This window comes from Lysobacter sp. N42 (genome assembly GCF_004344885.1).
Window position 1 is genome coordinate 57,672 of the sequence record NZ_SKFB01000002.1, and the last position, 57,671, is coordinate 115,342.

43 protein-coding genes and 1 pseudogene (2 of these 44 cut by a window edge) are annotated in these 57,671 nt (G+C 43.6%); 2 read left to right on the forward strand and 42 right to left on the reverse strand.

Annotated features, from left to right (window positions below; translation table 11 throughout):
• The 7 genes in view from EYQ95_RS05540 to EYQ95_RS05570 are tightly spaced (at most 46 nt apart) and all read right to left on the reverse strand, a layout consistent with a single transcriptional unit that may run on beyond the window.
• On the reverse strand, positions 1–405 hold the 5' end (the start) of the coding sequence (locus tag EYQ95_RS05540; RefSeq protein ID WP_165831948.1) for an FAD:protein FMN transferase. It extends 453 nt beyond the left edge of the window; only the first 405 of its 858 coding nucleotides appear in the window; its start codon is at positions 403–405; its stop codon lies off the left edge, out of view.
• Entirely contained in the window at positions 398–1,624 is a 1,227-nt protein-coding gene (gene nqrF / locus EYQ95_RS05545) for an NADH:ubiquinone reductase (Na(+)-transporting) subunit F (protein WP_111914915.1), read from the reverse strand. Before nqrF ends, EYQ95_RS05540 begins: the two co-directional genes overlap by 8 nt.
• Positions 1,625–1,670: 46 nt before the next feature.
• Positions 1,671–2,279: an NADH:ubiquinone reductase (Na(+)-transporting) subunit E gene (nqrE, locus tag EYQ95_RS05550; protein ID WP_111914916.1), complete on the reverse strand. Its 609-nt coding sequence runs from the start codon at positions 2,277–2,279 to the stop codon at positions 1,671–1,673.
• A gap of 2 nt (positions 2,280–2,281) precedes the next feature.
• Positions 2,282–2,917 (reverse strand): NADH:ubiquinone reductase (Na(+)-transporting) subunit D, encoded by a 636-nt coding sequence (locus tag EYQ95_RS05555; protein WP_111914917.1) that lies wholly within the window; start codon positions 2,915–2,917, stop codon positions 2,282–2,284.
• Positions 2,917–3,681: a Na(+)-translocating NADH-quinone reductase subunit C gene (locus tag EYQ95_RS05560; protein WP_111914918.1), complete on the reverse strand. Its 765-nt coding sequence runs from the start codon at positions 3,679–3,681 to the stop codon at positions 2,917–2,919. The genes EYQ95_RS05555 and EYQ95_RS05560 overlap by 1 nt, the downstream gene beginning before the upstream one ends.
• Positions 3,674–4,906, reverse strand: coding sequence for an NADH:ubiquinone reductase (Na(+)-transporting) subunit B (locus tag EYQ95_RS05565; RefSeq protein WP_111914919.1), 1,233 nt, complete (start codon positions 4,904–4,906; stop codon positions 3,674–3,676). The genes EYQ95_RS05560 and EYQ95_RS05565 overlap by 8 nt, the downstream gene beginning before the upstream one ends.
• A 4-nt stretch (positions 4,907–4,910) precedes the next feature.
• A complete protein-coding gene (locus EYQ95_RS05570; RefSeq protein ID WP_111914920.1) occupies positions 4,911–6,251 on the reverse strand; it encodes a Na(+)-translocating NADH-quinone reductase subunit A in 1,341 nt (446 codons plus the stop codon).
• 267 nt (positions 6,252–6,518) lie between these two features.
• On the opposite strand from EYQ95_RS05570, the gene EYQ95_RS05575 reads away from it, so the two are divergent.
• Positions 6,519–7,127, forward strand: a complete 609-nt coding sequence (locus EYQ95_RS05575) for a transposase (RefSeq protein ID WP_207916239.1) — start codon at positions 6,519–6,521, stop codon at positions 7,125–7,127.
• 42 nt (positions 7,128–7,169) lie between these two features.
• Here EYQ95_RS05575 and EYQ95_RS05580 read toward each other — a convergent pair whose 3' ends face one another.
• The 3 genes from EYQ95_RS05580 to EYQ95_RS05590 all read right to left on the reverse strand — a co-directional run bounded on the left by EYQ95_RS05580 (position 7,170) and on the right by EYQ95_RS05590 (position 16,024).
• A complete protein-coding gene (locus tag EYQ95_RS05580) occupies positions 7,170–14,078 on the reverse strand; it encodes a DUF1566 domain-containing protein (RefSeq protein WP_111914921.1) in 6,909 nt (2,302 codons plus the stop codon).
• Positions 14,079–14,446: 368 nt separating this feature from the next.
• Positions 14,447–15,622: an enoyl-ACP reductase FabV gene (gene fabV / locus EYQ95_RS05585; RefSeq protein WP_111914922.1), complete on the reverse strand. Its 1,176-nt coding sequence runs from the start codon at positions 15,620–15,622 to the stop codon at positions 14,447–14,449.
• An 84-nt stretch (positions 15,623–15,706) separates the two neighbouring features.
• Positions 15,707–16,024, reverse strand: coding sequence for a BolA family transcriptional regulator (locus tag EYQ95_RS05590; RefSeq protein ID WP_111914923.1), 318 nt, complete (start codon positions 16,022–16,024; stop codon positions 15,707–15,709).
• Positions 16,025–16,169: 145 nt separating this feature from the next.
• Here EYQ95_RS05590 and EYQ95_RS05595 point away from each other — a divergent pair, with 145 nt between their 5' ends.
• Positions 16,170–18,107: a methyl-accepting chemotaxis protein gene (locus EYQ95_RS05595; RefSeq protein WP_111914924.1), complete on the forward strand. Its 1,938-nt coding sequence runs from the start codon at positions 16,170–16,172 to the stop codon at positions 18,105–18,107.
• Positions 18,108–18,231: 124 nt separating this feature from the next.
• Here the strand turns inward: EYQ95_RS05595 and EYQ95_RS05600 are convergent, their stop codons facing one another.
• The 32 genes and pseudogenes from EYQ95_RS05600 to wecB form a co-directional block, all read right to left on the reverse strand.
• Complete coding sequence (locus EYQ95_RS05600) at positions 18,232–18,636, reverse strand: hypothetical protein (protein ID WP_111914925.1); 405 nt, start codon at positions 18,634–18,636, stop codon at positions 18,232–18,234.
• Between the two features lie 198 nt (positions 18,637–18,834).
• Positions 18,835–19,224, reverse strand: a complete 390-nt coding sequence (locus tag EYQ95_RS05605; protein WP_111914926.1) for a hypothetical protein — start codon at positions 19,222–19,224, stop codon at positions 18,835–18,837.
• A 133-nt stretch (positions 19,225–19,357) separates the two neighbouring features.
• Positions 19,358–22,312: a YjbH domain-containing protein gene (locus tag EYQ95_RS05610; protein ID WP_165831949.1), complete on the reverse strand. Its 2,955-nt coding sequence runs from the start codon at positions 22,310–22,312 to the stop codon at positions 19,358–19,360.
• 1 nt (position 22,313) lies between these two features.
• Entirely contained in the window at positions 22,314–23,033 is a 720-nt protein-coding gene (locus EYQ95_RS05615; RefSeq protein WP_111914928.1) for a YjbF family lipoprotein, read from the reverse strand.
• Between the two features lie 167 nt (positions 23,034–23,200).
• On the reverse strand, positions 23,201–24,178 hold the full coding sequence (locus tag EYQ95_RS05620; RefSeq protein ID WP_111914929.1) for a DHH family phosphoesterase: 978 nt from the start codon (positions 24,176–24,178) through the stop codon (positions 23,201–23,203).
• A gap of 1 nt (position 24,179) precedes the next feature.
• Positions 24,180–24,764: pseudogene (gene cysC / locus EYQ95_RS05625) on the reverse strand (adenylyl-sulfate kinase); the annotation flags it as partial.
• 165 nt (positions 24,765–24,929) lie between these two features.
• Positions 24,930–26,654, reverse strand: coding sequence for an SLC13 family permease (locus EYQ95_RS05630; protein WP_111914931.1), 1,725 nt, complete (start codon positions 26,652–26,654; stop codon positions 24,930–24,932).
• Between the two features lie 93 nt (positions 26,655–26,747).
• On the reverse strand, positions 26,748–28,163 hold the full coding sequence (cysN, locus tag EYQ95_RS05635; RefSeq protein ID WP_111914932.1) for a sulfate adenylyltransferase subunit CysN: 1,416 nt from the start codon (positions 28,161–28,163) through the stop codon (positions 26,748–26,750).
• Positions 28,164–28,175: 12 nt separating this feature from the next.
• Positions 28,176–29,069, reverse strand: coding sequence for a sulfate adenylyltransferase subunit CysD (gene cysD, locus EYQ95_RS05640; RefSeq protein ID WP_111914933.1), 894 nt, complete (start codon positions 29,067–29,069; stop codon positions 28,176–28,178).
• Between the two features lie 22 nt (positions 29,070–29,091).
• Positions 29,092–30,447 carry a capsule assembly Wzi family protein gene (locus tag EYQ95_RS05645; protein WP_111914934.1) on the reverse strand — a complete coding sequence of 452 codons (1,356 nt, stop codon included), beginning with the start codon at positions 30,445–30,447 and terminating at the stop codon, positions 29,092–29,094.
• 126 nt (positions 30,448–30,573) lie between these two features.
• The gene (locus EYQ95_RS05650; protein ID WP_111914935.1) at positions 30,574–33,225 is read right to left on the reverse strand and encodes an SLBB domain-containing protein; all 2,652 of its coding nucleotides are present in this window, start codon (positions 33,223–33,225) and stop codon (positions 30,574–30,576) included.
• Entirely contained in the window at positions 33,206–35,194 is a 1,989-nt protein-coding gene (locus EYQ95_RS05655) for a nucleoside-diphosphate sugar epimerase/dehydratase (RefSeq protein ID WP_111914936.1), read from the reverse strand. Before EYQ95_RS05655 ends, EYQ95_RS05650 begins: the two co-directional genes overlap by 20 nt.
• Positions 35,195–35,230: 36 nt before the next feature.
• A complete protein-coding gene (locus EYQ95_RS05660) occupies positions 35,231–36,406 on the reverse strand; it encodes a DegT/DnrJ/EryC1/StrS aminotransferase family protein (protein ID WP_111914937.1) in 1,176 nt (391 codons plus the stop codon).
• 24 nt (positions 36,407–36,430) lie between these two features.
• Complete coding sequence (locus EYQ95_RS05665; RefSeq protein WP_111914938.1) at positions 36,431–37,072, reverse strand: acetyltransferase; 642 nt, start codon at positions 37,070–37,072, stop codon at positions 36,431–36,433.
• Positions 37,069–37,662 carry a sugar transferase gene (locus EYQ95_RS05670; RefSeq protein ID WP_305764672.1) on the reverse strand — a complete coding sequence of 198 codons (594 nt, stop codon included), beginning with the start codon at positions 37,660–37,662 and terminating at the stop codon, positions 37,069–37,071. Before EYQ95_RS05670 ends, EYQ95_RS05665 begins: the two co-directional genes overlap by 4 nt.
• Positions 37,659–38,876, reverse strand: coding sequence for a glycosyltransferase family 4 protein (locus EYQ95_RS05675; RefSeq protein WP_111914939.1), 1,218 nt, complete (start codon positions 38,874–38,876; stop codon positions 37,659–37,661). The genes EYQ95_RS05670 and EYQ95_RS05675 overlap by 4 nt, the downstream gene beginning before the upstream one ends.
• A complete protein-coding gene (locus EYQ95_RS05680; RefSeq protein WP_111914940.1) occupies positions 38,873–40,747 on the reverse strand; it encodes a heparinase II/III family protein in 1,875 nt (624 codons plus the stop codon). The genes EYQ95_RS05675 and EYQ95_RS05680 overlap by 4 nt, the downstream gene beginning before the upstream one ends.
• 3 nt (positions 40,748–40,750) lie before the next feature.
• Complete coding sequence (asnB, locus tag EYQ95_RS05685) at positions 40,751–42,634, reverse strand: asparagine synthase (glutamine-hydrolyzing) (RefSeq protein WP_111914941.1); 1,884 nt, start codon at positions 42,632–42,634, stop codon at positions 40,751–40,753.
• Positions 42,634–43,734 (reverse strand): hypothetical protein, encoded by a 1,101-nt coding sequence (locus EYQ95_RS05690; protein ID WP_126266342.1) that lies wholly within the window; start codon positions 43,732–43,734, stop codon positions 42,634–42,636. The genes asnB and EYQ95_RS05690 overlap by 1 nt, the downstream gene beginning before the upstream one ends.
• Before the next feature lie 23 nt (positions 43,735–43,757).
• Positions 43,758–45,467: a hypothetical protein gene (locus EYQ95_RS05695; RefSeq protein WP_111914943.1), complete on the reverse strand. Its 1,710-nt coding sequence runs from the start codon at positions 45,465–45,467 to the stop codon at positions 43,758–43,760.
• Complete coding sequence (locus EYQ95_RS05700; RefSeq protein WP_111914944.1) at positions 45,430–46,635, reverse strand: hypothetical protein; 1,206 nt, start codon at positions 46,633–46,635, stop codon at positions 45,430–45,432. The genes EYQ95_RS05695 and EYQ95_RS05700 overlap by 38 nt, the downstream gene beginning before the upstream one ends.
• A 631-nt stretch (positions 46,636–47,266) precedes the next feature.
• The gene (locus EYQ95_RS05705) at positions 47,267–47,953 is read right to left on the reverse strand and encodes a cytidylyltransferase domain-containing protein (RefSeq protein WP_111915647.1); all 687 of its coding nucleotides are present in this window, start codon (positions 47,951–47,953) and stop codon (positions 47,267–47,269) included.
• 56 nt (positions 47,954–48,009) lie between these two features.
• A complete protein-coding gene (locus EYQ95_RS05710) occupies positions 48,010–49,062 on the reverse strand; it encodes a nucleotidyltransferase family protein (RefSeq protein WP_111914945.1) in 1,053 nt (350 codons plus the stop codon).
• Positions 49,063–49,074: 12 nt separating this feature from the next.
• Complete coding sequence (locus EYQ95_RS05715; protein ID WP_207801089.1) at positions 49,075–49,707, reverse strand: acetyltransferase; 633 nt, start codon at positions 49,705–49,707, stop codon at positions 49,075–49,077.
• Entirely contained in the window at positions 49,700–50,776 is a 1,077-nt protein-coding gene (gene neuB, locus EYQ95_RS05720; RefSeq protein ID WP_111914946.1) for an N-acetylneuraminate synthase, read from the reverse strand. The genes EYQ95_RS05715 and neuB overlap by 8 nt, the downstream gene beginning before the upstream one ends.
• Positions 50,773–51,441, reverse strand: coding sequence for a PIG-L deacetylase family protein (locus EYQ95_RS05725; RefSeq protein WP_111914947.1), 669 nt, complete (start codon positions 51,439–51,441; stop codon positions 50,773–50,775). The genes neuB and EYQ95_RS05725 overlap by 4 nt, the downstream gene beginning before the upstream one ends.
• The gene (locus EYQ95_RS05730) at positions 51,438–52,331 is read right to left on the reverse strand and encodes a formyltransferase family protein (protein WP_111914948.1); all 894 of its coding nucleotides are present in this window, start codon (positions 52,329–52,331) and stop codon (positions 51,438–51,440) included. The genes EYQ95_RS05725 and EYQ95_RS05730 overlap by 4 nt, the downstream gene beginning before the upstream one ends.
• Positions 52,328–53,494: a UDP-N-acetylglucosamine 2-epimerase gene (neuC, locus tag EYQ95_RS05735; RefSeq protein ID WP_111914949.1), complete on the reverse strand. Its 1,167-nt coding sequence runs from the start codon at positions 53,492–53,494 to the stop codon at positions 52,328–52,330. The genes EYQ95_RS05730 and neuC overlap by 4 nt, the downstream gene beginning before the upstream one ends.
• Positions 53,491–54,636 carry a LegC family aminotransferase gene (locus tag EYQ95_RS05740; RefSeq protein WP_111914950.1) on the reverse strand — a complete coding sequence of 382 codons (1,146 nt, stop codon included), beginning with the start codon at positions 54,634–54,636 and terminating at the stop codon, positions 53,491–53,493. The genes neuC and EYQ95_RS05740 overlap by 4 nt, the downstream gene beginning before the upstream one ends.
• 8 nt (positions 54,637–54,644) lie before the next feature.
• Positions 54,645–55,835, reverse strand: coding sequence for a UDP-N-acetylglucosamine 4,6-dehydratase (locus EYQ95_RS05745; protein ID WP_111914951.1), 1,191 nt, complete (start codon positions 55,833–55,835; stop codon positions 54,645–54,647).
• A complete protein-coding gene (gene wecC / locus EYQ95_RS05750; RefSeq protein WP_111914952.1) occupies positions 55,832–57,097 on the reverse strand; it encodes a UDP-N-acetyl-D-mannosamine dehydrogenase in 1,266 nt (421 codons plus the stop codon). The genes EYQ95_RS05745 and wecC overlap by 4 nt, the downstream gene beginning before the upstream one ends.
• Positions 57,098–57,100: 3 nt before the next feature.
• Positions 57,101–57,671: the 3' portion of a non-hydrolyzing UDP-N-acetylglucosamine 2-epimerase gene (wecB, locus tag EYQ95_RS05755; protein WP_111914953.1), read on the reverse strand. Its footprint extends 551 nt past the window's final position; 571 of the gene's 1,122 nt are visible here — the last part of the coding sequence; its start codon lies off the right edge, out of view; its stop codon occupies positions 57,101–57,103.

The following is a 57,671-nucleotide window of genomic DNA, read 5'->3' on the forward strand; positions in this document are numbered from 1 at the left end:
CACTGAAGCTGGTTCATTTAAAGGCGAAGTGTGGAAGAACATCGGCATTTCACCACCAGAAAGCGCATGGGCATTCAACCCAGCAAGTAATAGTTCTTCTAGTTCGCGGGTAAGCACTACGGGTTGCGTACTTTGCCACTGATTGAGGCGAGATATTTGAGAGTCAGGGTATTGGCTTGAAAACTGCTGTTCTAAATGAGCGACTAGCCCTTCAATTCGCCCCTGAATACGAGATTCGGTTTGGTTCGGGTGGGCAGGAACGTAACTCACTTGGAACAAAAGTTCTTTTACTTGGCCTGTAGCAATGCGAACTTCACGGCTGTCGTTGCATGCTGTTAACAGGTTTAGAAAAACAAAGGCTAGCCCCAAAGGAGCTAGCCATTGATTCAATGCTGTCTTAGCCACCGAAGTCGTCCAACATAATGTTTTCGTCTTCGACACCTAAGTCTTTCAACATGTTGATTACTGCGGCGTTCATCACCGGCGGACCACACATGTAGAATTCACAGTCTTCTGGTGCTGGGTGGTCTTTCAGGTAGTTTTCATAAAGTACGTTATGAATAAATCCTGTGTAACCTTCCCAGTTATCTTCTGGAAGCGGATCTGAAAGCGCTACGTGCCATTCGAAGTTTTCGTTTTCTTCGTCTAGCATGTCGAAATCTTCAACATAGAACATTTCACGCATAGAACGCGCACCGTACCAGAAGCTGATCTTACGATCTGTTTTCAAGCGACGAAGCTGGTCGAAAATGTGTGAACGCATTGGCGCCATACCAGCACCACCACCGATAAACACCATTTCAGCGTCAGTTTCTTTCGCGAAGAATTCACCAAACGGACCAGAAATTGTAGCCTTATCACCTTTCTTCAAGCTAAAGATGTAAGAAGACATTTTTCCTGGTGGCAAGCTCATGTCACTTGGAGGTGGCGTAGCAATACGCACATTCAACATGATCATGCCTTCTTCTTCTGGGTAGTTTGCCATTGAGTAAGCACGGATAGTCTCTTCGTCTACCTTGCTTTCAAGGTTGAAAATACCAAACTTCTCCCAGTCACCACGGAATTCTTCCGCAACTTCAAAGTCTTTATATTGTACATGGTACGGTGGAGCTTCAATTTGAATGTAACCACCAGCACGGAACGGTACAGACTCTCCATCTGGAATCTCAAGAACCAATTCTTTGATGAAAGTTGCAACGTTGTCATTAGAGCGAACAGTACAGTCCCACTTCTTGATCCCGAAGACTTCTTCTTCAAGTTCAATTTGCATGTTCTGTTTTACGTTCACCTGACATGACAAGCGCGCGCCTTTGCGTGCTTCACCACGAGAAATGTGGTCACGCTCGGTAGGTAGAATGTCTCCACCACCTTCTTTAACGTGCACAATGCACTGACCACATGAACCACCGCCACCACAAGCGGACGATACGAAAATACCCGCATTCGCCAACGCACCTAACAGCTTTGTGCCAGGCTGAGTTGTGATGGTTTTATCTTCGTCTTCATTGATAACGATTTGGACATCACCGGAAGGTACTAACTTAGAGCGCGCAACCATAATGATTACCACTAACGCTAGTACGATTACCGTGAACATGCCCACGCCAAGATATATTTCTTGCATCGCCTCGTTCCTTATATTCCCACTACTTCTTTACACCGAGGGGTTATTACAGGGATACGCCGGAAAACGACATAAAGCCCAAACCAATCAGACCTGTGCTGATAAATGTAATTCCAAGACCACGAAGGCCAGCTGGAATGTCCGCGTACTTCAGCTTTTCGCGAACCGCAGCAAGTAGAGTGATAGCTAACGCCCAACCTACACCACTGCCGATACCGTAAACGACTGACTCACCGAAGTTGTAGTCGCGCTCAACCATGAACAGTACACCACCAAAAATTGCGCAGTTTACTGTAATCAACGGTAGGAAGATGCCTAACGCGTTGTATAGAGCCGGTAAGAACTTATCTAAAGCCATCTCAAGGATCTGAACCAAGGCAGCAATAATGCCGATGAAGGTTAAGAAACGGAGGAAGCTAAGGTCTGCATCAGGAAAACCTGCCCAATCGAGCGCACCTGGTGCCAAAACAAACGTGTTAACCAAGTTACTTGCTGGTACAGAAAGACCCAATACCACAACAACGGCAACACCCAAACCAATAGCGGTTGTAACTTTCTTAGAAACGGCTAGGAACGTACACATTCCCAAGAAGAATGAAAGTGCGAGGTTCTCAATGAACACAGCACGAACAAACATACTAATATAATGTTCCATGCTTAACTCTCCTTCGCTTCTACTTGTTCAGTGCGGAATGTACGAAGTACCCAAATGAAACCGCCGATAATAAAGAATGCGCTTGGAGGCATCACTAGAAGACCTACTGGGGTATACCAGCCGCCTTCACTTACCAATGGCAAGATTTGATAACCAAACAAGCTACCTGAACCAAATAATTCACGGATAAAGCCAACAGTAAGTAGAACTACTGAATAGCCAAGACCGTTACCAATACCGTCGAAGAAAGACATCAACGGTGGCTCTTTCATCGCAAATGCTTCTGCACGGCCCATTACGATACAGTTGGTAATAATCAAACCAACGAATACCGAAAGCTCTTGTGCGATATCGTAAGCATAAGCTCGAAGAATTTGGTCCACCACAATTACCAAGCTCGCGATAATCGTCATTTGCACGATAATACGAACACTCGATGGAATGTGGTTACGAATAATCGAGATAAACAAGTTAGAAAATGCAACTACCGCGGTTAGTGCGATACACATTACTAATGTTTTATCCATTGAAGAGGTTACTGCCAAAGCAGAGCAAACCCCTAGAATTTGCAACGCGATTGGGTTGTTCGCAAAGATAGGCCCAAACAGCGTTTGCTTAATTTCTTTTGCGCTAGCCATTAGAGAATCGCTCCTTCTTCACGAAGCTTCGCTAACAATGGACCATAGCCATTTTCGCTCAGCCAGAAGTTTAAAGTGCTGTTCACACCATTACTTGTAATTGTTGCACCTGAAAGCGCGTCTACACCGTTAGGCTGTGCACCAGCACCTTTACCTACGGTTACTGCAACATCACCGGAGTCAGTTACTGCAGTTAGGCCTTCAAAGTTTGCTGTCCAGCGTGGGTTTTGAATTTCGCCACCCAAACCAGGAGTTTCTTGGTGCTTGTAGAACAGAATGTCGCGAATCGTTTGTCCGTCAGGCTCTACAGCTAGGAACGCATACATTGTTCCCCATAAGCCCGCACCGCGAATGTCCATAACATAAGTTTGAACATCGCCTTGCTCGCTCATTACTGCAAAAACTGGAATTTCGTTACGTAAGTCACGAACACCAGCAGCAGAAGCCGCTTCGCTTTGCTCTAATATAGCCACGTCATCTAAATGCGTGTCCATTGCTGTTAATGAGTCAAATGCAACTACTTCGCCCGTTTCTTGGTTGTACGTTGCAATTTTCACGCGTGACGCGAAAACATCATTAATAGACTGGCCTTCAGTTGAAACGCCTGCAGTGCTTAAAATGTTGGTTTGCTTCGCAAGTGCAGCTTCAGCTTCTTGCTTGCTTTTTAGCCCAACAGCGGCGCCCGACACGATGATCGAGCACACAAGGCAAAGTGCGATAACAACTGTGAAGGTTTTGCTTAAAGTGTCGTTACTTTTAGCCATGACGAGCAACCCTCCGCTTAATATTCGCTTGAACTACAAAATGGTCGAACAGTGGCGCGAATACGTTAGCAAATAGAATCGCAAGCATAATACCCTCTGGGAATGCAGGGTTTATTACGCGAATCATCACTGTCATGAAACCAATCAGAATACCGTACGCCCACTTACCACGATTTGTGAAAGAAGCAGACACTGGGTCGGTTGCCATAAAGAACATACCGAATGCGAAACCACCAACAACTAGGTGCCAGTACCACTGCATCGCAAACATTGGGTTAGTGTCACTACCAATCCAGTTCAATAGGCTTGAGAACGCGATCATACCAATCAGTACACCACCAACAATTCTCCAAGACGCGATCCGGAAATAGATAAGCGCCAAACCACCAATTGCGATAGCAAGGGTAGACACTTCACCTACAGAACCAGGAATACGACCGATAAATGCGTCCATCCAAGTCCATGCGCCAATCGCTTGCTGACCAAACTCAGCTGCGAAGTTCGCACCACCGTTAAACGCTTCACTCAACGCTGTTGCGCCAGAGTGACCGTCTACCGCAGTCCATACTTTGTCACCTGAAATTGCAGCAGGGAAAGAGAAGTACAAGAATGCACGACCTGTTAGTGCTGGGTTCAAGAAGTTACGGCCAGTACCACCAAATATTTCTTTACCGATAACGATACCGAAAGTGATACCTAAGGCAACTTGCCATAACGGAATAGTCGCAGGAAGAATCAACGAGAACAGTACTGAAGATACGAAGAAACCTTCGTTCACTTCGTGCTTGCGAATTGACGCAAACAATACTTCCCAGAAACCACCCACCGCGAACGTTACCGCGTAAATAGGTAAGTAGAAACACGCACCGTACCAAAGCATTGTGCCCCAGCCTGCGTCTGGCGTGAATTCACCGCCGAACAGGTGGAATAAACTCACTTGCCATACGTCTGCTAATTGGTATGCAGAGTCAGGACCAAGTGCAAGTGATGCTTGATAACCTACGTTGTACATGCCGTAGAACATTGCCGGAAAGGTCATCATCCATACAAGGATCATGATGCGCTTCAAGTCGACATTGTCACGAACATGCGTTGCGCCTTTGTTTGTAGTACCAGGCGTATAAAGAATAGTTGCTACTGCTTCATACAGTGCATACCACTTCTCGTGTTTACCGCCCTTCTCAAAGTTCGGCTCAATCTGCTCAAGATAATTTTTTAAGCTCATGACATCAGCCCTCTTTCTCGATGGTGGTCAAGACATTGCGAAGCAGTGGTCCGAAGTCATATTTACCCGGGCATACATAAGTACACAACGCCAAATCTTCTTCGTCCAATTCCAACGCACCGAGTGCTTGCGCGCTTTCTAGGTCGCCGGCACATAAGTCGCGCAACAACATAGTTGGCAAGATATCGAGAGGCATTACGCGCTCGTAGTTCCCGATTGGAACCATTGCACGCTCTGAACCGTTCGTCGACGCGTTCATGTTGAACAGTTTGCTTGGGCGGAAGTGTCCGGTATAAGCACGCGTTACCGAGTGCATTTCTTTACCTGGCCAAATCCAACCAAAGAGTAATTTTTCGTCACCTTCGTCTAGCACTGAAACTTGGTTATGGAAACGTCCCAAGTATGCGTGCGGGCCACTTGCTTTATGGCCGTTCAAGACAGACCCCGAAACAACGCGAACGTTGCCTTCGTTAATTTCGCCTTGAAGCAATTGGTTCAGGTTCGCGCCTAATTGTGTGCGAACTAAACGAGGGTTTTTCGTAGCAGGGCCACCAAGCGCAATAACGCGTTTCGTGTATAGCTCACCTGTTGTGAACAATTCACCAACCGCAATAACGTCTTGAGCACCGATGTGCCAAACCTTGTACCCCATATCCACGCCTTCTAGGAAGTGAATATGTGTACCCACGTTACCTGCTGGGTGTACACCCGTGAAGGTTTCGTGCGTTACTGGCGCGCTATCGAAATTCAAGTCAGCTTCTGGCGTGCTACAAACGTAAAGCTTACCTTCCGTTAAACGGCTGATTACTTTCAAACCGTTTTGGAATGCTTCTTCGTTTTCTTTAATCGCCAGAACTGGGTCGCCCGCCAATGGATTGGTGTCCATCGCGTTAACGAAAATGGCTTTCGGAGTGCTGTCCAATTCTGGAGAGCGAGAATATGGGCGAGTACGGAATGCTGTCCACAAACCTGAGTCAACTAGGTTTTGTTGAACATTCTCACGCGAAAGCTGTAAAAGCTTGTCTGCGCTGTACTTCTCAAACGTTACTTGCTCGTCACCGTTAATTTCAATAACAACTGACTGCAAAACACGACGTTTGCCTCGGTTAACTTCGATGACCTTACCAGCGGCAGGAGCAGTGAATTTAACACCCGGATTCTTCTTATCTTCAAAAAGAACCTGACCTTTTTTGACCTGGTCTTCAACCTGGACATGCATAGTCGGGCGCATTCCCACATACTCTTCACCTAGCACGGCAACGGTCTTGATGGCAGCACCATCCTCGATAATTTGCTGTGGAGCACCCGCAATAGGGATGTCCAATCCTTTCTTTATCGTAATCATACGCGTTTGCACTACTCAATTTAGGGAAGATTGAAAGCTCAAAATTCGTTACGCAACAGTAATAACCCTGTACTTTACGCGGCAATAGTTTAGCAGTTTTTTACACAGAGCGTCTAGCCAAAACCCCAAAATGGGGTCAGAGCACTTTGGGGTCAGAGCACTAAGTGCTCTGACCCCATTTTAGTTGGTTATTTCGGAAGTGGTTCTTCATCCCTTCACGCTCTATTTACTTCAGCTATTTTTATCTGGCTACAAGGAGGTGAACCTATGGCCAGAAAGCCCCGCCAATCGGATATCGGTATACCGTTACATGTAATTCAACGCGGCAACAACAAAACGAAATGTTTCCTAGAAAGTATGGATTTTGCGACTTATATAAATTGGTTGAGGAAATACAAAGAAAAATATGATGTTTCTATTCATGCATGGGCACTGATGAATAACCATGTTCACTTGCTATGTACGCCACAGAAAAACTCTGCTGTAAGCAAAATGATGCAGTTTCTAGGGACAAGATATGTCAGGTACTTCAATACTAAATATGGGCGAACAGGAACTCTTTGGGAGGGAAGGTTTAAATCTTTCCCCGTATATTCAGATCTTTACCTACTTACTTTATACCGATATATCGAACGTAATCCCGTTGCTGCAGGAATTGTAAATACGCCGGAAGAATATGAGTGGACAAGTTATAAAAGCAACGCACTTGGTTTTAAATCAAAACTTATAACGCCACATCAAAAATACTTAGAGTTAGACAACGTTGATAATGAAAGAAGGCAAAAGTACCAAGAGCTCTTCGCTGACACCATTTGTCAGGAGAAATTAAGGGCTTTGGGCATAAAGCCAGGTGAGATAGGCATAACGCCAGATTAAGAGGGGGTCAGAGCACCAGGTGCTCTGACCCCATTTTAGGGTTTAAAACCGGTAGTAGATGCTAAAGGTCAATGTATCTACGACATCCTCTAGCTGATAACTGCGCCAGCGGAGGCGTACACCGGTTTGCTCTGAAAAAGCGTACGCGGCGGAAACACCGTAATATGGGTCGTAACCTGAAACGGATGTATTCGCGCTGTCGCCCCAAGTAGAAAAGCTACTGCGCTCTCCGTCCCAAGCATAGAGTCCGGCGTCAACACCAAGCTTCAAGCGTTCAAATACTGGAACATCGTGTTGCACGCCCACAGTGTAACCAGCACCACGAATGGCCAATAAGCCTTCAAGCTCAGCAAAAGATTCAGAAGGCGTTGTGGTGTCTACGCGTAGGTTTAAATGCGCACTACCCAAGTCAACATAACCCACCGCTAAGCGCCATGAATCAGCGAAGCTATGCGTGAACTCCACCATAACGGCATCGTTCCGACTACGGTAACGCTGAATAGTCGCGCCAGCAGGTAATGCTTGCTCAATGCCTGAACGGCTAACATCAACGTCGCTGATGCCAGCCCCAAGTTCAATTTGATAATCACCATGCTCATGAGCAACAACCGGTTGCGCCATCAAAACAAGCAAACCTACAACGGCAACACCCATAAAACGCCCTGCATTTCGCACATGGCGCAGCGACGTGAATCGCCACACCATAAGCAACGCGAACAACGCCAAGAACATCGGCGACATCGAGCCTCCAGAAGATTTACCCGTAATCTCGATAGTCTCCACAACACTCAGTGAAATACTTACTTCACCAGAAGCGGAACCACCTTGTGGGTCTTCAACTGTGTAACTCACAACATCCGTACCGCCGAAGCCAACTACCGGCGTATAACGAATCAGTTGACCATCAATAATCTCAACAGTGCCTTGCTGCGCTGAAGCAGAAACTACAGTTAATACGTCATTTTCTGGGTCGTAGTCATTTGCTAGAACGTCGATATCAATCACGCTTCTATCGTCTGACACAACCGCGTCATCAGCCACCTCAGGTAACAGGTTCGAGCGCACCACTACATTGATGACACCCGTACCGACACCACCAGCACCATCACTCACACTGTAAGTAATCGTTGTAGTGCCACCAAAGTTCTGAGGAGGCTCGTAATGGATAAACTGACCATCTACAACCGTCGCGCTACCAAACTGCGCACTCGCTGCAATAATGTAAAGCGCATCACCGTCCACATCCGATGCATAATCAAGCACCTCGATGTCATGGCCAATGTTCCATTTCAAAGTCACATCGATGTCTTCAACTTCTGGTGCATTGTTGCCCGTGTTTGGTACTGCTACTGCTCCCGTTATCGCTATCTCACCATCAAACTCGCCGTCGGAGTCATTAAGGCCTCCATCTTCAAGCGTCACTTGAATACAAACATGCCCTTCATTTAAACCTGGTTGCCACAAAGCACTTCTAGGTGGAGGGCATACACCAACTGTAGTTGAGGCTGATGCAACACTGTTATTCTCATCTTGTAAGAACGAAACCCAGCTTTCATTTACATACAATCTGTACACAGCCTCCGCGGGAATAGAATTCAATTGCGGAACAACAATATTCAGATTACTTTCACCGAGCTCTGATGATGCTTCAAAATCAATTATGGGAGATACAAAGCTGAACTCGTTCTCTTGAGCCATCATGGTCTCAGCAAAGGCCTGGTCGACTATCGCACCGCTATAATTTTCTACTGCAGTGAACGCGGTTTCACCGACACTAAGGGTTACCCATGGCTCTGCTTCCAGAAGTAGTAATTGCTCACTAAATAATTCCATTTGTAATAGATTGACTCGAGAAATACTGTCTAGGAAGTCTGGAATGAAATCACCGTCACTATCGCCAGCGCCCTCAATATTATCAGGTATACCGTCCCTGTCCGTATCAACATCAAATGAAGTGTTGCGCTCAGAGCTCAGATTTCTCGAGTTACGTTCTCCATTGGCTGACCCAGCAGAATACATTGACTCACCTACAGAGCTGCCCGCGCTCATGATAAGTACAAGCGTGTCACTAGCTGCAGGAGAAGTCTTGTTAGGCCGTATATAACGAAGCCTTGTCTTAAATTTGAATCTCGTTCCTTGGTTATAATCACGAGGGTCAAACCTGTAAATACGCTCTTCATCGCTAAAATCCACCCTAATATTAGTTTTCAGAAATCTCGGAGATTCATCGATTAGATTAGGCCCATAAGTTCTAAAAGTGTGTTTTTCCCTATACACCAAAGATTCTGGAAATGCATGAATGATCACTCTAATTTCAACTAGACCACCCTCAGGATCTATTTCAGTAATTAACTGATTATTTTGGTAAGCTTCGAGTTGAACATCCAAGTAGTCAGTTTCGTAAATTAAATTCGCAACTGAATGGGAAGAAGAGATATTTAAACCTGCCTCATTATCCAGAATTACCGTGTATTCACCGATTCGTGGAGACACCTGTTGCTCGCTTTCGCCAGCTTCTTGTTCATCCTCTAGAGTGACCTGACCATTATTTACAATGACCACCTCATCAGTCGGTCCAGCAGTAAGATCACCTTCATATAAAGTGTAGGGAACCACTAAAGGGTAATCAGGTGAAGTACCATTAAGCGAAACGCCAACGTTTGCAACGTTGCCATAGAACCGAATCGTCGGCGCGCTTATAGATATTATAGGATCAATCCAAAGTTCCTGAGTAGCTGTTGTCTCTAAACCTTCATCGTCGATAGCTCGCCACTGAATGTAGTGTAGCCCGGGCTCTCTAGTTCCAGTTGGTCCAGACACAACAACAGAATTCCCTTGCGCATCCGAAGCCTCGGGAACCGGTATTGATGATATTGAGGTATTGAGTCCAGTCGCGTTAATTCTAACTCTTTCCAATGATGAATCGCTAAATACAGGTCCTTGAGGTTCTGGAGGACTTTCAATAGTCACAACAACTTTTGCAGGTTCTTCAGAGGCCCCATTTTCATCTACGAGTCTGTAATCAAACTCGAACCGACCAGAGAAGTTGGCTGGAACCGTCGCAATAAAAGCAGAGCCGGAATCTGAGCGCGTAACATATTGTGGAGTTCCCACTGCATTCACACTAACTTCAGCCCCTGAATGAAAGTCATTTTCTGTGACATTTAAGACGTATTGATTCGTGTCACTGTAGGGTGGTGTATATGTATCTGCGACAGCTATAGGATTACGAGTTCCCCAAATTACTTCAATACCCACCGTATAAGTTGCAGACTGATAATCTCCATCAGTTACAGCGTATGTGAAACTATCCGTTCCCATTTCACGTCCATTAACTTGATAGGTCCACCCTCTAGCACTGTCACTTAAGGTGCCTAGCCCAGGTTCAGATATTAATTTCAAGGTTGTCGTATCTGTGCGATTGGCAATATCAGGCTCAATCAGCAACGATTCACCACCGTCAACATTACTGAAGTCTAAATTTTCTCCTGTCGGAGGCAAGTCATCATACCGAGCAGTTAACGTCACACTCTCTGTAACATTTTCAAAAGAGCCGCCTACCCAACCAGCAAAAACTTTCCCTTGAACTTCAGGAGCGTCCGGTGGAACTGCATCGCCCCCATAAGGAACACTTTGAATATCTCCAATTCGGTTGCCGTCAATGTCCAAGAATTCAACGGTAAACATCCTAATATCCAATTGTGCCGCCACCGATTTATCTTCATCCACAGTTACTGTACACACACCCAATGCAGAGACCGAGTCACAGCCGGTCCAAGTAGTAACAATGCTAGGATCATCTCCAACCGTTAACGATACCGTCGTACCCGCCACAAAGTCCTCAGTACACACCTGACCACAGATGATAGAGCCCGGACTACTAGAAATAACACCGGTTCCTGTCCCATTTTTATTAATGGAAAGGTTATATGTTGTTGGCTCGATCACTTTCACTAATCTAACGGGTTCGGATCTACCTGCATAATCATAGTCAGTAACAAAACCGGCTTCAAAATGAATAGCCCAAGCTCTTTCATCAGCCCTACCAGAATATGGTGTAGACGACCAATAGGCTCTAGGTAACGTATCTGGAAATGCTTGACCATTAATTGTAGGGCTCTCGTACTCGCCAGTAGCTCCACAAGTTCTTTTGTCTTCATTCTGTTCATATTGGCTGCCAATTTCCCGATTAGAACAGAATACTATCGAACGTAATTCATCAATGGTGGGTGCGCGAAAGTTCCCAGGTCTTGTCAGCGTTTGTGCAGCGCTCCAACTAAACAGAGTAGCAGATCCCTCACAAGCCGCATTGTTCCATACCTGTCCCACAGCGCAGCGTTGCCAAATAAGATTATTGACAGTATCTAACACAAGACTTGGATCGTCCTGAACCACGTAACGGTCGTCTATTTCTGAATCAGGCAAAACTGGAACGAACATACCGAACTCAACAGTAACTGTTCTCGCTTGATCAATCCTTACCGAACAACTATCCTGAACCGAATTGTCACAGCCGCTCCACCCCTTGATTGTAATACTTTCACCACCGGTAGTTGCTATTAAAGTGACCCATATAGCTTCGTCAAATTCCACTTCGCAACTAGTGTCACAAACAATAACTCCAGGAATGATTCTTACAGAACCCTCACCAATGATATTTAGGTCCAGCGTATACTGTGGTGCAGCAACAGCGAAATTAGCTGCAACGGTCTTAGCAGCGTCCATCATTACAGTACAGCTGGTCGTTTCAGATGTGCACCCAGTCCAACTATCAAAAACATAGCCATCATCAGGAGTCGCGGTAAGCGTAACCTCAGTTCCTTCTGGGTAAGTTGCCTCACAAACCTCGCCACAGTTAATTTCTGGCGAACTCGTAACTGTCCCGTTCTGTGGCTCAGTGATGTTCAGCGTATAGCTTTGCGGTACAGCCTCGCGCACCAAACGGACATATGCAGGCTCACTGTGCACGACTGATGTTTGAGCTATATTGCCGAAATTGAAATACACGGCATAGACGTCACCCGCAGACGCCGTGCTTGATGTCCAATAAGCTCCATATACATCTGTTGCTGTTCCGGGGAACGCAGTTAAATTGATAGTCGGTCGGTCATAAGTAGAAGAAAAATCATCACAACCATTGGCAGTTCCATTCAAGTTGTATTCACCCGTATTCGAGCAATAGATAATCGTTCTTAATTGATCTCGAGTAGGCAACCCGAAATCACTATCATCATCGGGAAGAAGAATAGCGTCATTCCAATCATTAACACTCGTCGCCGCCTCTGTGCACCGTCCATTTACCCATTCCTGCCCATAAGTACAACGCTTCCAAATAAGGTTAGTCACGGTGTCCAAAACAAGACTTGGGTCGCTCTGAACTTCGTAGCGCCCGTCAATTATGTAACCTTCTGAAGTTGGTATGAACAATCTAAAATTAGCTGCAACGGTCTTCGCAGCGTCCATCATTACAGTACATCTGGTCGTTTCAGATGTGCACCCAGTCCAACTATCAAAAACATAGCCATCATCAGGAGTCGCGGTAAGCGTAACCTCAGTTCCTTCTGGGTAAGTTGCCTCACAAACCTCGCCACAGTTAATTTCTGGCGAACTCGTAACTGTCCCGTTCTGTGGCTCAGTGATGGTCAGCGTATAGCTTTGCGCTACAGCCTCACGAACCAAACGAACTGCTTGCTCAAAAAAGTCAAAGTCAGGTGCTGAAAGACCCGAAGAGAAATCTACGATATAAGCTTCACCCTCAAAGTCTCCCGGTGTAGCGGTCCAGTAGAAGTTAAATAGAGCAATCGCTGGAAATGCTGCACTGTCGATGGCGGGCGAAACAAATGTTTCCGGCTCGCCGCATGGATCGTTTGTACCATTCGAATCGAATGAAGCAGTGTTCGAGCAATAAACAAGTGTTCTAAGTTGTGCCTGTGTTGGGAGCACAAACCCGCCATCCGCGGTTAAATCCAACGCGTCTGCGTAGACATAAATGGAAGGTTCTCCGGTACACGTGCTTCCACTCCAAGTTTGCCCCACACTACAGCGTTGCCATTCTAGGTTAGTTTCTGTATCACGAATTATGCTGCCATCACCTACAACCATGTAACGGTCGCTCATAGTTCCGTCGCCACTACCACCGTCACTAGGATCACCACCGCCCGCAGCAACATCAAACGTTGCGGTTACTGTGGTTGCATCTGAAACCATTACTTCACAGGAGTTTTCGGTTGTATTGTCACACCCCAGCCACCCGACAAACTCTGAACCTGCATCAGCTGTTGCCGTAAGCGTTACCGTTAAATATTGGTTGAAGTTGTAACTACAAGTAGAGCCACAGTTAATACCAGCAGGGCTACTCATAATCGTTCCTGTACCACCACCGTCTGTAGTTACTGTTAATTCTGTTGGAACAAACGTACCCTGGCGAACTAAGCGTGCAGCGAGTTCCGTACTCTTCTCTGTTTCAGATACTTGCCCGTTGCTGAAGTAAACATAAACCCCATCCGTCGCTGATGCCCCCTCATTAGAGGTCCAATAAAAGTCAGAAGCGGTTGTGGGAAAAGCCACCGTATCAATGGTTGGCTCAAGATAAGTTCCAAATACGCCACATTCAGCGTCGTCACCGTTAGAATCGTACTCGCCAGTGTTTGAGCAGTAAACTAATGTTCTTAACTGCTCTTTAGTCGGCAACGCAAAGCCACCATCAGCGACTAAACCTGCCGCACCTGCAAAAGAGTGCGTTGAAGGTAATCCTGTGCACGTACTTCCATCCCATACTCGATTATAACTACAACGTTGCCACTCAAGGCCCGTAACCAAGTCACGAATGACCGAGCCACTTTCAATAGCAAGATACCGATCACCAATGACGTCACTGCTTTGAGCAAAAGATGGATTTAAAAACGAACTAACGAGAAGAATAACCGTAGCAACACGAAGGGCGAATTTCATTGGAGCTTCCTAATTGTATTGTTTTGAGAGTCTCACCTTCATCTCAACCACAATACGAGGAAGTTGTTACTCAGCTTTTTGTTTTTGCACGCACTTATGTGTGCGAATTAGACCAGTCTATAGCGTGTTTAGAAATTGTAAAGATGGGGTCAGAGCACAAAGTGCTCTGACCCCATCTTTGATTTAAGCGAACGTTAAGCCACACAAGGTTTACAGCCCGAAACCACAGCAAAACTACAAAAGTAAGAAATTTACCCAAATAAGCGCAATCGCTTGTCATATGGGACTATCGGTGAAAACAAAACGGGGTCAGAGCACTTGGTGCTCTGACCCCGTTTTAATCTATTGCCTTAAACCCTAATTCTGATTTACCAGCTGGCAACTGGGTCTACATCTGCATCATAGTCAACGCTGTCGATGCCGAAGCCGAATAGGCGCAGAAAATCGGCGTGGTAGCCTTGGTAGTCAGCCAGTTCATGGAAGTTGTCTTGCGTAACTTGGTCCCACAAACCTTGAATTACGGCTTGGGTTTCGTCGTTGGTTTCCAAACCGTCCATACGCAAGCGCCCTGCTTCATCAAGTTCAGGCGAGCCAACATATAACCCTTCGGTAAATAAGCGATACACTTGCTCAATACAACCTTCATGAGTACCAGCTTCTTTCATCACGCGGTACATCAATGAAATATATAAAGGCATCACAGGAATTGCCGAGCTAGCTTGGGTAACCACAGCTTTCAGCGAAGAAACATAAGCGTTTAAACCAAGCTCTTGATAGTCGGCACGAAGCGCTGCTGCTGCGCGGTCTAAGTCTTCTTTCGCTTTGCCAATGGTTGCATGTCCATAAATCGGCCAGGTCAACTGCTTACCAATGTAGGTGTAAGCTGTAGTCTGACAATTTTGCGCCAACACTCCAGCTTCCGAAAGAGCTTTAATCCAACGTTCCCAGTCTTCACCGCCCATCACTTTCACAGTCTGGTCGATTTCGTCTTGGTTCGCAGGCTCAAGCGTTACGTCGTGCACTAAATCTTTGTCGGTGTCATAGGTTTTTGTCGTGTACGTGTCGCCTACGGGCTTCAATGTAGAGCTATACAATTCACCAGACTCAGGGTCTTTACGCTTAGGAGATGCCAAGCTGTATACCACCAAATCTACCTGGCCTAAATCAGCTTTAATCTTGGCAATCGTTTCTTCTTTTAGCTCATCAGAAAACGCATCGCCGTTAAGTGTCTCGGCATATAAACCCGCTGCGGAAGCTTTCTCATGAAAAGCAGATGTGTTGTACCAACCCGCAGTACCAGTCTTGCGTTCAGTCGGCTCTTTTTCAAAGCACACACCAAGAGTTTGTGCGCCGCCGCCAAAACCAGCAACTATTCGAGAGGCCAAGCCATAACCCGTAGAGCAACCGATCACTAAAACACGCTTCGGCATGTCTACTTGTGGCTGCTTCTTCACGAAATCAATTTGCTCTTGAACATTTACAGCACATCCAACTGGGTGCGCGTTAGTACAAATAAATCCACGTATGCGAGGCTTAATAACCATAATTCCCTACTTATTCGCTATTTAGTTTTATAAATTGCAAGCATTCTAACCGAGAACGCCCCAACAAACAGATCAGATGACGTACTAACCTTTCGCACCGCCACCTAAACAATTAGGCGACTGCCGAGCAGACTCTTGCCGAGCCCGCCACTCTTCAGGTGTATAAGTATGAAGCCCAAGCGCGTGCACAGACCCAGCTAATTCATCGGCTAAAACCGTATTTACAGCTTGGTGTCTGGCCACAAGTCGCTTTCCTTCAAATTCTGTACTTACAATCACGGCCTTAAAGTGCGACTCAGCATCAGGCCCGGAAGCATGCATGTAACTTTCGTCTTCAACACTAAGAAAATCCGGCTCAAACTGTGCCTTTAGTTTAGTTTCTATCAAATTTTTCATCGACATATTAAATACCTAGCGCCAGAACTCCCAGCTACTATAGCATGTTAACGCCTCTAACTACTTGCCTAACCTAGAATTTAGAACTAAAACTATAAGCGCACCTACCGATAATATTTGTGTCATAACCTGTCCTTTAAGGAATACTCGCATGCAGAACTTCTGGCAAAGCATTGGCTTCAAAGGCCGCCTAACCACCATGATACTAGCACTCGTTATTGCGTCGGTTTTAGCCGTATCTACGCTGGTTTACGTGCAGTATAGGGCTGCCACCACCAGTGCTATTGAAAACCGACTGGAATCCGCTGGCCAAACTGCCACGAATTCATTTGTAACATGGCTTACAGCACGGCAAGACGAAGTACGCATGCTCGCAAGTTTAGAAGAAACTCGGAACATAGATATCGACAGCTTAGGTGGCATACTTACATCACTGGCGGAAGCCCAAGGGTTTTACGACAGTATTTACATTATTAGCACCGATGGCGTAGGCCTTGTTGGCGTGAAATACGAAAATGGCAGTGCTGTATATGTTCCGCCAAACCAGGCAAGTAGCTTTCAAGTAGCCGACCGCAGCTGGTTCCAAAGCGCGATGGGCGGAAATGACACTTTCTCTAACCCGCTAGTGTCACGCGCTACCGGCAACCGCATTAGTAACGTCGCTATTCCCATTCGTAACAATGGCCGCATTGTCGCCGTGTTCCGCGCTGCGGTAATGCTCGACAACATCACGCGTCAAGTACAACAAATCAGCGTTGTCGGAAACCCAGACATCTTCTTGATGGGTGGTGACCGTAAAGCCATCACACCGTCGCGTTCAGAACGCAATGCAGAAGCGACGTTCCAAACCACGGCTGCCGACGCCATAGCACGCGGCAACTCAGGTATGGACATTTACCAAAACGCAGCCGACGAAAAAGTAGTCGGTATTTACAACTACATCGACATGCTGGGCTGGGGGTTGGTGATTGAAAAACCATACAGTGAAGCACTAGCACCTGTAACGCGAATGTTCTGGACCCTACTCATCTTAGTTTTAGTCATAAGTGGTATTAGTGTCGCGATATGTTTCGCCATTACTCGCAACGTGAACGGCGTACTCGGTGGCGACCCCAACGAAGCGCGGCGTATTGTCAACGTAGTCGCAAGCGGCGACTTAACCCAAGACATCGACTTAAGAGGCGTTGCCGAAGACAGCTTGTTAGCCGCTATCGCCAAAATGCAAGTTCAGCTACGACAAGTTATTACCGACATAAGCAACTACTCACAACAGGTTGCCTCTTCTGCTACCGAGCTTTCCAGCATCAGCGAATCAACAGAAGCCGGCATTCAACGCCAGAACGACCAACTCAACTATGCAGCTACCGCAGTTAACGAAATGAGTAGCACCGCAGAAGAAGTTGCACGCAACGCCCAAGAAGCAGCAACTGGCGCGACCAACGCCACAGAAGAGTCTAACGCCGGACAAAAAGCCGTCGACGAAACCATTGAAAGTGTTCAAGACTTAAATAGTGAAATCAAAACTACCGGCGAAATCATCGATGAACTTAAACGCGACAGCGACCAAATCGGCGAAGTACTTACCGTTATCGAAAATATTGCCGACCAAACCAACCTACTTGCGCTGAACGCAGCTATTGAAGCCGCACGCGCCGGTGAGTCAGGCCGTGGCTTCTCTGTAGTTGCTGACGAGGTAAGAACGTTAGCCAGCCGCACACAAGACAGCACCAAGCAAATTCAAGACGTGGTCCACAAACTACAAAGCGCAGCTACGCGCTCGGTAGACGCCATGGAAAGAAGTCAGGTTAAAGTGGAAGGCTCTAGCCAGAAAGCCAACAGCGCCGGCGAATCATTAAGAAAAATTAACGAAGCGGCTTCCGTTATTAACGACATGGTGCATCAAATTGCCACCGCAACAGAGGAACAAACCGCAGCAACGAAAGAGATTACGGAAAACATTCACGCCGTAGCCGACGTAGCCAACCAAACCGCAGAAACCGTAAGCCAGTCTTCAGAGGCTAGCGAATCGCTCGCAACGTTAGCTGAAAAGCTACAAGAACTTGTACGGCAGTTTAAGGTTTCTCGTTGATTCGTTTTGAGTTAGGGGACTGGCTTCAGCCCGTCCCCACATATCGAACATCTAACACCAATTCAAACACATGGGGTCAGACTGAAGTCAGCCCCCCAACACTTCGCCTTTTCAAGCGCACAAACTAATTACTAGTCGTAGTCACCGTAGTAGTACCCGTTATCGTGTTTGTAACCGAAACTGTCACGGTTGTTGTTGTCGTTACCGTAGGATCAGTTCCCGGCTCGCACAATGGAAACTCGTACTGAGGGTCTTCACAAACCTCTAGCGTATAAACTGATGCATTTCCGGCACTGTCTAAAAGAATGGTGAAGAAACCAGTGCTCGCGGCACCAATACCTGTAATGGTTAATCCCGACAGTTTAGGTACGTTACTAATAATTTGACCCGCATTAAAACGTACATTATCAAAAAATGTCCCTTCGCGAGAAATAGTGCCTTCAATTGTTCCCTGACCTCCTGTTTGAGCTAACAAGGGAGAAGTACCCACAGTAGCAGCAACAGCCAATCCTAAAATTAATTTCTTCATAAAAATCACCTTGCCTCAAAACATAATGTGACAGGCTGCTAAAACAGGATTGAGCCCAATACTCAGGCCTGTTGACTGAGTAAGAGCAGTCATAAATATGCGCCTTTTTAGAAAAAGAGCAAGAAAAATTTGGTTTATATTCGAGCATAAAAAAACCGCGCCGTAGCGCGGTTTTTAACTTTCTGAACAAACAACAAATTAGTTACTAGTTACAGTTACCGTAGTAGTTACTGTAGTTGTGCCTGTTACTGTAACTGTTACAGGAGTTGTTGCTGTAACCGTTGTAGTAGTTGTTGGGTCTGTGCCTGGATCGCAATCCGGAAACTCCAACTCAGGATCTTCACACTCTTGATTCACAATCTGCGCGTTACCAGCACTGTCTAGCATAATGGTAAACACGCCAGTTGCAGACGCAGCCAAACCAGTAAGCGTCAAACCAGATAATTGAGGAAGGTTACTAATGATTTGTCCACTAGCAACTCGAACACCCTCAAATGTGCCCATTGTGCCCTGAGTGCTTAATTGACCGAACGCAGGCGCCATGCCCATCGTTGCAGCAACAGCAAACGCTAAAATTGATTTCTTCATAAATTATTCCTTAGTTTCGAAACATCTAAAGTGATAGCCCGCTAAAGCTATCTTGAGCTCAATACTCGGTTTATCCTGACCAAGTACCTTTTACTATCGGCTTTTCCCACTGAAAAATCAAGGAAAATCTTTACTAACGCTGAAAGTACGGTGCGCGAATATCTGTCAGCGGATACAATGCTGTACTTCTCTGCAATTGTTGTCCTCCGTCTCTGGAAAGCGGTATCCAGTTCGCATTCACTCGCTCTCTAGACGGTAAAACACTAATAAGGTCGAAAGGTATACTAATAAATACACCTTTAGTGAAAGAACCTTCACCATACTCTTCAGATGAAACGTTCGTCAGGTTCGCAAAAGCCCCAACAATTACACCGCTATCGAACCTTTTCTGAAGTTGAATTGCTGCGCCTGTATCACCCGCCAAAAATCTCCCCGCACCAACTTGCAACATAGTGTCTTCAAGCCAAGGCATTTGATAATACCCCGTCAAAAAGCCGGTTGTTGTTGAGTAATCTCTAAAGCCAAAGGCACCATTAAAGTCTCTTTGCTTCACCCAGTTAACATCTAAACCAACGGCTAAACGCGAATCGAGAGGGCGCCACATAACCTCACCGCCAACCCCACCATACATACGTTCAAAAATACCAGCATAAGCCATGCCGTAGAAAGACTCGCTGAATTGATGCATACGAGTAATCTGCATGGAATTGAGCCACACATCATTCAGCATGTATTCCCGAACATAAGTTCTTACACGCGGCAGTGGCAGGTCATCAAAGGCATCGACCGTAAAATTGTACTTGTGGAAATTATTGACCACATTAATACCTATCTGCCCATTAACAAATGTTTGCTCGTCTAGCCAGGTACTTCCGAAAACATTTACACCAAGTTGGTAAAACTGGAATGTTTCAGGTGAGCCAAAATCTTGATCTAGGAACGGAGCAAATCCGAACGTGGGCTTAAAGCTATACGGGCCACCATAAACCCAACGCTCGTCATCATCTCCAGGTCGCATAACGGGCTCGTCACGCTCAAAGACCTCAGAAACATCACTAGGGCTTCTGTCGGGCACCTCATTCTGAACATAAGCGCGGAAATCCTCTACGGGAACCCTTGTAGTCAGAACGGGCATCAAAGACTCTTGTTGAACAAACTCATAAGTGTCCACTGACTCTGGTAATTCGTTTAAGAAAACTCTCGAAGCACGTTCGACTGCCTCATCACTATCTCGTGTGCGAAGCGGATTTACATAAGCTCTAACAATCTCTTCTCCGTTTACAGAGTCTGTCATGACCCGCATACCACTGAAGGCAAATTGGGCTTCAGTCATTCTAGAAACGTAATTCCAACGGACATCATCGAGGCTTCGGGCGCGGGGTGATTCTATTGCTTCCACCCTGTCTGGAGTAATTTTAACCTGGCTCAACGTATTCAAGTTGGTTCTCAGCGTAAAGCCAATCGAGAAAATATCTCCGCGCTCAACGCCGAACTGGATATCGAAGTAATCAGTGACTCGGTAATTCAGACCGATATTCACCGGAGAGCTCGGTGTCATGTCTACACCTGAACGATCTCTTGAATAGTCATTACCTTCATACTCAAGTTTTACGCGTAGTCCCGGGAATGGTGTTTGATACTCCACACCTCCGAAAATTGCCGCAGGGCCGGTGAACCAACTATCAAGTTCAGGGATACCGCCACTTCCGCTTAATCCAGATGTTCTATCACAGTAACTATCCGAAACTTCACAGAAAGGGTTAATAAAGTTGTCGCTAGTGCCCAAGCGACCAAAGCCAATTCCCAAAGTAAAGTCTAACGGTCCCCAACGCTTACTTGCAGCAATATATTCATCACTAAATAATCCTGTTCCTGCAAAATCACGCATTCCTAACGAAATTTCAGGAATATATTCGCTTTCTTCCCACAGGCGAAATTTAACATTAAAGCCTTTATCCGTAAGAACATTTCGTCCACTAAAACCTTCAGAACCACTATATAATCGGTTGGGGATTTGTGTGTAAAAGCCGCCGGCTTCCAACCAAGGCAACACCTGTAAAGTAAAGTTATATCGACGGTATTCTTCCATATCCGTGTAATTAAACGCAGCTTCACCCATCTCAGCCATACGTGCTGTAGGTGTCTGCATAAGGCCAATCACGCCATAGTTAGAGCGTGTAGGTTCCATATCTAAACGTTCCCAATGGAATACGTCCGGAATTCGACCTTCCACGGTGGCTTCTACGCGATTGTCCATAAACTGTGCGGAAGGGTCATGCCAAAAATGTTTATAAAGTTCGGCTATTTGCGCATTAATACCCTCGTAGCGAGAAGGCAAGTTACTCTCTTCAAACCCTAAGAAGAGAATATCACCCGGCATAAGGTGCACAGCTTCTGCGTTATATACCGCCCATGGAACTTCTTTAGGCTGTTCGGCAGGATGCACATGGTAGGCATAGCTCATATCAGCATCAGGCCACAACACGTCGTTTTCTTCATGGCCGAACAAATAACCGCGCACAGTTTGCTGTGAATAAATACGTTGCTTACCGTAACTTTTCGTTAATCCGTACACATAAAAATAGGGTTCACGCTCTGGTAGCGTAAGGTGATAAATACCCGGTGCTAAACGTGGGTTGTTTTCAATAAACAAACGACTAGCACCCAGCTCTGGCGTGCCAAAAGGCTGCCACGCAACTAACATCGAGCTTAACTGCTCACGTAACGAAGCTACTTGCGCAGCACGTTCACGGTCATTTCTGTCTAAGAAGTAAGAGGTAAGCGTTCCTAGTTCAGCTAACACTTCATCTCTTTTTGCTTCTAACTCTGTGTGTTCACTTCGTCCGCCAGCGAGCATCGATAAACGAGCATTCGGCCAATAAATGTCTAACGGCTCTAATCCTAGCTCACGTTCCCACTGGTCTAATGCGGTGTTCAAAACCACATCTAAGCGAACATCGCGGCTGAACTCCATGGTAATGTTGTCGTTTACAATCACTTTGACTGTGGTGTACTCATCAGCGTTTTCTTGCGCATAAGACGTCAATGCAACACAAGTTAAAAGTACGGCGAATATCTTTTCCATCATCTTAGTTACCATCACGCCCTACCCACTTCACTTGCGTTAATTCAATTGCGAATGTATTCGGCATCATTACTTGTTTACTTTTCACCACATGACCGTCGGGTTCAATCCAAAACGTATTGTTAAAGTCCTGACGCGCAAAAACAAAGCGTCCTTCTTCTTCCACACGGTAAACTTGCTTCTCTTCTCCCATGGGTAACATCAAGGTTTCTGGCCCATACACCGTGAAGTCTGAGATAATTGTTTCTGTTCCCGAAGTAACACCACGAGAGTCACCGTCACCTTCCATGTCTATTTGGCGAATCCACTGCGTTGTGCAGTTATTAGAATCGCGTACTAAGCAACGTAATGGATCATCCGAAATGTCCGACATTGCGACTAAATCGCGATCCAGGCCAGAAGTGCTAATAATGCGAGCATATTCAGTAGAAAGTGACTGACGACCTCCCGAAACCCAACTTAAACGAGGAATTTCGTTAGTCCAATCAGCAAATCCAAGAATCACTGCGGTACGCTGTTGGCCCTCGATTTGACCATAGAAAACGGTGTAGGGCATTTGCTCAAGTTCTTCTTGAGTAAAGGAAACGTCTGGGCGTTCCTCAAATGCATACTCAATGGTTTTTCTCGCATCGTAAAAAACCGAGGAACAAGCTCCGAGTAATAACGCGCTAGCGCCTACCACTGCAGCTTTAACTATTGGAAATTTGGAACGAGGTTTCATCATGAAGAAGCTTCTTTTTCTTATAAATTCTAATCGGAGACAAGTGTGCTAGGAATAACCAGGCACTTCAAGTTTTTTGTATCTATTTGCTAATCTAGCTAGCCTTGGTAAGGGGACAGAGTTAGCTTCGCTAGCTCTGTCCCGCGTTGTCACAAACTCAACGTTTGTGACTAACTGTAATATTCAACCACGGAGTGTAAAAAAGACTCCACAAGGTCGCTTTCAAGTGCATTGATACCTGCTGCACCAGCACGGCCGCCGCCAGAAGGATAGCGCGCGCATATTTCGCCGGCTCCTTGTAGATTATTCTTCGGTGCTCGCAAGCTCACGGTATAAGTTTTCCCGTCGGCATTTGGCGTTAAAATAACCACAGCACGGTTTGGCTTTTCATGCGCCAACTGATTACCCAAGGTTCCGCTGATACGCCGCGACCATGCTTCTTGCTCTAACTGCACCGCAATAAGCTCTGGTGAACTAGAAAGTGTGGTCGCACTGTCTGCCAATACCATATCTGCAGCAAAGCCTGCTTTTAGTTTTGCAAACGGCGAGTCGCTGTCATTAATTACATCAAATGGAGAGTCATAGGCATATAAAAGCTCATATAAATCTGCTGGTGCATAGTGGAGATCTTCTAAAGTCGCGCCATAACCGTTGTAATTCAAAAGCACACCTAGCTCTTTTAGCTGCTCTGTATTTTCCCGGTTCAAACCAAATTCGTCGGCTTCGCGATAAGCTACAGCATCAAGGCTATCTCCAAATGCAGCTGTAATAGCCCATAAATGCTCCATACCACCCAAGTGATGGCTCATCAGTAAACCAGTGCATTGGGTAGGTGCAGGATCGATGATACTCATCATACGCTCGTGTTCGAATAGCGTATTTGCGCGGTGGTGGTCACAATAAAATAGTGTGTCTACATCGTCTAAAATGGCTTTTAACGCACCTGTGTTTTTATCAAAAGAGATATCTAACGCATGAACCGTTGAGCCTTTTGCCAGTTCAGGAGAAATTTGTTTAATCAGCGCATTGTCGCGTTTTACACCCGTAATCAGCGTTTGTTGATCACGCGGCACAGGGTTAACCTTGCGTAATTGCAACAAGGAGCAAATTCCGTCAGCATCGCCGTTAAATACGTCTATGTAGTTCATTTTAGCCAATAATCCCTTTCTGGACCAAATAAGAAACAACCTGATCGGCAGCTTCTTCCACGCTCATTTCATCTGTTTTTAAATGAACTTCGGGATTCTCCGGCGCTTCATATGGAGAAGATATCCCCGTGAAATGTGGAATATCACCAGCTCGAGCTTTTTTATACAAACCTTTCGGGTCGCGCTGCTCACAAACTTCTAGCGGTGTGTCCACAAACACTTCAACAAAGTGAGTACCTGCTATTTCTCTAGCTTGTTCTCTGTCTGCAATAAACGGAGAAATAAAAGCAGTGCCTACAATTAAACCTGCATCGGTAAAAAGCTTAGCTACTTCGGTAATACGGCGAATATTTTCAACACGAGAATCGTCGTCAAAGCCCAAATCTTTATTCAAGCCATGGCGCACATTATCGCCGTCTAAAAGATAAGTGTGGCAACCTTTTTCAAATAACTTACGGTCAACCGCGTTCGCGATGGTCGACTTACCAGAGCCGCTTAAGCCCGTGTACCAGAGCAAAGCAGGTCTGTGGCCATTAAGTTGAACTCTGTCGTCATGTGAAACAGAGGTGTTGTGCCAAACTATGTTTTCTTTCATTTTGTTCCTTTCAATCCGGAATCTACTCTACTCGTACGGACCGCTGTGCGGTCTTTTAAGCGCAGGGACTGGCTTCAGCCTGTCCCTTTTCTTTGAATCTTTGCTGTTTCAAGCATTTGGGGACGGTCTGAAGACAGTCCCCTATATCCGCTGGCCCTACGATACATCCAACGGAAAAACCATCGGAATCAGAATTAAACAGCTACCAATATAAGTTAAAGCAACCGGTGTTCCTGTTTGTAAAAAGTGCTTTAAGCGATATGTGCTCGCGTTGAACACCATCAAGTTTGTTTGATAACCATAGGGCGTTAAAAAGCTCGCGGATGCAGCAAATGCAACACCCATCACCATCGGAAAAGGATCAATACCTAAACCCTGCGCCAAACTGTATGCAATGGGAAACATGAGTGCCGCGGCAGCGTTATTCGTGATTAGCTCTGTAAGCAAGTAAGTCATTAAAAACACACCCGCAAAGGTCACGAAAGGTGCGTGGCCCGAAAGTACATCTTTAGCAAAATCACCTATCGCCAATGAAAGCCCTGTTGATTGCATGGCTGAAGCTATACACAACGCACTAGTTACGATGAGCCAGATTTCAACCGGAAAACGCCGTTTAATCTCGTTGCTATTTAAGCATCCAGCAAACAGAAGTACAGCAAGCAGCAATAACGCACCTAAGAACAAAGAAGAGCCTGTAACAACTGTGCCGGCTATCATGGCGACGAAGCCCCAAAGGGTTACACGCTCGCGCCAGCCGCTAAGCATCGAGTCAGGGTTTACCCCACTTAATACGAAAAAGTTCTTGGAAATGTTGTGACGTGATGCAAAGTCAGGGCCGGTAGCGAGAAGCAAAAAGTCACCTGGCTGAAGAAAGGTTTCACCTAACTTTCCTGTAACTCGCCCCCCGTCTCTTCGAACCGCTACCACCGCCGCGTCAAATCGAGCGCGAAAACCGGTACTCTTAAGTGTTTTCCCCACCAATACGGAGTCTTCCTTAATAATTACTTCAGTTAATTGATGGGTGGTTAAACCATTGTCTTCTGCAAATAACGTAAGTCCAGGGAATTGTTTTAACGCCATGACCTTGGTTACATTTCCCGAAAAAATCAATTTGTCGCCTGCTTGCAATACGTCGTACCTTGCAACAGGTCGTATGATTTCTCGCTTTCGAATGATTTCCGCTAGAAATAATTCATCTAAATGACGTATACCCGCTTCTTGAACCGTTTTACCGATCAAAGGCGAGTTTTGAGACACACGAGCTTCTACAAAATAAGAAGACACCGGTGATTCCTTCTCGTGTTCATCAGGTAAAAAATAGGTCATCACAAATAATGCAATTAACCCCGTCACAGTGACGCCTAGTCCAACGAGTGTGAAATCAAAGAACGCGAAGCCCGCATACCCTTTGTCGGTGTACATCGAATTCACGATAAGATTTGTCGATGTACCAATTAACGTGACTGTACCGCCCATGATGGCAGCATAAGAAAGAGGGATCAGTAACTTAGAAGAAGGCACATACTTGTTAGAGCGAACAGCATTTAGCAAAGCTGCAACCACTGCGGTATTGTTTAAAACCGACGACGCTAAAGCCGAAAAACCCATAGTTCGCCAAATACTGCCTGTGGTTGATTTACTAAACAGATAGCTCGAGACTTTTCTTAAAAGGCTCGTTTTTTCCAAAGCGAAGGAAATTAGAATTAACAGCACTAGTGTTGCTAAGCCGGGATTCGCTGCATTTTTCAGCATGGTTTCAGGTGAAACCCAACCAGCTAGTACCGTGACTAGCATTCCTCCACCAAAAATAGCTGGGGCTTTTTGCTGATATTTAATCAGTAGGGCTATTGTGGTTAGGATGAGGCAGACAAGCAGAATCATTGTTTGTCTCCATTGCTATCCTTCGATATTGAATTCGAGATCATCAGCTTTCTTCCAAAAGGGGGTCAGACCCGCGTTGTCGTAACCATTTGGCTACGACAACAAATCCTTAGCGCCCCAGTGAGGGAAGTGTTTGCGGATGAGTTGGTTCAGCTCTACTTCGAACTCGCTGTATTCATGCTTGGCGTCAACAGCTTCAGACTCTTTTAAGGCTGAGTCAATCATGCCAGCACCCACGGTCACATTGGACAGTCGGTCGATAATAATAAACGCGCCAGTTTGCTTGTTGGCTTGGTATGCGTCGAATGCAACAGGCTCAGTCACTTGAAGGTCAACCAATCCGATCTCATTAAGTTCAAGTTTACCTGCTTCGACTTCTTCCAACGTATTCACATCGATTCGATGATGAAGCTTTTCGACCTTGCCGGTAGTTAACTTACAAGTGAACTTCACATAATATTCACGATGCGGCTCTAACGCTTTTTCATGCATCCAAACCAATTTCGCACGCATACGTGAAGACACATGCGGAAGCTCGTCTTTACGCACAATCATATTACCGCGAGAAACGTCTACTTCGTCATTAAGCGTTAACGTGACCGCCATAGGTGCTTGAGCTTCTTGTAACTCACCATCAAAAGTAACGATCGACTTCACGGTAGAAATAGTTCCTGAAGGTAATACACGAATGGTATCGCCAACAGCAATGCTCCCCGAGGCAATCGTACCTTGGAAACCTCGGAAGTCTGAGTTCGGACGAGAAACTAACTGTACTGGGAAACGAAAATCATGGTTTTCAGCGTCAGAAGTAACTTCAATATTTTCGAGGTACTCCATAAGCGTCGAACCACGGAACCAGCTTAGCTGGTCACTCTTGTTAACGACGTTGTCGCCTTTCAGTGCAGAAATAGGTGCAAAACGAATATCTGGAATTTCAAGTGAGCCGGCAAGCTTTAGGTACTCGTCTTGAATTTCTTTATACCGTTCTTTGGAAAAATCGACTAAATCCATTTTATTTACGGCTACAATCACATGCTTTATACCCAATAATGAGCAAATAAAGCTATGGCGACGAGTTTGAACTTGCACACCATGACGCGCGTCTACAAGAATAATCGCTAGGTCACACGTAGAAGCACCTGTTGCCATGTTTCGCGTGTACTGCTCATGGCCTGGAGTATCGGCAATAATAAACTTACGTTTGTCGGTAGAAAAGTAGCGATAGGCGACATCAATGGTAATACCCTGTTCACGCTCAGACTGTAATCCGTCAACTAACAATGCCAGATCCACTTCATCACCTTGCGTTCCCGACTTTTTAGAGTCTTCGGTAATCGCCGCAAGCTGGTCTTCAAAAATCATTTTGCTGTCGTGTAGCAAACGGCCGATAAGTGTACTCTTCCCGTCATCGACTGAGCCGCAGGTAATGAAGCGCAGTAGTTCCTTTTCTTCGTGTTGCTTTAAGTAGGCTAAAATATCTTGTTCAATTAAAGGAGAGGCATGACTCATATCAAAATACTACTAAAAGTAGCCCTCCATTTTTTTCTTTTCCATCGAACCCGCACTATCACGGTCGATTACACGCCCTTGGCGCTCAGATGTTTTAGTTAAAAGCATTTCTTGTATGATTTCAGGTAATGTTGCCGCGTCCGACTCAACCGCGCCTGTTAATGGATAGCAGCCCAAGGTACGGAATCGCACCATACGCATTTCAGGCTTTTCACCTTTCTCTAGCGGCATACGCTCGTCGTCTACCATGATTAAAGTACCGTCACGCTCAACTACAGGGCGCTCTTTAGCAAAGTACAGGTCCGGAATTTGAATATTTTCCATGTAGATGTATTGCCAAATATCGAGTTCCGTCCAGTTTGAGAGTGGAAATACGCGAATGCTTTCGCCTTTATCTACCTTACCGTTATAGATATTCCAAAGCTCAGGGCGCTGATTTTTCGGATCCCAACGGTGATTTTGGTCACGAAACGAATACACGCGCTCTTTCGCGCGAGACTTTTCTTCGTCTCGGCGTGCACCACCAAAAGCCGCATCAAACTTGTACTTATTCAATGCTTGTTTTAGCGCTTGAGTTTTCATTACATCCGTATGCTTGGCAGAACCATGAGAAAAAGGGCCGATGCCGGCTTCCAAGCCTTCCGGGTTTATATGTTCTAATAGCTCAAACCCCATTTCATCCGCCATGCGATCGCGAAACTCGATCATTTCACGGAACTTCCACGTGGTGTTTACATGCATTAAAGGAAATGGAATCTTACCCGGATAAAACGCTTTGCGCGCCAAATGAAGTAGTACCGAGGAATCTTTACCCACAGAGTAAAGCATTACGGGATTCTCGAACTCTGCCGCTACTTCTCGGAATATTTGAATAGATTCGCTTTCTAATGCTTTAAGATGGTTCATTAATCCAACCTATATTCTTGACCTACCAACGCCATTCCCAGCTAGCATGCAGAGAAATACCTGAGTCTACATTAATATCCGTTATGCTGCGTTGAGACGGCATCGTGTTTAATAGCGTATCTTGCCAACCTTGCACGCCTACACGCAGCAAGCTAGCTTTAAACGGGTGTTGATAGGTAATATCAATCATTGCACGCTCAACTTCTAATTCGCTATGGTTTGCAGCATTGCCTACCTGAGGCTCTATGTAATGAGTTCGAACTTCTTCGTTATCCTTACCCAACTCGAACAAACGGACCCGCACTTCTATCCCATTGCCCGTAGAAGTATACCGATTATAACCAAAAACGAATCCTTTCGCGTCTTGCCCCATAGCTCCACCCAAATTCCGGTTGAAGCGTGTATGACCATTAGGGTCGTCTGGGTCGTCGTAAATCACATCCACATTTGAGATTTCAAAAAACACGTCGCTCATTGCTCCGCTACTAAGAGATCCGCCGGCGAATTTGAAATCAAAACCAATTAAGTGACCTGTGTCTCTACGCCCTTTCTGTGAAAGTACGTACTCGCCATAAACTCCACCATAACCCCATGGCGACCAACGGAAGTCTATACTTGCAAATCTATTACGTACCGCACTAGAGCTCTTAAATGTGAGAAAATCAGTAAACGCATCAGAACTTGACTCATCCCGCCCTGTTCTACCGCCCCATTGACCTGTATATCCTAAGCCCATCTCAAAGCCGTCAAATAGGCTATTTGAAATACGAATACCTGCAATGCTGTAGCGCCCTAACGTTTCTGTTTCTTGGCTATTGCCGAAAAATGCTGTGGTATGCCACCAACCTAAGTTCCGCAGAACCGGCAAGTCAATAGGGGCATTATCTAACCGCGTAGCTCGAATGGCTTGAATAGGTCTTGCATTAGAAGAAAATACTAGCGCTTGATCTTGCCCAGGACCCCACCACATAGGTAACTGATCCACGGTTACCCCCCAGTTGCCAAATACGTAACCTAAATAACTTCCATCCATGGTTAATTTATCATCTGAGCTTTCGGGGTCGAATCGTAAGTTAGTGTTCACTCGAGCCACAATACCGCCACGGTTTACTTCGCGTATAAGCGAAAGTTGCCCCTGCTCGTAGCGCGCGTCGCTGTAGCCTACAGCCTCGGCGTAGTCTGTTTCCCCATGGATACGAACAGCTGTATAACCAGCACCTTTGTTGTATTCAAGCGCAGAAACGACCCTTAAATAGGCCTCATATTGTGCTGATGACAACTCAGAAGGTTTGATTAACCGTATATCCCTCGCAACAGACGCCCAACCTAAAGGAAATGAATTCACAGGTCCTTTAATGTAACCACCGTCGGCAAGCATCTGAATACTACTTCTTAAGTGCGTGTCGCCTGCTTCGATAAACGGAGACGCGAAAACTGTCCTGGCGCAAAAAAGCGCCAGAACGAAAACTAGGGTTCTTATTAGAGTTGAACAGTGCACCCTTGCTTACAACCTTGCTATCGCAGCTGCCGCCACCGCTAACTGGTATATAATCTGAGTACTTGTGGCCCATACTTGTGTAGGCTCGCGATAAGTCGAGTCTAGAGGCACTACAATTGTGTCGCCTGGCTCTAATTGCATACGTCCAGAGCTAGCAAACCACCCCCGCTGTTGATGATAAGGTTCAATTTCACCATTCGCGCGAATAATAAACATACGCTCTTCGTCTGCTCTACGCTTCGTACCGCCACTACGCGCTAAGTAGTCACTCACAGAATAACGTTGCTCGTAACGATATGTGGTGGGCATCTGTACTTCACCAATAATCGAAACCGTATTAAGTTGGTTAGGAATATAAAGCGAGTCACCGTCTCGAAGTGTCAGGTCTTGTGCTCTATCGCCCGCCAAAATACTCTCTAAATTAACAACCATTCGCCCTACAGGCTCAGTGCCCTGTAAGTCAGAAAGTAAGCTGTTGAGTTCTTCATAGTTCCCGACTCGACTCCCTTCGGTTAACGAGATACTAGCCAATTCTTGGCGCAAATTCCTTGCCAGTTGAGCTACTCGTTGACGTTCTTGCTCTTTAACTTCCTCACGAGTAAATACAGCCCCCGGAGGGTAAGCATGTTGAGTAAGGCCTCCCGCGCGTTCAACGACGTCAATAAGCGTTTCGCCTCTACGAACCGAATAAGAGCCAGGGAACATAACTTCACCAGTAAGCTCTACCTGCACAGTGTCTTGCCACTCTGGAATTCTAAATACGCTTAAGTGATCACGCGCTCGAATATCGACTCTTTCCACACCTGTAATTGCATCTAGCAAGTTAAACGAAAGGTAATCTGTCATAGCATTACCGCCATCAATCAGTGTTCGGGTAATCTCCGCTCGCGCCAAATAAGCTGATTCTTTCAGTCCGCCCGCGGCGGCAATTAGGTCAGCGACGCTTCCGTTTTCTACTAGCGGATAATTCCCTGGGAAACGAGCTTCACCACTGATTCGAACAAATAATGCACTAGCGTCTGAGGATTCTTGTGAACTAAGTCTAGCAAGCACTGAACGAAGTAATCGTGTCCGCGAATTTGGTGTGTATTCTGATTCTCGTACGGTGCGTATAGGTTGCGCTTCAGAGTCTTGCTCAAACTGCTGTTCGTGCCTTTGTTCGGCTTCCTCACCATCCTCTACTGGACGTACTTCCTCCGGATTAGAAGCGTATTGACCATACCCTGCTAAAGCTCGACGATACTCTTTCTCAAATCGGCTGAAGAACATCACTTGGTCACGCGGTTGCAATCTCAAGTCGTGCTCCATATCTCCACGTAAAGCAGATGCTACGTCGAACTGCAAAACGGTCATTTCACGAGTTTGCTGATCTTCACGAATGACTAGGCCGTAATTTAAATCCGCGTCTGCTTGCAAGTCCTGCGTTGGACTTTTCACAAAATCACTTATTTTTATGCCAGAACGCCACTCATAGCTTCCTGTTCTTGTTGCTGCGCCGACAATAGAAACAGAGTTATCGATAACTTCAGATATTCTTGGCACACGAATTTCATCGCCACCTTGCATAGCTAAAGACAAAGCGCTTTGCGAGGAGACATCCAAGGTTCTTAGAGAACGCTGGCCTCTGTCTGCTCTATGCAGCTGCACAGCATCTGGATATGCAGAAGGTAAAAGGCCACCAGCCAGCTGAATGACATCGTCTAAGCTTTCATTTCCGGTAAGTTCATAAATAGCAGGGCGAACAACCTCACCCGAGATTTTCACCATTGGGCCTCGAGCAGGTATAAACACAGCGTCACCAGGCTGTAAAATCCTGTCTTTTGAAGCATCGCCACGAATGAGCAGATCATACAAGTCAAACCCTGTGACCATCTCACCAGCGCGCATTAAACGAATATCACGCAACGAGGCAATTTCCGTAACACCACCACTAGCAAACAGAGCTTGGCTAATGGTAGTTAACGAACTTACTGTATATGCGCCCGGTTGATATGCCTCACCTAATACAAAAATTTGCATTGAACGAAGCTCGCCCATAGAAACTGCAGCCTGCATACCAATCATGCGCGTACTCACTTGATTGCGCACTAGCTCTTTAAGTTCGTTGTAACTTAAGCCAGCCACCGTAAGCGGACCTAAACGAGGGATTGTGATACGGCCTTCACGATCCACGACAAGGCTGTGGCTTATCGATTCTTGACCGTAAAGCTGCACCATAACCGTGTCACCTACCCCCAACCTGTAGCTACCTGGCACTGGGGCATTGTTTACGGGAGCAAACGTCGTGGGGCGTCCAGCAAAAACGTTATATCCAAAAGGCTTAACTTCAGCTTCTGTTTCCCTTTCTCTATCTGTTCTAGAGCCAGTACGTTCGCCTTCGTAGTCTGACTGAGTGTCTGAAAGCTCTCTAGCCTCAACTGTCGCTGGATCTTGTCTTGCTTCAGTGTTTGAACCAGCTTGCCCCTCAAGCATACTTAAGTCGATGCCGTACTGGCGAGCTAAGGCCTCTTGTTGAGCTCGCGGCAATTGGCGGAACTGCTCTATTTGCGCTTGGGTAATTTGCTGAGCTTCAGCATTCTGACTCAACATACCCAGACCTACTAGGCTAATACTTAAGGCTACGCCCCAAGTGATAAATTTACGCAATACCACGTGCATCTACTCCCTTTTTCTTTATGTTCTCGACAATGCTTGTGTTGTCATTGCCGTTTACGTTCCAAAGCAAATCACTAACCCCTGTAACCGGCTCAAATGCTAGGGGGGCCCTAACTAATAGTTCGTGAATTCCTTGAGTGTCTTGTTCTACGAGTTTTCTTTGTAATTCTTCTATAAAGTTGGAAACTTCGAGCCAACTTAAAGCTAACTCTTTGGCGCCCATAATTCTCTCATGATCTGTCGGCACTACTTCATCTCCAATAAGTAGTTCTTCATAAAGCTTCTCGCCAGGCCTTAAACCACTGTAATGAATCTCGATATCTCCATGGGGGTTTTCCAGATTCTTCACTTCTAGTCCCATGAGTCTTATTAACTTCCGAGCTAAATGATCTATTTTAACCGGCTCGCCCATATCGAGCACGTACACATTTCCACCCGCATCATTTGTCTTTTTAGCATGAAGGCTTCCCATAGCACCCGCTTGGATCACAAGCTGAGCAGCTTCAGGAATAGTCATAAAATATCGTGTAATCTCAGGATCTGTAACGGTAACAGGCCCACCCGCTTCTATTTGTTTACGGAACAGCGGAACAACCGATCCTGAAGAACCGAGCACATTCCCGAAGCGAACCATAGAAATACGCATACGCGGAGTACCTTCCGCTTCTTGTCGTTTAGCAAGCCCTTGCAATACTAGTTCAGCAAAACGTTTTGTTGCGCCCATAACGTTTGTAGGGCGTACGGCTTTGTCCGTAGAAATCAACACAAAGTTACTGACTCCAGACTTTAACGCTGCTTCAGCGGTACATAGAGTACCTAAAATATTATTACGAACCCCTTCTTCTACATTAAACTCAACCAGAGGAACGTGCTTGTATGCGGCAGCATGATAAACCGTGTCGACCTGATAATTGGTCATAAGGCTAGTTAACCGCTCTCGGTTACAAACTGAGCCCAACATGGGTACAATTTTAACACCCAGCTCTTCACAAGAGTTAATACTTACTAACTCACGCTCAATGGCATAAAGATTAAATTCTGCCATTTCAAACAAAATAAGAACCTTAGGCTGTGTTTGCAGAATTTGCCGGGATAGTTCGGAGCCGATAGAACCTCCGGCTCCTGTTACCATGACTACTTTGTCTCTTATGTCTAAGTCTAATAACTTTCTGTTCGGTGGAACAGGGTCTCTACCTAGCAAGTCTTCAATACGAACGTCTTGAAGTTCGTCAATTTTCATTTGCCCGTTAACCATTTCAGACATGCCAGGAATGGACTGAACAGTGATACGGTATGATTCAAGTTGCTCCAAAATTTCTTTTCTGCGTGAACGTGTGGCACTTGGACAAGCTAAAAGTACATGTTTGGCTTTGTACCTGTTTATCCAATGCTGCATTTTATCTGGATTACGAACTCTAAGGCCCATCATGCTAGAGCCATGGAGCGTTGAGTCGTCGTCGACAAAACATGTGGGATGAAATTCAGAACCGTTAGTCAATGCTTGAGCAAGCTGCCTGCCAGCAGAGCCCGCGCCATAGATAATGACAGGCTCTTTTTCTCGGCTCACTCGCTGTTCATACATCGCACGCATCAATAAACGCAATCCACCGACTAAAACCAGCGACATTAGCCCGTAATTAATTACAACGCTAAATGGTATGTTTGTGCCTAATACCCAAATAGCAGCTTCCAATACCAACGCTGAAGTAAGCACTCCTAATGTTATGACTAGCAAGGCAGATAGTGCCAAATACCGAACAATAGCTCTGTATAATCCAAACTTAACAAACAACAAAAGCGAAACCGGAATTGCTAACCCCAGAGCATAAAGTTCGTTACCCGAGGGGATATAGAAAGTTTCATACCTTACACTCAAAGCGAACACATAAGAGAACGTAAGTGCCCAAATATCAATGGACACAGCAACGATCCTTTTCAGTTCTCGAGGTAATGTAGTTAAAGCTTTAATCATCTATTTCATTCTGATTTGGCAGTTGTGTTAAACAATTTAACGTTGAGCTAATGACAGAACTTCTGCCAAAGTATTACAAGCTTTTTTCATTTCACTTTGCGTTAAAGTTGGGTGAACTAACATCATAACACTTGTTTCTCCCAGCTCCCGAGCATTCTTTAATCTTTCAGCGGGCCGATAGCCTGTATCGTCGAACGCCTTTTCTAAATACACTTCAGAACAGCTTCCTTGGAAACATGGCACGCCACGCTGAACTATTTCTTCAACAATTCGATCTCTGAACCATCCGTCAGCTAGCATCTCAGGTTTAATAAAAAAGTAATGTTTGTACTCCGCATGTTCAATAAAGTCCTGAACTTTTACTCGTCTTACCAAATCAAATTCGGCTAACTTGCTTTCTAGTTGCTTGGCGTTCGCTTGTCTTTGCTGCGTCCACTCGGCCATTCGTCTCAATTGAATACGGCCGATAGCAGCTTGCATTTCTGTCATGCGCCAATTAGTTCCGAAGCTCTCATGCAACCAACGAAATCCCGGGGGGTGCTCTTTTTCGTACACAGCTGAGTAACTTTTGCCATGATCTTTGTACGACCACATTTTTCGCCAAAGCTCTTCGTCGTTAGTTGTTACCATGCCACCTTCACCACCGGTGGTCATAATTTTATCTTGGCAGAAACTCCAGGCGCCCACATGTCCAATAGAGCCGACCGAGCGACCTTTATACTTTGCACCATGAGCTTGGGCACAATCCTCTATCACATAAAAACCGTGTTTTTCCGATAACTCCATGATCGGATCCATATCCGCAGGCATCCCTGCGAGGTGGACGACAATGACAGCTTTGGTTTTTTTTGTAATACATTTTTCGATAGTATGCGCTTCAATATTCTGTGAATTTAAGTCAACGTCTGCAAATACTGGTGTAGCGCCTGCTGTGACTACTGAAGAGACAGAAGCCAAAAACGTGCGTGGGGTAACAATCACTTCATCACCCTCAGAAACTTGAAGAGCCCTCAGCGCAAGATCTAAAGCAAGTGTCCCGTTGCCCAGAGCAACAGCATGCTTAGCGCCCGACCAAAGAGCAAACTCTTTCTCAAATTCTCTACATTCCTGTCCCGTCCAGTAATTGACTCTGTTAGACAAAAGTACACGCTTTACAGCATCCCCTTCTTCTTCGGAAAAACTTGGCCACGGTGAAAATGAAGTATTTAACATTGCTTCCTACTATAAAGATTAAATCTATCGAGCTTTGACCATACGAGCAGGAGAACCCACTAAAGTGGTATTCTCTTCTACACATTTGATAGCAGTTGAGCCTGCGCCTATTACTGCGTTTCTTCCTACACTTGTACATTGTATAACGACAGAACTAGCACCAATCCATGCGCCCTCGCCAATTGCCACACCGCCACATAAAGTCGCGTTAGGGCTTAGGTGCGCGCCAGTACCGATTTGGCAATCATGCTCTACAACAGCACAAGAGTTCACAATGCATGCGTCGCCCACTGTTGTTCCGGGGTTTATGATAGCCCCTGCCATCACCACTGTACCCTGTCCCAGCACAACTTTTTTAGATACAACGGCGCGAGGATGCATAAGAACCGGCATAGACACATCGTGGTTTTTAAAAGTTCTATAGAACTTAATTCTGGTAGAGTTATCACCAATCCCTAACGCGACCTCCATACTTGAGGGGTCTTCCTTAAGTAAGTCAATTAAATTTGCGGATGTACCTGAAACTTTGTATTCGAAATTAAAATCTGGACTTCCAAATTTATCGTCGTAAAAGAGGATGTCACTCCAATTACCAAGAATTTCTGCAATATCCGCTATAACTCTGCCATGACCACTTGCTCCAACGATTGCCAATTTTTTAGTCACTTTTTAGACCCTTTAAACTTGGGCATAGTCGCCTCACCTTCGGCGGAAACCCCCTCTCTCAAAAAGACCTTTTTTAAAGTTAGAAACAAAATTTTGATATCAAGCCAAAAACTTTGGTTTTCTACGTACCAAATATCCAACTCGAATTTTTCTTCCCAACTTAAGGTGTTTCTACCGTTGACTTGCGCCCAGCCTGTTATACCCGGTCTAACCTCATGACGACTATATTGCTCCGGCGTATATAAAGGCAAATATTCAACTAATAAAGGCCTTGGTCCCACTAAACTCATGTCTCCCTTGAGAACATTTATAAGCCCCGGAAGTTCATCTAAGCTCGTCGACCTTAGTAAGTTACCAAAACCGGTCAGTCGTTGCTTATCTGGTAAAGGAACACCCGCTTTATCATTGGCATCAAGCATAGAACGGAACTTCAGCATTCTGAAGAGCTCACCATTCAAACCTGGGCGGGTTTGTTTGAAAAGTACTGGTGAACCCAATTTTAACCGAATAAGTAACGCGACTAATAGTATGACCGGTGCTAGAAGTATCAGAGCTATGACCGCGATGATTATATCGAAAGCTCTTTTCACTTTTTTACTCCTAATACCCAGCTCACCCACTCATCTGCCAATATTTCACGATTAAACTGAGTTTTCGCGAGGTGCTTGGCGCGTCCTCCCATTTCCTTTAAAAGCAATCGGTCATTTGCTGCAACTTCCAGACTATCTGCAAAAGCTGACGGATTGCCCGGTTCAACAGTAAAACCGCATTGCTCATTTTTAATATATGCAGCCAACCAACCCGGATAGTTATTTAAAACCGGGACCCCGGACGCAATATAATCGAAGAATTTATTTGGTGAGGTTCCGTCATAAAATGCGGGCACATTAGCTAGTAGCTGCATTCCCAAGTCTGTACTTGCCATTAAACCTGCTAACTTTTTCTTGGGCACGGAGTTATGAAAGATCACATTATCAAGTTCCAGCCGCTTAGCCCTTTTCTGTAACGCAGACTTTAATTTTCCCTGACCTATTAAAACGAGCTTGATATCATTACGTTCGCGCTTTTTTAACTCAGCTGCTGCGTCTATTGCAGCATCTAGCCCATTGGCGATACCATGCGTTCCTGCAAATACCGCCATTAAATCGTCGCTTCGAACTCCCTTTGGTCTCCATGATTGCCCATAATCTTCAAAGATCGACAAATCGCAGCCATTTGGAATAGTACTAATTTTAATCTCGCTTACGCCACGCTTGGCGATACCATTGGCGATACCGGGAGCGAGGGCAATACAACGATGCGCGGAGCGATAAGACAACCACTCTAAACACGACATCGCAAACAGCACCACTGGGTTTGTAATGACCCCCATGGCTTTCGGTAACTCAGGCCACAAATCACGCACTTCAAACACAAATGGTTTACCGCGAAGCCAACGAGCAAAAACACCGGGTATACCAGCCGTTAAAGGTGTAGAAGTAGCGAATAACACGTCATAGTCGTGTCTTAATGCTATACCTATACTCTTCATAGCAAACTTAAAAAAAAGAGCCGCCCGCTTTACGAAACCATCACTATTTGCATATGCTAAGTCAAATTCTATAACGTCAATACCGTCAACTTTGCCCGAACGTTTGCCACCGACAAAGTCCGAACTCAGGCCTGTCTGACCTCCTGAGTAACTACCACAAACCATAGTCACTTGATGGCCTCTATCAATTAACCGCCTTGCCATCTGGTAAGAGCGAATACCCGCAGCCCCCTTCGGGGTAGAAAAATGTTGGTGGAAATATAAAACTCTCATAACTCAAACACTACCTTTGTCCGAACAAACCCTTGTTCTCTAATTTCCACTTCAATCACGATTATGTTGTCAATCTGGAAGTAATAACGAGATTCTAAATCTTCCAGAAGAGAAATTCTGGTTATTTCAACATTAGAGGTAAATATAAATTTGAATTTATCATTTTTAACAATATTTTCTCTTAAACTCCAATTACCCATAGGTAGTCTAAAGCGTAATACAGCTCTGGACGAGAAACCGCTTAGATGATCTGATATAACTAGGTGACTTTCATTAAATTCTACGCACCGATGGTGCTTACAGCCGAACCTATCGAGGTAACTGACAGAAAATGTCTCAAATCCATTGCTAGTAGAAACTACCTTTTTCTCGCCACACCTTAGCCAGTTCCCTAATAAAAACTTGCTAATTCTGGGCATTTGATCATGATAATCGAACTGTGCAGTGTTGTGAGACTCAACGCTTCCAAGTTTTCGTCCTAAATCTCCTTTGGCATTATAACTAAAAGTCCCCCCGTCTCTCAGCAGATTCTCTCCATTAACCCAGAAGTCTAGGTGAAGCGCGTCACATTGGGCAGGTCTGTATTCATAAACAGGGTACTTCAAGAAACATGTAGCTATTTTTGAGTCTTTTAATTCCTTTCGAGCTACAAACAATCCGCTAGCAGGTAAATCTCCAGCATACTGTGAAAATCTGCATTCCGATGACAACCTATTTTTTATTTTGAATAGTTCGAGTAGAATTTCACCTTCAATAGCCGATGGAAAGAGATTCTCCTTAAGAAAAAGTATTCCAGCCAATCGTATAGATGGCCTGAAGTCTCTATACTCTAACTGTTCAATAACAAAAGGGTTTGATCCATCATTTGCACCAAGATTAGGAGCATCCCCGCTTTCTTTGTCAACAACGCACGCTAACCATCTGGTTGCGACTTTACATTTTTCCTGATAACCGAGAGAAAAAGAATTTAAGCTAAAATGTTTCCTCCATATTTCAACCAGAGACAGTGTATTTAAAACAACTCGATGATAAGTAACAGAGTACATGGCAAAGCCACCGTCAGAAAGTACTAATCTGTTTATTCTTTCCTCAAGTATCTTTCTTCCTTTCTCTTGAAGTCTACAACCCTCAATTTTTACTTTGCGATTCTGCCCGAATTGCCTCAACCAAACTCCACCGATAAATAGAGCAGCAGCTTCGGTCACGGCATGATTATTGTCTTGGCTAATCGAATAGAGGATAGTAGGCCTTACTCTTCTGCAGTGGGTTAAGACGAACTCCTCTACTTCTTCTATATCGAAAAAAGAATGCGTTAACGCTGTAACCCCAGTTAAATAATTCAGGAGTCTTATGGAAACTTCTTGCCCACAAACCCAATTTAACCCAGCATTTACCGGGTTGTTTTTTGTCCAATCGGATAACCAGTTTTGCATTGTCCGCAAATACTTCAAATCCCCTGTCATTAAGTAAGCAGAGGACAAGGTTGGCACCCAAGAAAACCTAGAGATATCCCAGACTAGTTTAACATCTTCAAGCTCACTGAGATTAACGTCCGACCAATGTCTCTCATAGTTTTTTCCGTTTACAGCGAGCTCAACGGACTCCTTTTTTACTCTAATTTTTCTCCAGCCAAATTGTCTAAAAAAACCATTAGTCAGCTCTTCTGCGACTTCAATTACCTTAGAATTACTTGGAATAGAGCGAGGGCAACCGGATATAGCTTCTATTTTTAAGCTTGTTCTTAAACTTGTTTCCCTCATTGGAGTGAGCAGCTTAAACACTCCTAATTTGAGTAAAGCTCTGTATAAAACAAAACGAACAACACTCACAACTCCGATTAGGCGAACAACCCTAAGCTTTTGCAAAAACATTATCTAAACGACCTTTATAGATTCTTCATTCATTTGCAACCATAGCTCTAATGCAAAAGGAGCAAAGACATCCCTGTACCAAACAGTACCTTTCTCGGCCTTTTGACTACAAAAGGACTCATAGGCATTAAGTAATTCGTTCCTATTGACTAGTTTTAACTTAAATATAAGGGCGCTTTCAGAGAAAGTATCAAGAACAGTTGAGCGTAACTCTTCTTTTAGCCAACGCTCCTGTGGGCTAACAAACCCCTGTTTGTCTTTACGCCACGCGATTGCCGAAGGCAACATTGATTGAAAAGTGCGTCTCAGTATGTATTTTGTCCATCCATCCCGAATCTTCTTGGATATCTCCATGGAAACGAATACCTCAACGAGTCTATAGTCGAGAAAAGGCAAACGAATTTCTCTTGAAAATGCCATCGACATTCGATCTTCATAATGAGTCAAAAAAGGCACTGAGAATTTCTTAATGTCTTCAACTTGCCTTTTATTCACACTTTGATCCGCCTTAAGGCTTAAATCTACCGCTTTATAATTCTCTAATAGAGCTGTTCCTAGAAGACTACGCTCCTTCTTTCTAAAAAAGCTCGGAAGATAACGTTTACTCTCAAGGAAATTGAATTGATTTATAATACTTTTATTCCTCAAGAAAGATAAAAGTACACGGGCAGCTTTAATGTAGTGCCTTTCTCTAATCAAAAATTGAAAATAAAACGCTAAATACTTCTTGTATCCGCACAGGATTTCGTCCGCTCCTTGACCACTGAGGATTACTTTAATACCAAGTTCATTAGCCTTCTCCATCATTAGATAATGAGCGACGTTCGAAAATGAGCCAAGTGGCGAATCATTATGCCAGGTGACTTTTTTTATCAACTCTAGTTTGTCGTATTTTTCCCAGTCCAATTCTACTTTATGAACATCGGTATTAAGATAGCTCGCCATTTTATCTATAAAATACGACTCATCTTGCAAACTACTAGGAGAAACCACTGACAGAATGTTAAGCTTTTGGCTACTATCAGGCCCTAGTTCTTCTTTCATGGCAGATGCTATCAGTGATGAATCAATTCCTCCTGACAGTGTAACTCCCACGGGCACGTCACTTCTCATCCTCAGTCTTACTGAGTCCAGAAAGAGACTACGTATTTCTGACTCTGATATATTAGAGCCTCTTTCGCAGGCTTCATCCAATTCCCAATAGCTCTTTACATTTAAGTTAAATTTTCCATCGCTCAAGTCCACTTCAATGTAGCTTCCTGCGGGTACAGCTATAATTTCTTTGAAAAAACTATTATTGTTAGTATCTTGAAGAGATTGAGACAAATATTCACCGATTGCTTGGTAATTTAAAGTGAATTTTTTCTTAACAGAACTGGTGATGGCTTTCACCTCTGATGAGAAATATAAGTTGTTTGTACTCTCATCATAGAAGTAATATAGAGGCTTTATTCCCATCCTATCTCTTGCAAGATATAGCTTCTTGTTTTCAAGATCATAATAAGCAAATGCCCACATACCATTAAACATACTTAAGGCTGCGGTAATTCCCCACTTTCCTATAGCTTCTAAAATTATCTCTGTATCAGTTTGAGTTTTAGCTTTAAACGAATCCAGACTTGACGCTATCTCTTTATAATTATAAACCTCACCATTGTATGCAATGCAACCATCCTTCTTGGCGTTGTACATTGGCTGATTTCCATCCTTAGATAGATCGAGAATTGACAGCCTCTGGTGATTTAATCCTAAAAAATTTGTGTTTGCTGAGAACACCACACTCCCTTGGCTATCCGGTCCTCTATGCAATTGAGCTCTCTCTGATGCTGAAAGAAACTCTCTAACTCGCTCTTCAGAATTAGCTATTACTCCCGCAATACCGCACATTAATAAACACCCCTATTAACTTTATATGAAACTAAACCACCTATTAAAACTGGAATAATCGGTAGAACAAAAATTGCGTATGAAAAAAATGACTGAAAAATAAAAATGAGAGTAGAAACGTATAAAATTTTTCGATGTTTATTCGCTGCCTTTCTAACCCCTGTAATGGCTTTAAATATATAAAGATAGAAAAAGACCGTAAAAAACACACCATATTTCGACAACAAAGCTAAGGGTGTGAAGTGAGAGTTTGCTACTTTGAGAGTTTCTCCTTGAGGATCTCGCAGCTCATATACATAACCATTTCCCTTTCCGAAGATATAATCTAAAAAACTCATTTCGCCCATGATTGCATTAATTTCATCGAACCTGCCTGAACTTAATCTCGAATAGTCGCCCTCAACAACTAAGTCGACTGAGTTAGTGATCCGTTTAACCGAGATGTTGTCTGGGTTAGTTAAAGCGAATGTCAAACCCAAGCTAAAAACGATTGGTAAGGAAAGAAATAAAAGTGCCCGCTGACGCCCTTTTAAGAGGTTCATCGATAATAGAACCGAAGTCAAAATAGCGACAAGCTGAGCACGCTTACCATAAAAAATTACCAACCCAAGTATTAAAATGAAAAGAGCTGGGTTTCGAAATAAGAAAAAAGCGGCACCAACCTCTAGAGGCGCTAAAATAGATATTCTAGTGCCTCCGAATAGATTAAATATGATATACACTAGCGGAGCTAAAAAAAGAGCGCCTATTACGGTAATTCTTGTATAATCTATTAAGAATTTGCTGATATTGTTTGTGTAGAAGTAGTGCCGAAATATTACAATTTTTAAAAAAAACAGCAAGGGTAATAAAAAGTCTGTTAATTGGCGTCGAGATATATCATTGAATAAAAGCCCTATGATCAGGGGGGGGATTAAGAGTAAAACCGCAATGTATACAGTCTTTACCGAAACTCTTTTTAAATAAAGTAAAACTAGAACAATATCTAGCAACAAGCTAGCCATTAAAAAATATGAAAGAAAAGCCAGGCCATCTACTATCCTAAAGGCTGAGAGTGGGATTCCAATTACGGAAAGGAAAGGAACTAACGCCAGATACAACCTGAAATATAGCCTCCTAACCATTAAAAGCTTTTCTCTATCAATTCAAACGCATACGTTTTATCAATCGGCTTTTCAATCTCTTTAAGAAACCTTATATAGTCTTTCACGAAACTAGTATACCTATTTAATATATGCTCCTCTAAGGCGTTAATAGACCGGAGATCACCTGTGTACCCTTTGGGTAGAAAATCTGCTTCGATAATCCGTGAGTAACCTGTACTCCTAATAAACACGATCGGCAACCTAGCCAACCAGCAATCAATGGCAATCGATGACCATCGTGTAATTGCTAAGTCAAAATCTTTGAGGTCAATACATTCGCTTGTAATTATGGCTTTATTAAAAGACATGTAACATTCAGAGGATTGCCTTGGGTGAACTTTAATGATAAGCGCGATTCCTTTTGATTCACAAATATTTTGTAGAGAATTCAATAAAGATTTCTCAACGTCCTGCTCCATAGGTTGAGTAAAGTAAACGATACGGTGCACTTTATCATTAAATTCAATTTTCTTTGAGACGTTCAAATGTTTAGGGGTTTCTAAATAACGCAACTTACTAGAAAACCTTTGGTTAAATGTACTCACGCCCTCATACGATATCTTATCCGTAAGCAGAAAATTCTTCCCTACCACAAAGTCAGGCTCTGGCTTTCCAAGCATCAAAGTGGTCTGTATTTGGGTTATATTACGCTCTCCTAATGCTTTTTTGACATAATGCGCATGCGGTGTAAGCATATCAAAAGAGACCATTTTCATTCCTCTACATAACGAAAGCGACTTATAAAGCAATTCCATATCAACCGCCCGCACAATTATTTCTTTAGCGCCATAATACATAGGAAACTTTAATGATCCATTCATAACAGATATATGCGTGTTATCTTTGACGCCATTTGGTCTAAACAATGATAGCAAGCCTTTTATATATTCTGATGCCAAGTCATACATACTCAATTGATTGTTTAAATTCACATGCATCAGTTCCTGCTCTCGCAAATTATTCGAACAACTTGAACGACTCCCAATTTGTTCATAAGACAAAAACTCAAAGCTTTCTGGCCTGAGAGTTGAGATTTTTTGGGCAAATTGAACTTGTATTTTATTTCTTACCAGCAAACCTATTTTATTTTTATCAGGCAGATCCAAACCGAACTTATTAGTACCGGAGCTCCTATACAATTTTCTAACCACGCCCTTAAAGAAACCATATCCGAGTAGTGATAAATTTCTTATATAGAAGGAAAGGAACGGCATAAATGAAGATTTCTTTGTGAATGTAACTACAGCCTTGATATTTTTGGATTTAAAGTAATTTAGTAAAATGACGGGTAAGTAATAATTACTCTTGTAGAAAAATTTACGATTAACTTCCCCCTCCGCTTCGTATGTAAATATAAGTTGATGAAAGTATATTTCCCCAAAGTCAATAAAATCAGGTTCAAACTTTTCAATAGCTAACTCAATCGCACTTAGCCATTTAAAGAGGGGTTCGGCTACTGATGTGTAAAATTGATTCTTTGATGCAAAAAGCTTTGACTGTATTTCTTTGTCCTGATGTTTAACCCAATTAGAAAAGTGAGTATCAAAATCCACCACCAACTCCTCGGAAACGCTTATTGAGCTGACATCTACACAACTTTCCCTTTGATACATTCCTACAGCCAGGTTTGTATTTTTAATGTACTTTTTCTTAAAGTCTATATATAAAACTTTCTTTTCTAAACTCAAAATAAGCTACCGACGCGGTTAATGTTGATATAGCAAAACAAAATGTAATGGGAAGCCAAAAATATGAACTACTCAAATCCTTATTGAATATAATACCAATACAAGTAAGTACAATGAAAGTTGTCAATGACCAACCTATTATTTTAGATCTGGATGAAATCGCAACAAAAAAAGTCATGAGAACAGAATAAGAGAATATAGATATTTTTAACAGTGATACGGCCAAGGCTACACTCCAAACACCTTGAAAGGTTGAAAATAATCGCCCTTCTAGAGAACCGGTCACCCAATTTAAAGGCCAATAGACGAAAAGAGGGCTGCAAGATAATAAAATAACTATACACAGATATTTGCTTCTAAACGCTTTACTCTCTCTAACCTTCTGTAGAATAAAAGGATAAAAGTAAAAGAATACAGTTGTAAGCAGTAAGTAGCCAAACATGGATATGGTATCAGCTAGTTGGTAAACACCCAAGATTTCTTCCGAAACCCGCCAAGACTGTATCACCAAACGGTCCATAACAAGTATCAAGGAGATAATGAGTCCATTTAGGGTCATCAATACAGCAGAAATTAGATACGCCATAAATAATTTTAAATGTAGCTTTTTGAAAAGTTGCTTCAGCGAAGATATAAAAAATGAGAAATCGAAATAAACGTAAATAAGCAGCATGACTGCTTTTGCTACAAGTAAGCTGACGAGATATGATTCTATGTCAGTAACAAACAGGTATATTAGCAAAAGCAAAGTAAATGAGGTAAGTACATGCGCTAAGTTTACTGGTAACAACCTATATTCAACCCGAAGCTTGGCAGATAAGTAGCTGGCGAAAAAAGTGAGGATACTAACTAAGGTGACTTTCAAGATGTAACTACTTTCTATTACTATTAACGCGAGAAGCCATGTTCCAACTGAACCAAAAACTAAAAGTTTAACAGAAGCACTCATCAAACTAGCTTGTGTTTTAGGTGATTTCTTTCTGGACCAGTACTTCAAAATTAACTGTGGAGCCCCGAAAACAGTATAATTTGAATAGGTTATAAATATTATTACTGGCATTAATTGACCTAACTGAGCAGGCCCCAAAGTTTCAGCAAGGATTAAATTAGATAATCCTAAAATTATTATTTCCAAATACTTAAAGATTGAAAATAAGAAGACATTCAAAATACACTACCTTTACGCTGGAAAAATAAAACACACGGATTACTTATGAACTTTTAAAAGTAAGAATGCTCGAATTCGTTAGCAGTAGATCGCTTAGTTTAGCTCGTGATAGTTAACCGTTGGCATCCACTCGGATTCTAAACCTCTAAATTCATGCCCGATAGAATTTAGTCTCAAAAGTTGCCTTTTCGATTCTCACTTTTATAAGCTAATAAAACCAAACTTCCAGTTGCAAGGGATTTTCCTCTGATACGAAGCAGGCATTGTCATGCGTCTAACTAATTTAGTCGCGAACGCTGATCATAGTCGTTATTGACGCCAACAATTAATGCTGACAACAACCTGTTGTGTTAGGCCTCTGAACTTTACGTTCAATTACGCGGCACTTCTCATGCTCTTTAATAGCATGAGATTTTTATGCGCAGCTATAAGATTGCTCCTATACAGAGCTCGCCGCCCAAGTTAGACGTTTTCACTTTACACCCGATATTATTTTATTGTCATTGAACACTTGTGCTTTAGAGGTAATACCTGCAACCTGAAGTGGTGTTCGACTTTCGTCTACCGCAACAGGCATGCAGATACATGTTAGATACACTGAAAACTAGCCGTATTCAAATAGAAAACAGCTTTACCCAGATATAAAATACTCAGCTAACGCCCAGTCCTCTGCTGTGTCGATATCAATCGCCTCAGAACTTCTCAACTGAAAAAATGGAATGCTACTTTCAGTCACAAACGCGCGGTCTCTTTTTAAACTCTCTGGCGCTAAAATATATATTGATCCGTTTAACTCCCAGGCTTGGTTATAGTCCTGTGACCGTTTATTTATGTGCTCCCACCCCATCAGGGGAACCATAGTATCTTCTTCACAATAAAAACACCAAGATGGGTTGCTTGCAGCTTTACTGACACTGATTACCGATTTTTTACCTTTATGTTTAGCAAAAAGATTTACAGCAGCACAGATAGAATGTGGCGTTCTGAAAGGTGACGTTGGTTGTAGTAGCATTACACCATCTACCGTTCCATTTATAGACTCATAATATTTAACTGCATGTAACACCACATCAACACTTGTCGCTGTGTCTGATGCTAGATTAGCAGGCCTCAAGAAAGGTACCGAGGCTCCTGCTTTCTTAGCGATATCTGCAATTCCCTCATCATCAGTTGAAACAATAATAGATTCGCAGCATTTGCTCTCTAGCGCAGCATCTATAGTCCAGTTGATAAGAGGTTTGCCAGCCAATACTTTTGTATTCTTACCTGGTAAACGCTTTGAACCAGCTCTCGCAGGTATGATTGCAATAATCTTCATGTTAAATGAGTTCCAAAAGCCAGCGATTTGATTTTTTGCTAACAAAAATTACGCTTTCAAAGATCTAAACTCAAGATATCGATTTGCGCACGTTTATAATCTTCTACACGACCAATATCCAACCAATATTCATGAATCGGAAACATTAATACCTTGTCATTTCTCTTTATAGCTTGTTCAAGCAAAGTTGGCATATCAAGTCGCTGATTTTCCTTTACAGATTTTCTCAACTTTGGACTGACAACATAGATTCCTGCATTTACAAAGTGGCGCTGGATCGGCTTCTCAATCATTGACGTAACCTGATTACCCTCTCCACTAATAACACCAAAAGGCACTTGATATTCATACTCTCGAACACACATTGTCGCGCAGGAATTATGGCTATTATGAAATTCTAGTAATTTCTCAAAATCGACGTTTGTTAAGACGTCTCCGTTCATGAGAATCATTGGCAAATCGACTATATCGTCTGGAAGTAAGCCTAACGCCCCGCCGGTACCAAGAGGTTCGTCTTCATGCACATAGGTTATGTTGATACGCCATTTACTGCCATCCTGAAAGTACTCTCTTATTTTTTCTGGCATATAGTGGGTTGAAATATAGAAATTAATAAAACCAGCTTTAATAAAGCTTTCTAATACAATTTCAAGTATAGGCTTTTCACCGACTTTGAGCAGGGGCTTCGGGCAGTTGTCTGTTAAAGGCCTCAACCTTGTGCCAAAACCACCAGCCATCAAGAAAACAGGATTTTGATAATGCGTTTGAAGATTTCTATGTTGCCATGTCTCAAGACCTATAACTCTACCTCGTTCAACAATAGGAATCGCGAGAATGCTGTGCTCTTGCATCATCTTCACAGTTTCTCTACGGCTTGTACCAGGAGCAACGGTTAAGGGCTTTCTGTGCATTACTGTTGATACTTGCTCTTCCAAGGACAAATTCTTTAGTATACCGCGCCTAATATCTCCATCAGTAATCACACCGAGAAGGTTTAAATTATCGTCTGTCACCAGCACTAAACGTAAGGCCTCTGAATCCATAACATCCATAGCTTCACGCACTGTAGCCTCAGGTGCTACCAAAATATTTTTCCAGTTATAACTCATAACAATATTGCCTCAACAAATAAATGGCTTAGCAACATAATGCTTTGAATTATCGGATAAGTCCGAAACAACAGTTGACCCGGCTCCGACCATAACGTTCTCACCAATTAATGTTGATTGAATAACACTTGCTCCAGTTCCTATGTGTACGTTATTTCCAGATACTACACCACCACATAATACAGCACCCGGAGCTATATGGTTGTACCTACCAATCATACAATCATGTTCGATGATCGCTCCGGAATTAACAATCGTACCTTCACCAATAAGACTATGAGCATTTACAATTGCACCGTGTATGACTTGCGCCCCCTCTTCAAGACGAGCAAATTCAGATACCATTGCTTTAGGAGATACAACCGTTAGAAACCGATAGCCATGCTGACGAAAGTGCTGCTGTATTTTTTTTCTCAACGAATTACCTGGCATCGAACCAATAGCATTAACAAGGTAGATTTGTTCTTTATCAAAACCAAGCACTGCATCATCCGATTCGTAGCAAGGGATACCTTCAAATACTGTTTTTGCTTCAGGTTTATCTCTTGCAACTACACCCAAAATAGTCTTATCAAGCTGTCGAAGGATATCTATCAATACGGTAGCATGCCCCCCTGCTCCAAGCACTAATACAGGTTTACTCACTAATCAACTCCCCAGACTTATAATCGGTTGAAGCTTGCTTTTCCTGAATTGTCCAGTAGTCATATGGGCTCATACCGTTACCTGGCCTTTTTATCAAGATATTTTGTGCAGAGAATAATTCACCAGCACGTATATCCTGACTCGCGACAATACTTTTTCTTACGGAGTTCATATTGATGATTTCTGAAGGCCTTGGTCCTTTGATACCATCACCTAAAGCTAGCTCTACAGCCCGAACACCTTGCACCATCGACTTGAGTTCTTCAGGGTCAAGTGACGCTCTATGGTCTGGTCCTTCTAGATTCTTATCCACGGTGAAGTGCTTTTCAATTAATCTAGCTCCTCGAGCCACTGCAGCTAGGGGAACAACGATACCTTCACTATGATCAGAGTAACCAACCGTCAAACCAAAAGCGGCGCCGATAGTATCCATCCCCCGAAGATTAATATCATTCAATGGTGCTGGATATTCTGAGGTACAATGTAATATGGTAACTTTTTGTCTAAGTGCTGCTTTACCCTCATCGGAAAAATAAGCTGCTCGAAAAGCATCTATTGATGGGTTAGTGTCCCTCTTGGCTGTGTAGCCGAAAGCTATAACCCCAAGCACGGCTTCAATGTCAGCCAAAGTAGCCATACCAGTTGAAACAATTAAATCGCAACCTGTTCTCGCGTGTTCCAAAACTAGTGGAGCGTTAGTGATTTCACCTGAAGGTATTTTTAAGCGTTTAAGGCCCAGTACATCTACCAAAAAAGAAAGGCTCTCACTGTCAAATGCAGTAGATAGGAATTCAATACCCAATTCATTACAATATTTGATCAACTTATGATGAGCATCGTAACTCAATTCTAATCGCTTGAGCATTTCGAGCTGGGACTCTTTCTTACCTGTATTCGCGGTTTGATAACTGGCCTGAGAGGCTTGTGCGGTAGCTATATTAGCAGCTTTAAATGTTTGAAACTTAACTATGTCAGCGCCCGCCTCAAAAGCTTTATCAACGAGCCTAAACGCAAGATCCTCTTGGCCGTTATGGTTTACTCCCGCTTCAGCGATTATTAATGTTTTCATATAATTTCCTTAATCAGCATGAAAGCTTCCGCCGCAAGGCTATTCGATTGCGCACCTCGCACGCGAGCAAGAGATTCTAAGGCAATCAAACTTCTTGGAAACGGAAAATCCGCTATCTCCGATTCAAAAATTGTAAGAATCTCAAGTTTCTTGTTGATATGCTCACTAATATCGACAAACACATTCGGTTTAAATCCACCATCTTCTGGTTTCATACCAAAATCTGTTTCCGAGATTGTTTCATAAGCTAATATCCGTTTCACAAAAGGATATCGGAATGACTTCGTTGCCGACATCACCGCATCGTATACGATTTCATGATCACTATGGGCATCATTTCGATATGCGGTCAACACCTGTTCGGGCTCTAGTTCCTTTATTATATTTGAGATTGAGGTAATTAGGTGCCCCATAGTCACTTTATCTAGCCCTGCAGGTTCATATCCTAGCTCATGCACTGATGAAAAGGGATACTGCACCGATATCTTATTAATTTCATCTCTTCGGGTCTTCACCCTATCCTTCGAAAATCCAAACTCTTCTTTTACCTGAGTGACTATAAGCCAATGCAATTCATACCCCATAGAGGCATACTTAAGCAATGTGCCTCCGCAGCCAAGTGTTTCATCATCGGCATGAGGAGCAACGACCAATAATTTTTTCATAAATATTCTCCAACTTTCGGCACTGGAGAGGCTTCATTAACTCTTATCCAAATACTGGATTCACCACCACATTTTATAAGGATTCTATCGCTATTATGTTCTACCACCTTACCGGGCTCTATGTTTCTTGGCGCAGGCTTATTCTCCAACCAACTTTTTGAAACTTTTACGTAGGTCTCTTTAAAAATAAATTCTGCATTCGGGTAAGGTGCTGCTAACGCTCTTATCAGATCGTGAATTGCTTTAGCTGGCATCCGCCAGTCAATAATTCCATCTGTCCTTGAACGCTTACGCCAATAGTTTGCAACCGATGAATCTTGCTTTATTACAGAGAACTGAGAAGTGTTCAGATATTCCTCTGTAAGTTCTGCTATCTGTCGTTGCGAGATGTTAAGAATTTTTTTATACAGGCTTCCAGCGCAGTCCTTATCTTCTATTACTATATTTCTTTGATTAATAATAGGCCCCGAGTCAGCACCTTCATCCATAAGAAAAAAAGTCGACGCGGTTTCTTTAAGCCCAAGAGCTAATGCCCATATTATCGGGTGGCGACCACGATTCCTTGGGAGTTTCGCTGGATGAAAGCCGATAACGCCATCCTTAGGAAGATTCAATATAGAAGACCTTAAGATTTCACTCCACCCAATACAATAAATCAAATCAAGTTCAAATCGCTTCAAAAAGGTCTCCGGAGATTGATCGCTTTCATCAACACAAATAAAAGGGATATTGTTTGACCGGCAAATAGGAGTCAAATCTTTGAAATCTGCATTAAATGAGGAGTTACTTCTTGTTACGACAGCAACAACTTCAATACCGTCCATCGCCATTAATGTAGAAAGTGCCAGCCAACTAGATTCAACACAGCCTATGAAACCAACCTGTTTCATGCATCATTCCCCAAATCATAGAATTTCTTTTGAAGAATCCCATCGAGATTCTCATTCGCAAGCACATGGACAATAGAACTCGAACTCCCTCCCCCCCCATAAGGGTTGCTTTGTAACTTACACTCCTCAATAAACTCCTTTGAAAGTGCAAGTTTTATAGCTGTAGAAATTGACTCTCTATCTTCTTCACATTTGATCACAGTTTTACCAGCAATCCGACCTGCTTGCCTTTCCCCTATATCAACCGTGGGGACGTTAAAAGTGGGAGCCTCAATTAATCCGCTAGATGAATTTCCAATTACTGCACTACATCCTTTCAACAAGCTCAAATATCTCAGTTGCCCAAGCGACCGCGCTAAATAGACTCTATCGGAGTTCTCATCCCGAAACCTCTCAAGCATGGAAATAATGCGGCGACCATTTGGATCAGCGTTCGGGTATGAAATCACACATTTATAATCGGGGAATAGTGTCAAGCATTCCAATAAATTAGCAAGAGCTTGGGACTCTCCGTCATCGGCTAGAGTTACCGGATGGTAGGTAACCATAAAGTAGTCTTTTGTCAAGTCAAAATCTAATGAACTGGATAAGTCATCAACATCCAAAAGGTTCATCTTGACAATGTTATCGATTCCAGGTGCACCGACATTAAATACTCGCCTAGGTTGTTCCCCTAGTTGAATTATTCGCTTTCGATAAGTTTCAGTTGCTGCAAAGTGAAGATGTGCCATTTTAGTCAAAGAATGACGAACAGCTTCATCAATAAGCCCTTCAGTGGTTTCACCACCATGAATATGTGCTATTGGAATACGAGACAGCATAGCCGCCTGAGCTACAGCTAAGGCTTCAAATCTATCACCTAAAACAACGAGTACATCCGGCTTGTGCCGTTCGAGTACTTCGCTCGCGTTAATAGTTGCCAGAGCCATGGACTTAGCCACACCTACTGGAGTGTCAGACGATAACAAAAAATTCAGTTCTTCGGTTATACTAAAACCATCCAGTCTGATTTGGTCGATTGTATATCCAAACTCTTGAGACAGATGCATACCCCCTACATACAGTTGAAGTTCTAACGAAATAGATTCTTGTATCTCTCTCATGATCCAGTATAACAGGCCATATTCAGCTCTGGTTCCTGTAAAAACAGCTATTTTTCTCATACAAACCCTCTAGGTGAGCTTGGCAAATTCACTAGTCTCTGTTCAAAATATAGCGAGTTAATCAGGTCGTCAGTATGCGCACTAGCGAACATAGGAAGTCGATGCATGAGCTTCCATATTGGACGAGTCATTACCCCTTGTTCGTTGGTATTGAGAAGTAAATTATCACGTTCTTCTTCACTCTCACAAACTATGGCATTCAGCCAATAATTTGAAACTCCATAACTTGGCTCTTCAACGAAGTGGTAATTCCCGTCTGCAAAGAACTCTTTATAATGTTGAGCAAGTGCTCTTTTTTCAGCCAAAAATAACTCTAATCTCTCCATCTGCGCGCACCCTAGTGCCGCATTCAAATTAGGCAACCTATAATTAAATCCAGGTTCGTCATGGAGGAACTCGTATGGATGCGGAACCTTAGCAGTAGTCGTCACATGTTTTGTTCTTTTTCCTTGCTCCAAGTCCTTACAAAGAACCATACCCCCGCCACCGGTAGTAATAATCTTGTTACCATTGAATGACAATGCACCGAAATCTCCAATCGTCCCCGTGTGCTTTCCTTTATAGAAAGAGCCCAGACTCTCTGCTGCATCTTCCACTAATGTGATATTCCATTTATCACAGACTACTACAAGCTCATCTAACTCTGCCGGGTGACCAAAGGTGTGCATTGGAACAACAGCGCTTATTCGTCTGCGATCAGACTTGAAAAAACAACCATCTTCATCGCGAATAGCATTCTCTGTTAAAAACTCATCCAGAGCTTTTGGACATAGTGACAAGCTTACTTTAGAAACATCCACAAAAATCGGTTCCGCACCCATATGATGAAGCGCATTGCATGTAGCGACAAACGTGAGTGCTTGTGTAATAACATAATCCCCAGACTTAACACCCGCCATATATAGGGATGTATGCAATGCTGCGGTTCCGTTAACTATAGCGACTGCTTTTGGTGAGCCCGTAAAAGATTCAATCTTTCTTTCGAAGTCATCGACATACTTACCAACGCTAGAAACAAAAGTACTTTCAATCGTGTCACTCACATACCTCATTTCATTTCCAGCAAACGTGGGCGCATGAAGAGGAATGAACTCTTTTGTTTTGTATAAATCGCGTATGAATTCTATCAATCGTTCCGTCATGTTAGACCTTACATCTTACTATCAAGGTATTTCCCCGTTTCTTTGTGACCAAATTCCGGAATCATTCTGTGAAATAGCTTCACTAAATCGTCTTTTAGCCATGCTCGCTGCATTTTCAACTCAGTGATTTCACATTCAAAAAACTCAAGAAGCTCAGATTCGTACACGGCATCGTTCTTGATCACTCCGAGATTATTAAAGCGCACCATATCAAGAACCTCTTTTTCAGTGAAAAACTCCTCAAAGTCCTTTTCACCAGTTGTATCACTGGAAGTAAATAAACAAGGCCATTTACCTTCCTCTGGAAGAGTTTTAACTAGTTCTCGAGCTTCATTTTCATCTGTACAAAGATATGGTTCATATCCTAATTGCTGGACGTATTTTGTAGCAATTTCAGCGAAGGTAATCAGATGAAGGGCCTCGCTTAATTTAGGAAAGAAAATATCTCTGTTCTCACCGAATATGCATGACATTAAACACAGTTCACCAGATTCCTGGGGAGTGACAAAATAGCGCTTGATATCGTTCGGCGCGACAATTGGTTGGCGCTTCTGAATCCGTTGATTAAAACCATGTAAAAGAGAACCATCTGAAAATGCGACATTCGCAAAACGAGCAGTAGATATCTCTATTTCCTCACTTCTACGCATAAGAAACATTTCCATAATTCTCTTAGATGCTCCCATCATATTGACTGGGTTCGCAGCTTTATCAGTTGAAACGCAGAAATATTTTTTTGTTCCTTTCTCAATTGCTTGCCCAATGGTTTTGTCAGTATTAAAAACATTCACATCTATCATTCGCATTAAAGTGAACGGATCCTTTTCACTCCGAACATGCTTCAGTGCAGACAAGTTTAATACGTAGTCATATTTTCCGTCAGCATTGATGAACGCATCGTATTCGACAGATCCTATGTCCAGTGCAAATGTTTTAAAGTCCCCATTGATATAACCAAGCGAACTTCTAATATCCCTAACAAGCTCCACCATATTGTTTTCGCTAATATCAACAACATGAAGTTTACGCGGGTTACGTTTGAATATTTCTTTCGTGACTGCTTGACCTATTGAACCAGCACCACCAAGAACCAGAAACGATGACTGGCCAACGATTTGGGTTAGTTCACGCTCACTGCTCTCTATATCTTCCTCAAATAAAGTGGATTCTCTACCGATTAGTTCCAGTACATTGTTCATTCTTTACCCCAAATACCTTTTGTATCAATAGCGAGCCCCTCATGTGGTTGTTCACTGCTCTTAAATTCCCTATGGTCAACCAATAATAGATGAATATTTGCTGTTGATTGAGCAACGCTATAATCAACTAACTCGCATTTCTCAAGTGAGCTTGGAAGATCAGTTATATTTGGTTCCACAATCAAAACTCTCCCCGAATGAGCTTCAGAAACCTTTTCACAAATATTAAGGGCTGGACTTTCTCTCAAATCATCAATGTCAGGCTTGAAAGAAATTCCGTAGCAAGCGATTACTACATCTTTAATGTTTTTGTCTGGGTTGGCTTGTAAAAAGTCCGTCATTGCAATTTTGACTTTTTCGATTACCCAATCAGGCTTGCTGTCATTCACTTCACGAGCAGTTCTAATTAAGCGAGCTCGCTCTGGCGTCTTACTCACGATAAACCAAGGGTCTACTGCGATACAATGACCACCAACACCAGGACCAGGTTGCAATATGTTTACTCTAGGGTGGCGATTAGCGAGCGCTATTAACTCCCAAACGTCGATACTCAGTTCATCGCAAATAATTGATAGTTCGTTTGCAAATGCAATGTTGACGTCTCTGAAGCTATTCTCAGTAAGCTTTGCCATCTCCGCTGTACGTGCATTTGTTACAACACACTCACCTTTCACAAAGGTTTTGTATAGCGCGACCGAGAATTGAGAGCATTTAGGGGTCATACCTCCTACGACTCGATCATTTTCAATTAATTCTCTCATCACGTGACCAGGCAATACGCGTTCAGGACAGTGTGCAATTCTAATATCGGAGTCTTCGCCATGTGATTGTGGAAAAGTCAGATCAGGTCGAGCTTTCGCTAACCACTCGGCCATTTGTTCGGTGGCTCCCACAGGTGACGTCGACTCTAAAATAACGAGATTACCTTTTTCAAGCACAGGTGCAATCGCTTCACTTGCAGATTGAATATAACTTAAATCAGGTTGGTGATTACCGCCTTTAAAGGGGGTGGGCACTGCAAAGATAAAAGCATCCGCAGGCTCAGGGGTAAGCGACGCCTTAAGCGTTCCTTTTTTTACAGCATTAAACACTGCCGAATCTAAATCCGGCTCCACAATGTGTATTTTTCCTTCATTAATCGTGTTTACGGCCTTTTCGTTTACGTCAATTCCTACCACGGTCAGTCCATGAGAAGCGAACACTGCCGCTGTCGGTAAACCTATATATCCCAGCCCGATAACACTTACTTTCTCAAAATTCATATTTTACTTAGCCTTCGCTAAAAAATCTAAAATTCTAGAACAGGCATTCCCATCCCCGTATGGATTGTGCGCTCGACTCATTCTGTCATAAGACTCTTTTGATAAAAGAAGGCTTCTAACTTCAAATGTTATTTTCTCGACGCTTGTACCTACCAATTTAACTGTGCCAGCCTCAACGGCTTCAGGCCTTTCAGTAGAGTCTCTCATGACTAAAACAGGCTTACCTACTGAGGGAGCTTCTTCTTGTATCCCACCTGAATCAGTTAAAATAATGTCCGCACGGTTCATAAGGTAAATAAATGGGAGATAATCCTGTGGCTCGATTAAGTGCACATTATCTAATCCACTCAAGAGTCTGTTAACTGGCTCCTGAACTCTAGGGTTTAAATGCACTGGGTAAACAATTTGAAGATTGTCGTGTTCAATTGCAATTTCTCGTAATGCTTGACAAATTCTCTCAAAGCCACAACCGAAGCTTTCTCTTCTGTGGCCCGTCACAAGGATAGTTTTTTTTGCATCATCCAAAAACGAATAAGTAGATGTTAATTGAGCTTTAATGTCTAAATCTTTCTCA

What these genes read in the sequence shown, in the direction of transcription:
- nqrE (WP_111914916.1), bottom strand. Translation starts at nt 2,279, where the DNA reads ATGGAACATTATATTAGTATGTTTGTTCGTGCTGTGTTCATTGAGAAC.
- EYQ95_RS05575 (WP_207916239.1), top strand. Translation starts at nt 6,519, where the DNA reads ATGGCCAGAAAGCCCCGCCAATCGGATATCGGTATACCGTTACATGTA.
- EYQ95_RS05595 (WP_111914924.1), top strand. Translation starts at nt 16,170, where the DNA reads ATGCAGAACTTCTGGCAAAGCATTGGCTTCAAAGGCCGCCTAACCACC.
- EYQ95_RS05730 (WP_111914948.1), bottom strand. Translation starts at nt 52,331, where the DNA reads ATGAAACAGGTTGGTTTCATAGGCTGTGTTGAATCTAGTTGGCTGGCA.
- EYQ95_RS05655 (WP_111914936.1), bottom strand. Translation starts at nt 35,194, where the DNA reads ATGATTAAAGCTTTAACTACATTACCTCGAGAACTGAAAAGGATCGTT.
- EYQ95_RS05560 (WP_111914918.1), bottom strand. Translation starts at nt 3,681, where the DNA reads ATGGCTAAAAGTAACGACACTTTAAGCAAAACCTTCACAGTTGTTATC.
- nqrF (WP_111914915.1), bottom strand. Translation starts at nt 1,624, where the DNA reads ATGCAAGAAATATATCTTGGCGTGGGCATGTTCACGGTAATCGTACTA.
- EYQ95_RS05620 (WP_111914929.1), bottom strand. Translation starts at nt 24,178, where the DNA reads ATGAACTACATAGACGTATTTAACGGCGATGCTGACGGAATTTGCTCC.
- fabV (WP_111914922.1), bottom strand. Translation starts at nt 15,622, where the DNA reads ATGGTTATTAAGCCTCGCATACGTGGATTTATTTGTACTAACGCGCAC.
- EYQ95_RS05745 (WP_111914951.1), bottom strand. Translation starts at nt 55,835, where the DNA reads ATGAACAATGTACTGGAACTAATCGGTAGAGAATCCACTTTATTTGAG.
- neuC (WP_111914949.1), bottom strand. Translation starts at nt 53,494, where the DNA reads ATGAGAAAAATAGCTGTTTTTACAGGAACCAGAGCTGAATATGGCCTG.
- EYQ95_RS05590 (WP_111914923.1), bottom strand. Translation starts at nt 16,024, where the DNA reads ATGTCGATGAAAAATTTGATAGAAACTAAACTAAAGGCACAGTTTGAG.
- EYQ95_RS05705 (WP_111915647.1), bottom strand. Translation starts at nt 47,953, where the DNA reads ATGAAGATTATTGCAATCATACCTGCGAGAGCTGGTTCAAAGCGTTTA.
- EYQ95_RS05675 (WP_111914939.1), bottom strand. Translation starts at nt 38,876, where the DNA reads ATGAGAGTTTTATATTTCCACCAACATTTTTCTACCCCGAAGGGGGCT.
- EYQ95_RS05630 (WP_111914931.1), bottom strand. Translation starts at nt 26,654, where the DNA reads ATGATTCTGCTTGTCTGCCTCATCCTAACCACAATAGCCCTACTGATT.
- EYQ95_RS05645 (WP_111914934.1), bottom strand. Translation starts at nt 30,447, where the DNA reads ATGCTTGCCGACGGTGGTTACATTAAAGGACCTGTGAATTCATTTCCT.
- EYQ95_RS05555 (WP_111914917.1), bottom strand. Translation starts at nt 2,917, where the DNA reads ATGGCTAGCGCAAAAGAAATTAAGCAAACGCTGTTTGGGCCTATCTTT.
- EYQ95_RS05650 (WP_111914935.1), bottom strand. Translation starts at nt 33,225, where the DNA reads ATGCACGTGGTATTGCGTAAATTTATCACTTGGGGCGTAGCCTTAAGT.
- asnB (WP_111914941.1), bottom strand. Translation starts at nt 42,634, where the DNA reads ATGTGCGGTATTGCGGGAGTAATAGCTAATTCTGAAGAGCGAGTTAGA.
- EYQ95_RS05605 (WP_111914926.1), bottom strand. Translation starts at nt 19,224, where the DNA reads ATGAAGAAATCAATTTTAGCGTTTGCTGTTGCTGCAACGATGGGCATG.
- EYQ95_RS05580 (WP_111914921.1), bottom strand. Translation starts at nt 14,078, where the DNA reads ATGAAATTCGCCCTTCGTGTTGCTACGGTTATTCTTCTCGTTAGTTCG.
- EYQ95_RS05615 (WP_111914928.1), bottom strand. Translation starts at nt 23,033, where the DNA reads ATGATGAAACCTCGTTCCAAATTTCCAATAGTTAAAGCTGCAGTGGTA.
- EYQ95_RS05740 (WP_111914950.1), bottom strand. Translation starts at nt 54,636, where the DNA reads ATGACGGAACGATTGATAGAATTCATACGCGATTTATACAAAACAAAA.
- EYQ95_RS05680 (WP_111914940.1), bottom strand. Translation starts at nt 40,747, where the DNA reads ATGTTTTTGCAAAAGCTTAGGGTTGTTCGCCTAATCGGAGTTGTGAGT.
- EYQ95_RS05565 (WP_111914919.1), bottom strand. Translation starts at nt 4,906, where the DNA reads ATGAGCTTAAAAAATTATCTTGAGCAGATTGAGCCGAACTTTGAGAAG.
- neuB (WP_111914946.1), bottom strand. Translation starts at nt 50,776, where the DNA reads ATGAAAACATTAATAATCGCTGAAGCGGGAGTAAACCATAACGGCCAA.
- EYQ95_RS05610 (WP_165831949.1), bottom strand. Translation starts at nt 22,312, where the DNA reads ATGATGGAAAAGATATTCGCCGTACTTTTAACTTGTGTTGCATTGACG.
- cysN (WP_111914932.1), bottom strand. Translation starts at nt 28,163, where the DNA reads ATGAGTCATGCCTCTCCTTTAATTGAACAAGATATTTTAGCCTACTTA.
- EYQ95_RS05660 (WP_111914937.1), bottom strand. Translation starts at nt 36,406, where the DNA reads ATGTTAAATACTTCATTTTCACCGTGGCCAAGTTTTTCCGAAGAAGAA.
- cysD (WP_111914933.1), bottom strand. Translation starts at nt 29,069, where the DNA reads ATGAACCATCTTAAAGCATTAGAAAGCGAATCTATTCAAATATTCCGA.
- EYQ95_RS05725 (WP_111914947.1), bottom strand. Translation starts at nt 51,441, where the DNA reads ATGAAAAAATTATTGGTCGTTGCTCCTCATGCCGATGATGAAACACTT.
- wecC (WP_111914952.1), bottom strand. Translation starts at nt 57,097, where the DNA reads ATGAATTTTGAGAAAGTAAGTGTTATCGGGCTGGGATATATAGGTTTA.
- EYQ95_RS05600 (WP_111914925.1), bottom strand. Translation starts at nt 18,636, where the DNA reads ATGAAGAAATTAATTTTAGGATTGGCTGTTGCTGCTACTGTGGGTACT.
- EYQ95_RS05710 (WP_111914945.1), bottom strand. Translation starts at nt 49,062, where the DNA reads ATGAGTTATAACTGGAAAAATATTTTGGTAGCACCTGAGGCTACAGTG.
- EYQ95_RS05570 (WP_111914920.1), bottom strand. Translation starts at nt 6,251, where the DNA reads ATGATTACGATAAAGAAAGGATTGGACATCCCTATTGCGGGTGCTCCA.